Here is a 47,019-nt window from a genome sequence, read left to right as displayed (position 1 = left end):
CTGACCTCCTCACTGACCGGATGCTCCACCTGCAACCGGGTGTTGACCTCCAAAAACGAGATCGTCCCGTCCCGGCCGACCAGGAACTCACACGTGCCGGCCCCCACATACCCCGCCTCCCGCAAGATCGCCTTGGAGGAGGCGTACAGCGACTCCACCTGCCCGGCGGACAAAAACGGCGCCGGCGCCTCCTCCACCAGCTTCTGATGACGCCGCTGCAGCGAGCAGTCCCGGGTGGAGACCACCACCACCCCGCCGTGCGCGTCGGCCAGGCACTGGGTCTCCACATGCCGCGGCCGGTCCAGGTACCGCTCCACGAAACACTCGCCCCGCCCGAAGGCCGCCACCGCCTCACGCACCGCGCTGTCGAACAGCTCGGGGATCTCCTCCAGGGTGCGGGCCACCTTCAACCCCCGCCCGCCCCCGCCGTAGGCGGCCTTGATCGCGATCGGCAGGCCGTGCTCGGCGGCGAAGGCCACCACCTGCCCGGCCCCGGCCACCGGCTCGGCGGTCCCGGCCACCAGCGGCGCCCCCACCTTCTGCGCGATGTGACGGGCCCGCACTTTGTCACCCAGCGCCACGATCGCCGCCGGCGGCGGCCCGATCCAGGTCAGCCCCGCATCGATCACCGCCTGCGCGAAGCCGGCGTTCTCGGCCAGGAACCCGTACCCCGGATGCACCGCGTCCGCCCCGCTGGCCGCGGCCACCGCCAAAAGCCTGGCGATGTCGAGGTAGGTCTCGGCCGGGCTCCGCCCGCCAAGCGCATGGGCCTCATCGGCCATCTGCACGTGCAGGGCGTCCAGGTCCTGCTCGGCGTAGACCGCCACACTGGCCAGCCCGGCGTCCCTACAGGCACGAGCGATCCGCACGGCGATCTCACCACGATTGGCGATCAAGACCTTCTGCACCGGCGTTGTCCCTTCATCATGCGTGAAACGGGGGCTGGCGGGCCTTCAACGGAGTGTAAGCATCACCCGATCCCGCGAAAGTGCGGGGTCCTGCCTGCCAGGATCGTGATCCTGCGCGTCGGGTTCCCGCCCGCCGAAACGGGAATCCCGAGCCTCCGTTCCTACCTGCCGGGATCGGGACCTCGACCGCCGGGGCCCGCCGTGGGGAGGTATTCCCGCCCCCCCGGGACAGGCATCGCCGATGCCGGTTCCCTCACCCGTCACCACAATCTTCCGCGTCCTGCCCGCTTCCCGCATCTCCCTTCCTGCGTCGCGAGAAGTCACGACGAAAAAGGAACGGTGACCGGTCCACGCGTATGGAAAGATCCATAACCGCTCGGCATAATCCGGGTAGCGCTGTGATCCACTCGCCTATCGTGATTTCGTTTGGTGAGCCCCCTGACACCGATCCGTAAGGAGACTGGCATGAGCCAGAACTTGCTTGGCGGCAACCCCGCGGAAATGCAGCAGATGGCCACCCAGTTCACCCAGCAGGCCGACCAGGTGCGAGCCACCATGGCCGCTCTCGACCGGGAGGCCGCAAAGGTCGGTACGGCCTGGACCGGCCCCGGTGCCCAGCGTTTCACCGAGGCCTGGCAGAACTACCGGGCCGCGTTCCAGCGTATGTCCGAGGAGCTCGCCGAGGCGTCCCGCGTCATCAACACCTACCGCGGCAACATCGAGTCCGCCACGCGCTGACCCCGTCCGCCAAAGCGCCGTTTCGGTTCCTGGACGCCGAAGCGGCGTTTTGGCAATCGTTCAGGTCCCCTTTTCCCGTGGCGCGGGACCACCCGGAAAACCGCGGCGCCGCGGAGTGGCGCCCGGGAAAGGCGCCCGGGAGGCAACCCGGCAGTGACCAGAGCGGCTGAAGTGACCAAAGCGGCCAAAGCGGCTGAAGTGGTCAAAGCGGCTGAAGTGGTCAAAGCGGCCAAAGCGGCTGAAGTGGTCAAAGCGGCCGAAGTGGTCAAAAGGCATCCGGCGGTCTCCGGAGGAGATGGCCCGCCGGTGCCCGGAGGTCACCCCGGCAGTGCCGTCTGGACGGGGGTGACCGAGCCCAGGGTGACCAGCAGGCCCCGTCCCGGAGGGCCGCCCACCGCGCCCCGGGGCAGGCGGATCGTGAACAGGTCGCCGTCGGCGGGGCTCTGCACCGACAGCAGCAGGCCGGTGCGCGCCTTGCGGGCCTCGGCGGCGAAGCCCCGGTAGGCGGTGGTCAGGTCGCCGGTGGTGCCACCCGCGATGAGGCCGTGCTCGCTGTCGCGTCCCGTGCGCAGTACCTGCTCCAGGGCCATGCCGAGGGGCGAGTCGGCGGAGATCAGCTCGGCGTCGTCGACGATCACCACGTATCGTTCGTGTCCCGCGACCGCCTCATCCAGGTTGCCGTTGGCGTCGAGTACGGCAAGCACCCCCGTCGCGTCGACCAGGGTGCTGAGCGGGCTGCGGCGGGGGGTGACCAGGACGACCGGCGTGCCGCGGGCCAGCAGGGAGTGGGCGGCGGTCAGCAGCGCCGAGGAACGTCCCGACCGGGACGGGCCCGCGACGATCGCGCCGGGGCCGTGGGCGAGCAGGTCGACGCCGAGCGGGGTGAGCGAGTCGCCTCCGACGCCGAACAGCGCCCACAGGGGAGACGGGGCCTCGAAGGAGGGCGCCAGCTCCAGCGCCTGGGCCGCGGTGATCCGCATCGGCAGCGCGTCGACCCGCAGCGGCGGCTCGCCGCCCCAGATCCATCCGCCGGCCTCCGCCGCCGCACCGGAGCCCGATCCCACGCCGGACCCCGTCCCCCTGCCGTATCCCGCCGCCTGGCCGGCCGCGAAACGGGCGGGCATCTCGCGGGCGAGCGACTGGAGCGTGGCGACCTGGGCGGGTCCCGAGGGGTCCTCGCAGAGCAGCGCGATCTGGCTCTCGACGACGCCGTGCTCGCCGGTGGACAGCGCGCGGCCCGGGGCCATCGCGGTCGGCAGGTCCTTGACGGGCAGCCCGGCCAGGCCGTAGTCGGCAGGGTCGGCCAGGCGCAGGATCAGCCGGTCGTCGAAGACCGTGGAGATCTGCCCGATCAGCGCGGACCTGTCGCCGGTCACCACGGCGCGCAGCCCGACCGCGGGGCCCTCCCGGAGCAACTGCATGACCGCCTCGACCAGGCGCCCGTAGTCGTAGCCCTCGAAGGCGGCGACGAACCCCTCCCACCGGTCGAGCATCAGCACCAGCCACGGCAGCCGCTGCCCGGTGCCGGAAGCGCGCAGCTCGGCCAGCGACGCGTACCCGGCCTCGGCCAGCAGCTGCTGGCGCCGCCCGATCTCGGCGCGCAGCCGGGTCAGCAGCCGTTCGACCCGGTCGAGCTGGTCGCGGGTCACCACCGCGCCGCAGTGGGGCATGGCCATCAGCGGCAGCAGCGCCCCCGACCCGCAGTCGATCGCGTGCACGTGCACGTCCTCGGGGGAGGCTCCCGCCGCGATCGCCCCGGCCAGCGTGCGCAGCGCGGTCGACCGGCCGCTGCGGGGCGCGCCCGCCAGGAGCAGGTGCCCGCCGCGGGCCAGGTCCAGCGCCAGCGGCCTGCGGTCCTGCGCCCACGGCAGGTCGGTCGTCCCGAACGCCAGCGGCGGCACCTCCTGGATCCCCGGCCGGTACGGCGGCGCGTCCCCCACCCCGCCCGACAGTCCCGGGGCCACCAGGAGGTCGTCGAGCGGCGGCAGCCAGGGGCTGGGCTGACGTGGGATCCCGGTGACGCGGGCGGCCTCGACCAGGGCGTCGACGAGCACGGACATGTCGGTGACGGCGGAGTTCTCCGGGAGCGCCTCCGGCGGGGCCAGCGGCTGCCCGAGGGCGCGCCAGCCCACGTCCGTCACCCGCGTCCTGACGTCGCTCTGACCTCCCGGGGCCCGCCCGCCGATCCTGGCGGTCTGTACGGCCGCCGCCGCGCCCACACCCGACTTCACGTAACACCGGCCCGGGGTGGACTTGGAGATGTGCGAGGCGTCGGGCCTGCCGATGACGTCGGTGGACTCGGAGGCCTCGGTGACCCGCAGCGCGATGCGCAGTGAGGTGTTGGCCTGGATGTCGGCGGTCACCACGCCGCCGGGCCGCTGGGTGGCGAGGATCAGGTGGATGCCGAGCGAACGGCCCCGCCTGGCGATGTCCACCAGGCCGGTCATGAAGTCGGGCAGCTCGCTGACCATGGCCGCGAACTCGTCGATCACCAGCACCAGCCGGGGCAGCGCCTGCAGCGGCTCGGCCCGCCCGCGCAGCTGCCTGACCGAGGAGCCGCCCCCGGCCACGAGCAGGTCGCGTGAGGCACGGGCCCGTTGCGCGTCGCGGAAGTCGTGGTAGTCCTCGATGTCCTTGGCCCCGGCGGCCAGCAGCAGGCGTTCGCGGCGGCGGATCTCGGCGGCCAGGGAGGCCAGGGCCCGCTGGGTCAGGTGGCCGTCCAGGTCGCTGACCATGCCGACCGTGTGCGGGAGCCGTACGCACTCCTTGAAGGCGGCCCCGCCCTTGTAGTCGATCAGCACGAACGTCATCTCGTCGGGCCGGTTGACCGCGGCGAGCGAGCAGATCAGGGTCTGCAGCAGCTCGGACTTGCCCGCGCCGGTGGTGCCCGCGATGAGCGCGTGCGGCCCGTCGAGGCGCAGGTCGACGGAGAACGGCCCGTCGGGACCGGCTCCGATCAGCGCACCGGTCGCCCGGCCCCAGCGTTCGGCCAGGGCCGAGCCCGAGACCGAGGGCAGGTCGAGCAGGTCGAGCAGCCGCGCCGAGCCGGGCAGGGCGAGGGCGGCGTCGTCGCGGCTGACGTCGCGCACGGGGGCCAGGGAGCGGGCGAGCCGGTCGCACCACGAGGCCGAGACCTGGTCGGCCAGGATCTCGCCGAGTCCTTCGAGGCCGCCGCCGCGCAGCCGTACGGTGCCGTCCTCGGCGACGTCGGCGACGGTGGCGCACTCCTCGGGCAGCAGCCGCTGGTCGTCGTCGATGGCCAGGGTGTAGACGCCGGCCCTGGGGCCCTGGCGCAGGACCTGCGGCATGCCGGGCAGCGCGCGCAGGATCTGGGCGCCGTCCAGGACGACCAGCACGTCGTGGGGGCGTTCGTCGTAGACCGGGCTCTGGTCGCCCTGGCCGGAGCCGCCGCCCAGGTCGCCCCAGCCCGACGGGATGCGGGAGAGCTTGGCCGACGAGCCCTCCTCCTCGCCCTGGCGTCCGTCGATCAGCGCGGTCAGCTCGCTCACCCGGCGGGCCGCGGCCTCCGGGTCGGCGCCGACCAGCGCCACGCAGTCCTCGCCGCCGCGCGGGGCGCAGTGCGGCAGCCAGCGCACCCAGTTCCAGCGCTCGTCTCCGTCGCGGTGCGCCGACAGCACCACGATGGCCAGGTCGCGGGGGCTGTGCAGGGCGGCGGCCTGGCCGACCAGCCACCGGGCCAGTCCCGCGGTCATCGGCCTCGGCCCGGTCAGCCCGGCGACGCCCAGGCGGCGCATGGCGAAGGCGACCGGCACCGCGTGGCAGGTCGGCGGGTCGGGGAGCGGGGTGTCGGCCGGGGCGGAGCGTTCCGGGGCGAACTCCAGGGCGGCGGGCAGGTCGGCGAGGCCGACCCGCAGCCGGAGCGCGTCGGGGTCGTGGTCGCGGCGCTCCCACAGCCGCCGCCGGGGGCCGGTCGCGGTGAGCAGCACCTCGGCGGGGTCGGGCGCGGCGCCGCGGCGCTCGGCCTCGTCGTCGGCGCGGGCCTGCTCGACGTCGGCCTCGAAGACCTTCATCCGCTCCTTGTACTGCTTCATCTGCTGGCGGTACTTCTTGCGGCCGTGCCGCCGGTCGCTCCACCACTGGCCGATCATGATCAGCGGTGTCATCAGCGCCATCAGCAGGAAGTACCAGATGTGGAGCGTCCAGGCCATGACGATGCCGAGCGCGGCGGGCAGGAACGCGGTCAGCAGTTGCAGCCGCATGGTCTCGGCGCGTTTCGGCTCGGCCGGGACCTCGAACCGCCTGGGGTTCGCCGGCGGGCGGAGCCGGGGCGGCCGGTTGTAGGCGAGGCCGCCGTCGGGCTGGGCGTCGAGGTGGGCGTCGGGGGGCTCGACGGCCTTGAGGGTCAGCACGCTCGCACCGCAGGTCAGCACCGCGTGCTCGGGCCACGGCACCGCGCCGTCCAGTGGCTCGCGGTCCAGTCTCGGCGCGGTCCCGCTCCCGGCGCCGGTCCCCGCTCCCGCCTCCACGGTGATGGCCTCGGGGGTGAGCCGAACCACGGCCGCCTCGCCGGGCAGCGCGGGGTCGGCGACGGCGACCGCGCAGGCGGGGTCGGAGCCGACGGTGTGGACCCCGAGGCTGAGCCGGTGCACGGATCCTGCGGCGGGGCCGCCGACCACCCGGATCTCCACGATGCCGCCGGGTTCCTCGGAGACGGTGGCCGCGGCCAGGTCCCGGTCGAGGGTGATGAGGTCGCCGTCACGGAGCAGGCCGAGCGTGGTCGCGGCGGGGTCGAGGGGGCGGCCGTCCAGCCAGAGGGCCGGGGGTTCGGCGTCCGCGTCGCGGCCCAGCCCGTACGGTGCCTTGCTGCGCGTCAGCCGTACCACGTTGCTGGGCCGCTCACCGCCCTGCCCGGCGAGAGCCTCGGCGAGCCGCGCCACCGTGGTCGTCTCGTCGCCCTCGACCACCACGTCGCGGTCGGCGTGCTGGTTGAGCACGGTGAGCATGATGCGCATCGACGCTCTCCTCGGGTCGGAACCCCGGTCCACGGTACAGAGTGGCGCTCGCCTCGCAGGGGCGTTTTGCGGCAATGCCGTCGCTCGTGGATGGGTATGTGGAAAACGTGGCAGCCTGTGGAAAACTGTCGGAGATGCCGAGTGGTTATGCCGTTTTAAATGGGCATTCGCCGCTTCGAAGCTCCGGGGAATGCCGCGCGGGGCTGTGGAAAACTCAGGCGAACGCCGTGGCGGCGCGCTCGGCCCCGTATCCGACTTCGTGTCCGATTCTGCGTCCGGTTTCGTGCCCGGTTTCGCGGCCTGCCGTGCCGTGGCGCGGGCGGGCGATCCGCGGGTGTCCGGCCGCCGGGGTAAAGAAGACCTGAACGGATTCCGAACTCGGCGTGCCGCGTCTGAACCAGTTGACCATGGCGTAAGGATGGCACATTTTGAACGGGTTCAGGCGATGGAAGGCGCGCGGCCTTCGGGTCGCGGGCCGAAGGCCGCGGGACTTTCCCCCTGAATGACGACGGTAAACGTAGGGGGCGGATCATACACGAGCTAATAGGTGGCTTATCACCCAATAAGCTATCTGTCACCTCACCAAACCGCCAGGTTCCACCGGATCGGCGTTGACAGACCTGTTCCTATCAAACGAGCATGGGACCTGGATTTTGTCCACGAGTTCACCGGTGCGGTGCGCATAATGACGTAAATTCAAGCAGTAGTCCCATTTGTGATCGCTCTGGGAGTCCCCCTGCCCATGAGGACCAGTGAGAAGCCGGCCGGCCGCGGCCAGGTGAACGCCGAACGGCCAGGCCAGCAGGCAGGCCTTTCCGGCCCGGCGTCGCGCAAGCTCCCCGTGTCCCCGCGTGAGCGCAAACCCGCGCTCGCGGCCCTCGCCCTGCTGCTCATCCTGGGCGGCGCGCTCGCCACCACCCTCCTGGTCCTGCGCAGCGGCGACAGGGTCTCCGCGATCGTGATCACCAAGCAGATCGGCGCGGGCCAGCGGATGCTCACGACCTCCATGCGGGAGGTCCAGGTCGCCGGCACCGACCTCGGCTACGTGCCGTGGGCCCAGCGCGACCAGGTCGCGCAGAACTTCGCCCGCGTCACCCTCCTGCCGGGCACCCTGCTGACCCGCGACATGGTCGTCTCCACCAGCAGCGAGCTCGGCCCGGGCAAGGCCATCGTCGGCCTGGCGCTCAAGCCGGGCCAGATGCCCATCACCCTGGACGAGGGCGACCGGGTCCAGGTGATCTACGTGCCCGGCCGGGGCGACGGGGCGACCGCGCAGAGCCGGGTCCTGTCACAGAGCGCGCTCGTCCACCGGTTCGTCCCCAACAGCAGAGGCGGCCCGAGCGGCCAGGTGGCGATCATCGTGGACGTCAAGGACGCCCCCGCGATCAGCACCTACTCCTCCAGCGGCGAGGTCGCCGTGGTCGAGCTGCCCGGGGCGCGCTGACATGGCGCTCATCGTGCTGGCCGCCGACAAGGGCGCGCCCGGTGTCACCACGGCGGCCACCGCGCTGGGCGCGATCTGGCCGCGCGCGGTGCTGCTGGCCGAGTGCGACCCCGCGGGAGGGGACCTCGCCTACCGTCTCCCCGCCGCCGACGGGGGAGTGCTCAACCCCGCCCGGGGGCTGCTCACCCTGGGCGCGACCGCCCGCCGCGGCCTGCAGCCCGAGCAGATCTACGAACACACCCAGCGGATCGTCGGCGGCCTCGACGTGCTGGCCGGGCTGACCCACGGCGAGCAGGCCGCCGGGCTGACCTGGCTCTGGGGCCCGCTCGGCCGTACCCTGGCCGCGCTGCCCCACGCCGACGTGCTGGCCGACTGCGGCCGCCTGGGCGGCCACCCCGAGATGGCCGAGCTGGTGGCCGAGGCCGCGCTGGTCGTGCTGTTCACCAGGGCCAGCCTGGACCACGTCGCCCACCTGAGGGAACGCCTGCAGGTGCTGCCCCGCTCCTCGCAGGTCGCGGTGGTGGTGATCGCCGACCCCCGGCAGTACCGCACGACGATCGACGAGGTCCGCCGGATCGTCTTCGCGACCGGCAGGGAGGTCGCCTTCGTGACCGGGATCGCGCACGACCCCAAGGGCGCCGAACTGCTGCGCGGCCAGTGGGGCGGACGCCTCGACCGCTCCCTGCTGATCCGTACCGCCCGCGAGCTGGCGGGCCGCCTGGTCGCCCAGGTCCGCGCCCCGGAGCCGGCCCTATGAGCGTCGACCACACCCTGGTGAAGCGCTTCCGGCAGGAGGTCGGCGACCGGCTGGCCCACCAGCGGCGTCTCGACCAGGCCAGCGGCCTGGCCCCGATGAGCGGTGAGGACGAGCGCCAGTTCGCCCGCGCGCTGATCGCGCAGGTGCTGGAGGAGTTCGCGCGCGGCGAGATCGGCGTCGGCCGCACCCCGCCGAGCGCCGAGGAGGAGGAGGCGCTCGCCGCGGGCATCCACGCCGCGCTGTTCGGCGTCGGCCGCCTGCAGCCGCTGCTGGACGACCCCGACGTCGAGAACATCGACATCAACGGCTGCGACCGGGTCTTCGTCGGCTACGCCGACGGCCAGGAGCTCATGCGCGAGCCGGTCGCCGACTCCGACGAGGAGCTCGTCGAGCTGATCCAGATCCTCGCCGCCTACAGCGGCCTGTCCAGCAGGCCCTTCGACACCGCCAACCCCCAGCTCGACCTGCGCCTGCCGGACGGTTCCCGGCTCTCGGCGGTGATGGACGTGACGATCCGCCCCGCCGTCTCCATCCGCCGCTCCCGCCTCGGCAAGGTCTTCCTCAGCGACCTGGTGGGAAACGGCACCCTCACCTCCGAGCTGGGCCGTTTCCTGTCGGCCGCCGTCGCGGCCCGCAAGAACATCATGATCGCCGGCTCCACCAACGCCGGGAAGACGACCCTGCTGCGCGCGCTGGCCAACGAGATCCCGCCCTCCGAACGCCTGATCACCGTGGAACGCGCGCTGGAGCTCGGCCTCGACCAGTTCTCCGAGCTCCACCCCAACGTGGTCGCCTTCGAGCAGAGGCTGCCCAACTCCGAGGGCCAGGGCGAGATCTCCATGGCCGAGCTCGTCCGCCGCTCGCTGCGCATGAACCCGTCCCGGGTGATCGTCGGAGAGGTCCTCGGCGACGAGATCGTCACCATGCTCAACGCGATGACGCAGGGCAACGACGGCTCGCTGTCCACCATCCACGCCAACTCCTCGATGGAGGTCTTCAACCGTATCGCCACCTACGCCCTCCAGGCCGCCGAGCGCCTGCCGATCGAGGCGACCCACATGCTCATCGCGGGCGCGATCGACTTCGTGGTCTTCATCGAGAAGCGCAACGAGTACGCCAGGGGCGGCACGCTGCGCCGCTTCGTGTCGAGCGTGCGCGAGGTGGCCGGCGTCGACGGCAGGGTGCTCTCCTCGGAGGTGTTCGCCCTCGGGCCGGAGGGCAAGGTCCTGCCGAACGCCCCCCTGTCCTGCATGGAGGAGCTGGCCTACTACGGCTACGACCCCGGGGGGTGGGGATGATCGGCATTCCCCCCGGGCTGCTCGACCCCCTGGTCATGCTCGCGGGCGCGGCGATCGGCGCCGGGCTGTTCCTGCTCGGCGTCTCCCTCTACGGCGTGACCCCCAGGCCCGCCACCCCCGGCAAAAAGGCGGGACGGCGGGAGCTCGTCCGCGCCCTGTCGACCCGCTCGGCGGCAGGCGCCATCGCGGGGGTCCTCGTGCTCGTGGTGACCGGGTGGCCGGTGATGGCGGTGGGGGCCGTACTGCTCGCGCTGGGATGGCGGGGCCTGTCCGGCGGCGCGGCCGAGGAACGCACGGCGATGCGGCGCCTGGAGGGACTGGCCGCCTGGACCGAGTCGCTCCGCGACACCATCGCCGGAGCCGCGGGCCTGGAACAGGCGATCCCGTCCTCGGTCCGGGCCGCGGCGCCGATGCTCCGCCCGCACCTGCTCTCGCTGGTCGACCGCCTGCACACCCGGATGCCGCTGCCCGACGCGCTCAGGATCTTCGCCGACGAACTCGACGACCCCTCGGCCGACCTGGTCGTGGCCGCGCTCATCCTCAACTCCAAGCTGCGCGGCCCCGGCCTGCGCGACGTGCTCGGCGCGCTGGCCGTCTCGGCCCGTGAGGAGCTCGACATGCGCCGCCGCGTCGAGGCCGAGCGCCGCTCGACCCGGCGGAGCGTGCAGATCGTGGTCGGCACGGCCATCGCCTTCGCCGTCGCGCTGGTCGTGTTCAACCCCTCCTACGTCGCCGAGTACGACAACACCCTCGGCCAGGCCGTGCTCGTCGTGGTCGCCGGGTTCTTCGGCGCCGGTTTCGCCTGGATGCGCCGCCTGGCCCGCTTCGACAAGCCCGCCAGGCTGCTGGGCCTGCCGTCGGGAGGCGAGGTGCGCGATGCAGACTAACGCCCTGATCGCCGGAGGCGTGCTCGGGCTGGGCCTGTTCCTGCTGGTCAGAGCGCTCTTCCCGGCCCGCCCCGGGCTGGTGACCCGGCTTCTGGCGCTCGACGCGGCCAGGGAGGGCACCGAGGCCCCGCGCGCCCGGCTCCTGCTGCCCGACGAGGAGGTCAGCGCACTCCGGCGTGGTCTGGGCGTACGGCTGGCACGCCTGTACGCCGCCAGAGGCTGGGAGGCCCGCTCGGCCAAGGCCGACCTGGCCCTGCTCGGCAGGTCCTTCGAGGGCTTCCTGGCGACCAAGGCGCTGCTGGCCGTCTCCGGGCTGCTGGCCTTCCCGCTGCTGCTCGGCTGGCTGGTGCTGATGGAGTGGGGTGTCTCGCTCACGGTCCCGCTGTGGGCCGCCCTCGCCGTCTCCGGGGTCTTCTTCGTCCTGCCCGACCTGCAGGTCAAGCGGGACGCCGCGCGGATGCGCCGCGACTTCCGGCACGTCGTCGGCGCCTTCCTGGACCTGGTGGCGATGAACCTGGCGGGCGGGCGCGGCGTGCCCGAGGCGCTGATGATGGCGGTCTCCGTCGGCAGCCCCGGCGCCGACGACGAGGGCGTCAACTGGGCGATGACCCGCATCCGTGAGGCGCTGGGAAACGCCAGGATCGTCGGCATCACCCCCTGGCAGGCCCTCGGGCAGCTCGGCGACGAGATCAACGTCGACGAGCTGCGCGACCTGTCCGCGGCGCTCGGGCTGGTCGCCGACGACGGCGCCAAGGTGCGCTCGTCGCTGACCGCCCGTGCCGCGACCCTGCGGCGGCGCGAGCTCGCCGAGATCGAGGGACAGGCGGGCGAGCGTTCCCAGTCGATGCTCGTCGCCCAGCTCCTGCTCTGCGCCGGCTTCGTGATCTTCCTCAGTTTTCCGGCCGCTATGAAGATGTTGGGGTCCTGACCATGCTGAGCCATCCGTGGATCGTCTACGCGACGACCTTCCTGAGCGTACGGATCGACAGGGCGCGCAACGCTCCGAGCAGGGGCGCCTCCGCCGTCGAGTGGGTCATCATCACCGCCATCATCGCCGGGGTCGCCCTCGGTCTCGCCACCCTCATCAAGAGCCTGGTCGAGGGCAGACAGGCCGAGATCTCCGACCAGTTCGGCGGCGGGGGCGGCGGCACCGGCGGTGGTAACGGCGGAGGTGGCCCGGGTGGCGGCAACGGCTGAGGCGCGCGTGCGCGCCACCCGGCCTCGCGACCGTGAGCGGGGCGCGGCCGTCATCGAGCTGGCGATGATCATGCCGGTGGTGCTGGCCGTCGTCCTGCTCGTCGTGCAGTTCGCCCTGTGGTTCCACGGCCGCCAGGTGGCCGACGCCGCCGCGCGGGAGGGGTCACGGCTCGCCCGGATCGACAGCGACTCCTGGCAGCAGGACGCCACCTCCAAGGCCGAGGACGTGCTCAAGGCCATCGGCCCCAAGCTTCTCGACGGCGCGACGGTGAAGACCTGGGAGGAGGGCGGCCTGCGGGGCGTCGAGATCACCGCGACCGCGGTCCAGGTCGTCCCCCTGCTGCCGTCGACGACCTTCACCATCACCTCGCGTTTCGGCGGTCCCGTCGAGTGCTTCCGCCCCGACGACGGCAGTGAGGGATGCCAGTGACCCTCCGGTCTCCCCACCGGCGCGTACGGCGCGGCACGCGCCGGCGCGGCGGCGACCGCGGGTCGCTGTCGGCCGAGACGGTGCTGCTGGCGCCGGTCTTCCTGCTGTTCCTGCTGTTCCTGGTCGGCGCGGGACGGGTGGTCGAGGCCCAGGGCGAGGTCAACGGCGCCGCCAGGGACGCCGCCAGGGCCGCCTCCGTCGAGCGCACCCGCCCCGACGCCGAGAACGCCGCCCAGGAGGCCGCCAAGGCCGCGCTGTCGGGCGAGTGCGAGCCCGAGGTCAGCCTGGACGTCAACGACTGGGGGGCGGGCGGCCGGGTGAAGGCGACGGTGACCTGCTCACTCGACCTCGACTTCCTCGGGTTCGGCGCCGCCAAGGAGATGAAGGGCGACTCGGTGGCCCCCCTGGAACAGTTCCGGAGGGTGGAGGAATGACCCTTCCCCGCGAGGCCGGGACCTCCCGTGGTCCGGCCGGGCCGCCCGTGACGGACCCCGCCGCCGGAAGAGCGCCGAGGGGCAGACGGAGCCGGATGCCCGGGACCGGGCGGGACCGGGGGTCGATGTCGGTCTTCACCGTGATCTTCTCGGTGGTGGTCTTCATGCTGGCTGGGCTGCTCGTCGACGGCGGGGCCGCCATCAACGCCAGGCTGCGGGCCGCCGACATCGCCGAGCAGGCGGCCAGGGCCGCCGCCGACCAGATCGACGTCGAGCACCTGCGCGCCACCGGCCAGGCCCAGCTGCTGGACGACGGCACCGTGTGCGCCAAGGCCGAGGAGATGGTCTCGGCCTACTCCGGCGCGGAGGTCCGGCTCGGGGAGTGCACGGTCGGCGCGGGCCAGGCCGAGGTCACGGTACGGGTCTCCGTCGCGTGGAAGGCGTTCTTCCTCGCCGCGCTGGGCTTTCCCGGCTCCGAGATGGAGGCCGCGGCCACCGCGGGCCCGGACATGGGAGACGACGCCTGATGGCGGGTACGGCGGACGCGACAGGCGTAACGGGCACGACAGGTGCGGCGGATGAGACGGATGTGACGGATACGGCGGATCCCGTCGGACACGTCCCGGACCGGAGACCGTGAACCGCCGACCCGGACCACGCACGGACCAGGCTCGGACCGGCCCAGACCAATTGCCGTGAACCACTGGCCGAGCGGACCAAGGATGACGAACCTAGACGAGGAAGGAGACGCATGCCCACGCGACAGCCCATGCGCATAAAGCCGAAACGGACGGCGGGCGATCTGGTCGCCGGCCTCGGCGCGCTGGTCGTGCTCGTCGCGCTGATCGGCGGGGTCCCCTACGCGCTGCTCCGGCTGGCCGGGCCGCCGCTCTCTCCCGAGCTGCTCAACCTGAACCTGCTGACCAGCCAGGTCGGCACGAGCACCGTCATCGCGATCCTCGTGCTGCTGGTCTGGCTCGCCTGGCTGCAGCTGACCGTCTGCGTGATCGTCGAGATCTACGCGGGGCTGCGCAGGGTCGGCATGCCGGCCAGGGTCCCGCTGTCCGGCGGTACCCAGGCGCTGGCCAACCGGCTGGTCTCGGCCGTCCTGCTGCTGTTCACCGTCTCGGCGGTGGTCGTGCCGATCGCGAGGTCCTCCGCCCCGCCGGTCGCCCGCCCGGCCACCGCCGCGGCCGCGATGGCGACCCCGATCGTCGAGGAACGGGCCCCGCTGGTGCCGGTCGCGAAGGCCAAGAAGGTCTACGTGGTGCAGCCGCCGCACGGACGTCACCACGAGAGCCTGTGGGAGATCGCGGAGAAGTGTCTCGGCGACGGGCGGCGCTATCCGGAGATCTACCGCCTCAACCAGCACAAGGAACAGCCCGACGGCAGCCGCCTGCACATGGCCGACCTGATCAGGCCCGGCTGGGTGCTGGACATGCCGGACGACGCGAGGAACGTGCACATCGTCCCGGCCTCCGAGCCCCGCGACGAGATCCTGAAGGACCATCCGGGCAAGCCCTCCGATCTCGACGGCCACACCCAGACCTTCACCCCGGGCCGCGCGGACCTGCCCGACGAGTCGCGCCCCGACGTCGCCCTCCCCCCGGACACCTCGGTCCGGACCGACGACAGCTCGCGGCACAGGGCCGGAACCCGTGAGGAGTCCGGCCAGGTCTCCCGGAACCCGCGGGGCGAGGCGGCCGACGGCGCCAAGCGCGACCCGTACGGCACGGCCGGACGCGACACCGAGCAGCGCGGCACCGAGCGGAACGCCGGCCAGGAGCCGGGGCAGGAGTCGGGGCAGGAGTCGGGGCTCGTGCTGCTCGACTACCTGGCGGGCGCCTCGCTGGCGGCCGCGGGCCTGCTGGCGGCCCTCGGGCGCAGGCGCAGGCAGCAGCTGTGGCACCGGGCGTTCGGACGCAGGATCGCCCGGCCGCGGGACGACGCGGCCCAGGCGGAGGTCGCGCTCAGACTCGGCGCCGACGCCCCGGGCAGCCGGATGCTGGACATCGGGCTGCGCCTGCTCGGCAGGTCCCTGGCGGAGCGGAAGCGCGTGCCGCCCACGATCTACGCCGCGCACCTGTCCGCGCAGAGCCTCGACCTGTGGATCCATCCTCCGGACCCCGACGCCCCCGAGCCCTGGACGGCGCACGACGGCGGCCAGGTCTGGCGGCTGCCCGCGCACGAGGGCAGGATGCTCGACGAGCGGGCGCTGTCGGAGGCGCCCGCGCCGTACCCCGGCCTGGTCTCGGTGGGGTCCAACGGCGAGGGGCGCGTGCTCGTCGACCTGGAGGCGGCGCACGGGCTCATCAGCCTCAAGGGGCCCCAGACCACGGCGGCGCTCGCCGCGCTCGCCGTGGAACTGGCCACCAACCGCTGGTCGGACCGGATGACCCTGACGCTCGTCGGGTTCGGCGAGGAGCTGACCGTGATCGCCCCCGACCGGATCAGGCACGTGGGCGGCCTCGAGGAGATCCTGCCCGAGCTGGAGGCCAGGGCCGACGAGCGCGGTCACGGCGGCGAGGTGCTGACGGGACGGATCCACGGGCGTGCCGCCGACCCGATCTGGCCGCCGCACTACGTGCTGTCGGCGGTCACGCCGAGCGCCGAGGAGGGGCGCCGCCTGGCGGTGCTCGCCAGGAAGGGCACCCGGACCGCCGCCGGATACGTCGTGGCCGGTGACGTCCCGCACGCCACCTGGAACTGGGAGATCTCCGAGGACGGCAAGGCCACCCTCGACGCGCTCGGCTTCGAGGTGGACGCCCAGCTCCTGCCCCGCCGCCACTACCGGGCCCTGATCGACCTGTTCCACACGGCCGAGCGGCTCGACGGGGAGGCGGTGACCGACCGGCCCGAGCCGGTCCCGCAGACGCCCTCGATCGAGGTACGGATCCTCGGTCCCGCCGAGATCTCCGGGCCGGAGCCGATGGAGGAGGGGCGGGCCGCGCTGGCCGTCGAGCTCCTCGTCTACCTGGCCACCCACCCGGGCGGCGTCCACCCGGTCGTGCTCGGCGGCATCCTCTGGCCACGCGGTGTGCAGGCGGCGGTCAGGGACGCGACCATCGCCAGGGTCGTGGCGTGGCTGGGCACCGACAGCGCCGGACGCCCCAACCTCCACGCCGACGAGTCGGGCAGGTTCCGCCTCGGCCCCGAGGTGCGGACGGACTGGATGGTCTTCAGGGACCTGGTCCGCCGCTCCCACACGGACTCGGCCGTGCACGCCGTGCTTCTCGAGCGGGCCCTGAACCTGGTGCGAGGCCCGCTGCTGGCCGCCCGCCCGCGCGGCCGCTACGCCTGGCTGGCCGCCGACGACCTGGAGTACGACGTGGCCGCCGCCGTCGCGGACGCCGCCCACCGGCTCTGCGAGATACGGCTGGCGGAGGGGGACGCCGGGCAGGCCGTCGCCGCGGTCCGCTCCGGGCTGCTGCTGGCCGCCGACGACGAGGGACTCTGGCGCGACCTGCTGCGGGCCACGCACCTCACCGGTGATCCGGCCAGGCTGCGGACCGTGGTCGAGGCCCTGCACAGGCGGGCCGCCGCCCAGCCGGGCGGCGGCGGGATGGCCCCGGAGACCGAGGCCCTGATCGACGAGCTGCTGCCCTCGTGGCGGATGCGCTCGGCCCCGTCGGCATGAGCGGCACGCGCGCCGGGACGGCCCTGGCCCTGGCCCTCCTCACCGCCGGACTCACCGCCGGGCTCGCGGGCTGCTCCACGCCGCCCGAGCGCCCGTTCGTCCCCGGCGACCTGGCCGCGGACCCGTCGAACCGGGCGGCCCCACCGGACCGGACGGATCCGCCGGACCGGGAGGGCCGCGCGGACCCGTCGGCTCCCCCGGGGGACGCCGGCGCGTCCACGCCGAGGACGGAGACGGTCGAGGTCGCGCCCGGCGTGCGGCTGGAGGTCGAGTGGCCCGCGTCGCCCGCCCCGGACACCGCCGCGATGATCGGCGTCTTCCGCGACCACCTGGCCGGGACGTTCAGGGCCGTCGTCACCGGCGGCCGGGACGTCGGCTACCTCGACACCGTCGAGGGCGAGGCGGTCGGGGACGCGAACGCGTGGGTGCAGGAGTTCCTGGAGCAGCGGCGGTCGGTACGGGGCACCGCCCGGCTGTACGCGCTGAACGTCAGCTCGGCCGACGGCCCGGGAGCGCAGCTGGACGCGTGCCTCGACGAGTCCGGGATGCGCCTGCTCGACTCGGCGACGGGTGAGCCGGTCCCCAGACAGCCCGTGTGGACCCGTGAGCCCTTCCTGCAGGCCGCGGGGATGCGCCGGGGCGACAACGGGGTCTGGCGGGTCACGCTGCTCAGAAACGCCGAACTGCCCAGTGAACGTGCGAAGGGATGTCTTCGATGATCGGAAAAGTGATCGTTGCGGGACTGCTGACGCTCGCCTCCGTCGATCCGGGAGGGACGTCGGGCCAGGGTTTCCAGGAGGGAAGGACGGCCGGGGTGATCCTGAAGGACTCCCAGATCGTCATCACCGGGACCGGCCTCAGCGGCAGGAGCGACGGCTACCGTGTCAGGCGGCCGTGCTGGTACGAGCCCGGCAAGAACGCCGCCGACATGCTGAAGGAACAGCAGAACTCCAAGCCCACGTGGATCCCCGAGCTCGAATGGCGCAGGCACCTCGACTCCCTCAAGCAGTTCGAGGAGAAGGTCGGCCAGGAGGGGCGCTGGTGGACGCGGGGATACAACGCGGCCGACCCCAACGCGCTGTCCTGCCTGGCGGGGCTGCAGCCCTTCGTGTTCGTGCCGCCCAACACGACCCCGCCCTCCGGGATCACGACCCGTGAGCTCGCCGACATCGCCAGGGCCGCGCTGACCGTGCCCGAGCCGAAGATCAAGCTCAATCCGGACGTCAAGAGCTACGTCAACCTGCCGACCTGGGTCTGGCTGGACGACGTGGGGCAGACCACCAGGTCGGTGACCGCGACGCTCCCCGGGGTCATGAGCGCGACCGTGACGGCCACGCTCGGGGACCTGAAGATCAAGTCGGGCACCACCGCCGACCGGGCCGAGGTCAAGGAGAACTGCGGCCCGGGGGGCAAGCCGTACGCCAAGGGGGCCGGGTTCGTCTGCGGCGTGCGTTACCTGCGCGCCTCCGCCGACCAGACGCGCGACGTCTACACGATGACCGTCACCTCGGTCTGGACCGTGGCGGTGAACGTGGCGGACGTCGCCTACGACCCGATCCAGGCGAGCGCCACCCGCGACGTCCCGGTGGGGGAGGTACAGAGCACCGTCCGCGGAGACGACTAGTCCGGCGACCGCTCGCCTTCACCGTGTTCGTGACCGTCCGCTCGCCGTACCGGCGCCGGGGAGCTCTCCGGAGGTGCCGGGGAGCTCTCCGGAGGTGGACCGGAGGGGCCGGGGAGACGTTCGCTTCCCTCCGTGCTGTCAGAGCAGGGTGGTCTGGGGGATGGCCTTCTCGTGGACGAGCAGCCACCGTTTGACCGGGGTGCCGTAGTAGTAGCCGCCGAAGCCGCCGCCGGAGGGCAGGATGCGGTGGCACGGGACGAACGGCGCGATCAGGTTCTGCGCGCACGCGCCCCCGGCCGCCCTGGCCGCCGTCCTCGGCAGCCCCGCCCGCTCGGCCAGCTCGGCGTAGCTGATCGTGACGCCCGGTGGGACCTCGCGCAGCGCCTTGAGCAGCCGCTGCCGCTTCGGCGTGCCCGGCTGGGTCAGCTCGACCTCGTCGAGGGCCTTGAGGTCGCCGTCCAGATAGTCCCGTACGGCCCGCGCCGGGTGCCCCAGGTCGTCGACCGGGACCAGGCCGAGGGCCTGGAGGTGGGACGGCAGCCGGACGAACATCTCCCGGGGGTCGGCGGTGAAGCCGGCGGCGACGATGACCCCCTCGTGGGCGAGCAGCGCCAGCGGGCCGGTGGGTGTGGGCAGGACCTGCGCTTCCACGGGGGCGCCCCGGCCCTGCGCGGTGCGGGTCCCGGTGCGGGGCTCGGTGTGGGGTTCGGTGAGGGTCCCGGTGGGGGGTCCGGCGTGGGACTCCGTGAGGGGCCCGGTGCGGGTCCCGGTGTGGGACTCCGTGAGGGGCCCGGTGCGGGTCCCGGTGTGGATCTCGGATCTTGCGTCGGTCATTCGGAGCTCCAAAGGTGCAGCGCGGCGTAGGCCCGCCAGGGCCGCCACCGCTCGATGTGGTCGTCGGGAATGCCCAGGCACGCCATGACCCGCCGCAGTCCGAGGTCCCCCTCGGGCCAGGCGTCGGGGTCGCGCAGCGCCCTGAGCGCGATGTAGCTCGCCGTCCACGGGCCGATGCCCGGGACCTCCAGCAGCCGGGTCACGGTGTGCGACGGCTCCTGCGCGCCGTCCAGGTCGATGTCACCGTCGGCGACCCCGCGGGCGAGCGCCCGGAGCGTCGTGACCCGCCGTCCGGTCAGCCCCAGCCCGTCGAGGTCGGCCTCCAGCAGCTCCCCGGCGGTGGGGAACAGGTGGCTCAGCCCCTCGCCGCCGGTCGGGCGACCGGCCCTGGCGGTGATCCTGCCCAGGATCGTACGGGCGCCCGCGACGGAGATCTGCTGGCCGACCACGGCGCGGACGGCCACCTCGAACCCGTCCCAGGCACCGGGCACCCGCAGCCCGGGCCGGGCGGCGACGAGCGGCGCGAGGGAGGTCTCCCCGAACGCGACGGCGATGGAATCGGGGTCGGCGTCGAGATCGAGCAGGCGGCGGCAGCGGGCGACGACGCGGGCCAGGTGGCGGGTGTCGTCGAGGTTCACCTCCAGCCGGACGTGACCGGGCACGGGGGTGAGGGCGATCGTCCCGCCGGGGACGGCGCGGCGGTAGGTCGTCTCGCCGACCTCCTCCAGCCCGGGGATCGCCCGGGAGCGCAGGAAGCGCAGCAGCGTCACCGAGTCGTACGGCTCGCGCCGGTGCAGCCGCAGCGTCAGCGAGCCGTCGGCCACCGTCCCGCCCGCCCTGCCCGCCGTGGCCCGCAGCTCGCCCGGGGTGAAGCCGTACGTCTCCTTCATGGTCGCGTTGAACTGCCGCACGCTCCCGAACCCCGACGCGAACGCCACGTCGGTGATCGACAGCGCGGTCTCGGTCAGCAGCTGCTTGGCCAGCAGCAGCCGTTTGGTCCTGGCCACGGCCAGCGGCCCGACGCCGATCTCGGCGGTGAACAGCCGGTGCAGGTGCCGTTCGGTGATGTGCAGGCGCCCGGCCAGCCTCGGGATCCCGCCGTCGTCGGCGACGCCCTCGTCGATCAGCCGCAGGGCCCGGCCGATCAGGTCGCCGCGGTGGTTCCAGCCGGGGTCCCCGGGGCTGAGCTCGGGGCGGCACCGTTTGCACGGCCGGAATCCGGCCGCCTCGGCGGCGGCGGCGTGACGGTAGAAGCGCACGTTCCGTGAGGCGGGCGTGCGGGCCGGGCAGATGGGCCTGCAGTAGATGTGGGTCGAGGTGACCGCGGTGTAGAACCGCCCGTCGAACCGGGCGTCCCGGGCGGTCACCGCGCGATAACATGAGTCGAAGTCAAGTTCTACGGCGGACACGTGAACAACGATATTCGCAGCACAGACGGTACGACTGGCGGGAATCGGACCTGAACGTCATCCGGTCGCTCACCCTCGGGGGGCGTCCCTCACTTGGAGGAGACGCCGACCCCGATCTCGAACTCGCGGTAGACGCGGGCCCAGAAGCCGTCGCGCAGCCAGACCCTGGCCTCGGGGTAGGGGCGCAACGAGTGGCCCAGTTCCTTCTCGGCCTCGATCAGCAGCTCGGTGTCGATCACCGTGGGCAGGATCGGGCCGGGAAGCAGGTCGCGGATGTTGTCGCGGCCCCGGGTGAGGATCCACTTCTGGGCCACGTGCTCGCCGACCTCCTCGACCCGGGGGCGGCTCGGGCCGAGCTTGGTGACCTGGCCGACAGGGGCCTTCGGTTTGGCCACGGCGGGAGTACGGCCGGCGAAGACCTGCGCGGGAGAGGGCGTGGCCGGGGCGACCGGGACGGGGACGGGCGCGCGGCTGAAGTAGGACCGGAGGAAGTCGGCACTGATGATCTCGACGGTGTCGGACTCCCAGACGAGGCGCTCGGCCTGGTTGGTGCCGTACGGCGGTTCGACGCCCCACAGGTGGATGCGCACGCCGTAGGCCTGGGCGGCCTCGACGGCGGGGACCATGTCCTCGTCCCCGGCCAGCAGGATCGTGTCGCTGACCGCGTGGTGCCTGGCCAGCGCCTCCAGGTCGCTCCTGATCTGCGCGTCCACGCCCTTCTGCTGCCCTCGCGCGTTGAGGTTGCCCAGGCGGACCTTGACCCAGGGGAGCTGGGCGATGACGCGCTGGTCCACGGTCGGCACCCGGTCGCGGGCGGCGTCGTACCAGTAGATCCGCAGCAACTCGCCGTGGATGCGGGCCTCGGCGTGTTTCTGGAGTGCCTGGATGAGTTCGTCGGCCGCGACGCGGTACTCCTTGCGCTCCTTGGCGCCGAGAAGCACCTCTCCCGCCGCCGCGTAGAGGTAACCGACGTCCACCAGGACGGCGTACTTCGCGGCGACGGGATGGGATGTGAGGTCCAGGATGGTCATGTCGTCCTCCAGGCCTCGGAACTCACTGATCGGGCTGACTATATGCGCCCATTTCTTAGATAGTCCCAAGTCTCGTGCAACTTGACACCCTGTTCCGGGGATCTATCGAGGCAGGCCGCTCGATCTCCAGGCACCTTGTCCGACTGGCAGTGGCTTTCGCATGCGCTGTGCGGGATCACGCCAATTTTCATGCTTTGGTGGTGCTTTCGCCGTCGAAACCGGTCGGGTGGCGAGCGCGACCACCAGTGCGGCGATCTCCTCCTGGGTCGCGTCCCCATGAACGATCTTCAGGTGTGTCATAGCGGGATGTTCCCATGCTTCTTGGGGGGCAGGGTCATGCGCTTGTTGCGCAGGGTGCGAAGCGCCTTGACGATCTGGACCCGGGTGTCTGAGGGGCGGATCACGGCATCTACATACCCGCGTTCGGCGGCGAGATACGGGTTGGCGAGGGTGTCCTCGTACTCGCCGACGAACCGGGCCCGCTCGGCGTCCGAGTCGTCGGCCGCGGCCAGCTCACGCCGGTAGAGGATGTTGACCGCGCCCTGGGCGCCCATCACCGCGATCTGCGCGGTCGGCCAGGCCAGGTTGATGTCGGCGCCGAGGTGCTTGGAGCCCATGACGTCGTAGGCGCCGCCGTACGCCTTGCGGGTGATCACCGTGACCAGCGGCACGGTCGCCTCGGCGTAGGCGTACAGCAGCTTGGCGCCGCGGCGGATGATCCCGTTCCATTCCTGATCGGTTCCCGGCAGGAATCCCGGCACATCTACAAATGTCAGAACAGGAATGTTAAAGGCATCGCAAGTACGGACAAACCTTGCGGCTTTCTCCGAGGCCGCGATGTCCAGCGTGCCCGCGAAACTCATCGGCTGGTTGGCGACGATCCCCACGGAACGTCCCTCGACCCGGCCGAACCCCACGAGGATGTTCGGCGCGAACTTCGCGTGCACCTCCAGGAACTCGCCGTCGTCCAGCACGTGTTCGAGCACCGTGTGCATGTCGTACGGCTGGTTGGCCGAGTCGGGGATGAGGGTGTCCAGCTCCAGGTCCTCGGGCGTGGCCTCCAGCACCGTGTCGGTGTCGAGCACCGGGGCCTCGTCCAGGTTGTTGGAGGGCAGGTAGGACAGCAGCGCCCTGGCGAACTCCAGGCAGTCGGCCTCGTCGGCCGCCTCGTAGTGCGCGACGCCCGACCGGGAGTTGTGCGTGTGCGCGCCGCCGAGTTCCTCGAACGTCACCTCCTCGCCGGTGACGGTCTTGATGACGTCGGGCCCGGTGATGAACATGTGCGACTTCTCCGAGACCATCAGCACGAAGTCGGTCAGCGCGGGGGAGTAGACCGCGCCGCCCGCGCACGGGCCCATGATCAGGGAGATCTGCGGGATCACGCCGGAGGCGTGCACGTTCCGCTTGAAGATCTCGGCGTACAGGCCGAGGGAGACGACCCCCTCCTGGATGCGCGCGCCGCCGGAGTCGTTGATGCCGATCACCGGGCAGCCGGTCTTCAGCGCGTGGTCCATGACCTTGACGATCTTCTCGCCGAAGACCTCGCCCAGCGACCCGCCGAACACGGTGAAGTCCTGGGCGAACACCGCCACGGGGCGGTCGTCGACCGTGCCGTAACCGGTCACCACGCCGTCGCCGTACGGCCGCTCCCGCTCCAGGCCGAAACTCGTCGAGCGGTGCCTGGCCAGCTCGTCGAACTCCACGAAGCTGCCCTCGTCGAGAAACGCCAGGACCCGCTCCCTGGCCGTCATCTTGCCCTTGGCGTGCTGCTTCTCCACCGCGCGTGCCGAACCGGCGTGGGCCGCCTCGTGCAGGCGGCGTTCCAGGTCGGCGAGCTTGCCCGCGGTGGTGTGGATGTCAATCCCGGGGGCTGTCGGCTCGGCGCTCATCGGGTCCTTCACCACTCCTCGCTCGGTCTGCACTGGGGACGGGGCGGGCGAGCGGGGTGCGGCGGACGCCCTCGCGGCGCCCTCCGTCCCGGGCGCGGGCGTGTTCCCCGCTCGTTTTCAGCAGAGTAACCCTCTGCCCGGGGGAGAACCCCGCTGGGTCCCGTCTGGCAGGAACGCGGCTGGGAGACCTTTTCCGGGGTCCGTCCGGGACCTGTCCGGGGCCCGTCCGGGACCTGTCCGGCCCGGGCCGGACAGGCCTTCCAGGCCCGGTGAGCGGGGGCCCCGTACCGGGAGCAACACTCGTCAAGCGGGCACTTCTGGCAAAGTGGGAGTCATGACGGACATCGTCGAGGCGGTACGGACACAGCGGCTTTTCAAGAGGTTCGGTCAGCAGGTGGCCGTCGGAGGGGTCGACCTGGTCGTGCCCCGCGGCAGCTTCGCCGGGCTGGTCGGCCCGAACGGCGCGGGTAAGACGACCACCCTCAGCATGGTCACCGGCCTGCTCCGCCCGGACGGGGGCGCCATCCACATCGACGGCCTCGACGTCTGGCGCGACCCGGTCGCGGTCAAGGCCCGCATCGGCGTGCTCCCCGAGGGGCTGCGCCTGTTCGAGCGCCTGTCGGGGCGTGAGCTGCTGCTCTACAACGGCCAGCTCAGAGGCATCCCCAAGGCCGAGATCGAACAGCGGGCGGAAGGACTGCTGCGGGTCATGGACCTGACGGAGTCGGCCGACAAGCTCGTCGTCGACTACTCGACGGGCATGCGCAAGAAGATAGGCCTGGCCGCCGCGCTGCTGCACAACCCCCGGGTGCTCTTCCTGGACGAGCCGTTCGAGGGGGTGGACCCGGTCAGCGCCAACACGCTGACCGAGGTGCTGCGGCGCTACACCGCGTCGGGGGCGACCGTCGTCTTCTCCAGCCACGTCATGGACCTCGTCGAGCGCCTGTGCGACTGGGTCTCGGTGATGAGCCGGGGCCAGATCGTCGCGCAGGGCCCGCTGGACCAGGTCCGCGCCGGACAGAGCCTCAACGAGGCGTTCCTCGGCCTGGTCGGCGCCGCCGGACACGGCACCGGTGGAGAGGAGGGGCTGTCATGGCTGGGCGCGACCTCGGCCTGAACGGCCGGGACCCGGTCGTCGCCGACGGCCCCGCCCAGGAGGGCGCGGTCAGGGTCGGTCCCTGGATCTTCGTACGGCTCAAGCTCCGCCTCATCGCCGGCAACCTGCGCGGCAACGGCGTGCGCCTGGCCGGTTTCGTCTTCACCGTGATCGCCGCCCTCGCCGTGGCGGCCTTCGGCTTCCTCAGCCTGTCCTCGCTGCGGCTGGCGCCGGACGACATCGCGGCCGACATCGGAATCGTGCTGTTCACCGTCTTCCTGGTGAGCTGGGCCGTCGGACCGCTGCTGGCCTTCGGCCTGGACGACACGCTCGACCCGTCGCGCCTGGCGCTGTTCCCGCTGCGGACCGGCCAGCTCGCGGCCGGGATGTTCGCCACCTCCGTCACAGGAGTCTGGCCGATCGCCACGCTCCTCGTCATGTTCGGCGCGATCGTCGGCCTGGCGAGCGGGGTCGGCGGCGTGCTCCTGGGCGTCGTCGCGGTGCTCCTGCAGTTCGCGCTCTGCGTCGTCACCTCACGCCTGGTCACCACGTCCCTGTCCGGCGTCCTGCGCACCCGCAGGGGCCGCGACGTGCTCGCCATCTCGGTGATCTTCTTCATCGTGGCCGGACAGCTGCCCAACCTGCTGCTCAACGGCGGCGGCATCGGCGACCCGCTGGAGCTGCTGCACCGCATCGCCGCGGTGCTGCGCTGGACCCCGCCGGGCATGGCCGCGCACGCCATCGCGGACGGCGGCCCGGTCGCGGTCGCCGAACTGGCCTTCCTGGCCGTCCTGGTCGTCGTGGTCGGCCGTCTCTGGATCGCGGCGCTGCGCCGGGCGCTGGTCACCAGCGACGCCTCGACTGAGGGCGCCTCGGTCCGGAACTCCAGGGGCCTGCTGGCCCGGGTGCTGCCCGACGGCCCGCTCGCCGCCGTCGCGACCAAGGAGCTGAAGTACGCCCGCCGCGACCCCAGGGGCCGGGTCGGCTGGTTCGCCTCCGTCGCGGTCACCGGCGTCATGGCCTTCTCCCTGAGCCGCGGCGAGAGCCCCCCGGGCATCGCCCAGGCCGTCGGCCCCGCCTGCCTGGGCGCGGTGATGATCGGGCTGCAGTCGGCCAACTCCTTCGGCATCGACGGCCGCTCGCTGTGGATGAACTCCGTTATCTACGGCACGGCCCGCGACTGGCGGACCGACCTGGCCGGGCGGCACCTGGCCGTCGCGACGATCGCCACCCCGCTGCTGGGCCTGCTGGCCGTACTGGCGGCCGTGCTCGCGGGCGACCTCCTGTGGGCCGTCCCCGTCGCGCTCATCGCCTGGGGCGTCCTCGGCGTCGGCCTCGGGATAGGGGCCATGACGAGCGTGCTGGTGCCGTACACGGTGCCCGATCGGCTCAACGCCTTCACCGGGGCGGCGCCGGGACAGGGCGGCATCGCCTTCGTCGCCTCGTTCGGCGCGATGGTCGGCGGAGGCCTGCTGGCGCTGCCCATCGTGGTGCCGGTTCTGCTGGGCCTGACCTGGGTCTGCGTGCTGGCGGTGCCGTACGGCCTGCTGGTCTCGTGGGCGGGCCGCAGGATGGCCGGGAACATCGGTTTCCGCAGGTATCCCGAGCTCGTGGGGGCCGTCTCGCAGGGTGGCTGATTGGTCTAGTCCAATAGGTGAGACCGGTATCCGCTCGGAAAAACGGACTGACTACGCTGACAAATATGTCCGCTACCGCGAACACCCCAGCAGAACGTTCATCCGCTGTCACCGAGATGCCCGACGAGTTGCGCGCGGATGTGCGGCTGCTCGGTGGGCTCCTGGGGCAGGTGATCGCCGAGTACGGAGGCGATGACCTGCTCGCCGATGTCGAGCGCCTTCGCAAGGCCGTCATCGCGGCCCGCCGCGGGCAGGTCTCGGGCGACGAGATCACCGCGATGGTCGCCGAATGGCCCGTCGACCGGGCGGTGCAGATCGCCCGTGCCTTCACCTGCTACTTCCATCTGGCCAACCTCGCCGAGGAGCACTTCCGGATCCGCATCCTCCGGGTGCGCGACACCGGCGAGGAACCGCTGCCGGAGTCCATAGCGCAGGCCGTCCAGGAACTGGGCGGCGAACGCGTCACGGAACTGGTCGAGGGGCTGCGGCTGCACCCGGTGCTGACCGCGCACCCGACCGAGGCCCGCAGACGCGCGGTGGTCACCACGATCCAGCGGATCAGCGGCAGGCTCGCCGCCTACAACAGCCCGGAGCGGGGCGCGGCCGAACAGGCCGAGACCCGGCGGCGGCTGCTGGAGGAGATCGACCTGCTGTGGCGGACCGCCCATCTCAGGGCGACCAAGCTCGACCCGCTCGACGAGGTCCGCACCGCCATGGCGGCCTTCGACGAGACCCTGTTCCGGGTGATTCCGCTGGTCTACCGCTCGCTGGACGCCGCGCTCGGCGAGGGCGCCGGGATCCGCGAGCCGCTGGCCCGCCCCTTCATCCGCTACGGCAGCTGGATCGGCGGCGACCGCGACGGCAACCCCAACGTCACCGCCAAGGTGACCAGGGACGCCCTGCTCATCCAGTCCGAGCACGTGCTGATCGCGCTGGAGAACGCCACCCTCAGGATCGGCCGGGCCCTCACGCTGACCGACTCGTACGTTCCCGCCTCGCCGCAGCTCAGGGCGGCGCTCGCCACCGCCGAGACCGACCATCCCGACCTGGTCTCGGAGATGGCGACCCGCTCGCCGCAGGAGCCGCACCGGCAGTGGCTGCTGTTCGTCGCCGCCCGGATCGGGGCGACCCGGCAGCGCGGTCTCGACCTGGCCTACCGCTCGCCCGACGAGCTCCTGGCCGACCTGCGGCTCACCCAGGACTCGCTGGTCGCCGCCGGGGCGCCCCGGCAGGCGTACGGCGAGTTGCAGAACCTCATCTGGCAGGTGGAGACGTTCGGTTTCCACCTGGCCGAGCTGGAGGTGCGCCAGCACTCGCAGGTCCACGCCGAGGCGCTGGCCGAGCTGACCGCGGGACGGAGCTCGGAGCGCACCGACGAGGTCCTGGCGACCATCAGGACGATCAGCTGGATCCAGGAGCGGTTCGGCACCGCCGCCTGCTCCCGCTACGTCGTCTCCTTCACCCGGTCCGCCGACGACATCGCCGCGGTCTACGCCCTGGCCGAGCACGCGCTCGGCGCGCGGGCTCCCAAGCTCGACGTGGTCCCGCTGTTCGAGTCGGGCGCCGACCTGGCCAACGCCCCGGCGGTGCTGACGGGGATGCTCGCCATTCCCGGCATCCAGGAGAGGCTCGCCGCCAACGGCCGCCGTCTTGAGGTCATGCTCGGCTACTCCGACTCCGCCAAGGAGCTCGGCCCGGCCGCCGCGACCCTGAAGCTCTACGAGGCGCAGGAGGCGCTGACCGCCTGGGCCGCCGAGCACGACGTGCGGCTGACGCTGTTCCACGGCCGGGGCGGTGCCCTGGGCCGGGGCGGCGGCCCGGCGAACCGGGCCGTGCTCGCCCAGGCCCCCGGTTCGGTCGGCGGCAGGTTCAAGGTCACCGAGCAGGGCGAGGTCATCTTCGCCCGCTACGGCCACGGGGCCATCGCCCGCCGCCACATGGAGCAGGTCACCTCGGCGGTGCTGCTGGCCTCCACCCCGACCATCGAGGCCCGTACGGCCGAGGCCGCCGGACGCTTCCGCGCCGTGGCCCAGCAGGTGGCCTCCGCCTCGGAGAAGGCCTACCGGTCGCTGACCGAGGCGCCCGGCTTCCCCGAGTGGTTCTCGCTGGTCAGTCCGCTGGAGGAGATCGGCTCGCTGCGTCTGGGCTCCCGCCCGGCCAGGCGGGGCCTGGGCGCGCCCCGGTCCCTGGACGACCTGCGGGCCATCCCGTGGGTGTTCGCCTGGGCGCAGACCCGCGTCAACCTGCCCGGCTGGTACGGCCTGGGCAGCGGCCTGGAGGCGGTGATCTCCGAGACGGGCATCGACGAGCTGCGCGCCGCCTACCGCGAGTGGCCGCTGTTCGCCTCGCTGCTGGACAACGTGGAGATGTCGCTGGCCAAGACCGACCGGGACATCGCCGCCCGCTACCTCGCACTGGGCGGCAGGGACGACTTCGTCGACCAGGTGCTGCGGGAGTACGACCTCACGCGCCGCCTGGTGCTGGAGATCACCGGCCACAGCCGCCTGCTGGAGAACCGCAGGGTGCTCTCGCGCGCGGTCCAGCTCCGCGATCCGTACGTGGACGCGCTGTCGCACCTGCAACTGCGCGCCCTGTCCGCGCTGCGCTCCGACGACACCCTGTCGGAGGAGGAGCGCGAACGGCTGTCCACGCTGCTGCTGCTGTCGGTCAACGGCGTCGCCGCGGGCCTGCAGAACACCGGCTGACCGGTCAGCCGGTCACCCGTTCCGCGCCCGAGTAGAGGTTGAAGCGTTCCTCGCGCAGGAACCCGACCAGCGTCATCCCGAACTCCCTGGCCAGGTCGACGGCCAGGGAGGACGGGGCGGAGACCGCGCACACGACCGGGATCCCGGCGGTCAGCGCCTTCTGCAGGATCTCGTAGCTGCTGCGCCCGCTGACCAACAGGATGTGGCCGCCCAGCGGCGGCATCCCGTTCATCAGGGCCCAGCCGACCAGCTTGTCCAGCGCGTTGTGCCGTCCCACGTCCTCGCGGAGCGCCACCAGCTCGCCGTCCGGGGTGAACAGCCCGGCCGCGTGCAGTCCCCCGGTCTTGCCGAACACGCCCTGGGCCTTCCTGAGGCGGTGCGGCAGGCCGTACAGGGTCTCGGGGGAGACCCGGGGGCCGTCGCCGAAGGGCAGCGGGGCGCACCGGCCGCGCAGGGCGTCGAGGCTGGCGGTGCCGCAGACGCCGCAGGCGCTGGAGGTCACGAAGTGCCGCTCGAGGGAGGGCAGGTCGGGCAGGGGGCCGCGCAGCCGTACCGTCACCGTGTTGTAACGCGCCTCCGGCGGCACGTCGTCGTCGGTGCAGTAGGCGATGGACGCGATCTCCCCGGCGGAGGCCAGCCCCTCGCCGTGCAGGAACCCGGCGGCGAGCTCGAAGTCGGCGCCGGGCGTCCGCATGGTGATCGCGACCGTACGGCGCGCACCGCCCGCCTGGACCCGGATCTCCAGCGGCTCCTCGGTGGCCAGGTCGTCGCGGCGGTCCCGGACGACGCCGCCGGAGACCTCCGTGACCCGGGTCCTGGTGCTCGGCCCCGGGCGCCGCGCGGCCCGCCCACGTTCCCACACATGCACCGTCTCACCACCGCTGTCACCCACCTTCCCAGTATTCCCTGCTCATTGCCCTAATTCGGTAACAGGCGGTCGCCTGGGGCGGGAAGATGGATAAGTGCTCGACTCGCCCTTCACCGATCTCGACCGCCCGCCGCTGTCCCAGGCGGCGCTCACCCGTGCCCTGGTCCGCCCCGGCGGCCTGTGGTCGGACATCACCGTCGTCGGTAAGACAGGCTCGACCAACGCCGACCTGGCGCAGGCCGCGCGCGACGGTGCCAGGCAGGGAGCCGTGCTCATCGCCGAGGCGCAGTTCGCCGGCCGCGGCAGGCTCGGTCGCACCTGGAGCGCGCCGCCCCGCTCGGGGCTGACGTTCTCGGTGCTCCTGCGTCCAGAGCCGTCCCCCACCCTGCAGGGCTGGCTGCCGCTGCTCGTGGGCCTGGCCGCCGCGTCGGCCATACGCAAGATCGCCGAGGTCGACGCCCGGCTGAAATGGCCGAACGACCTGCTGGTCGGGGAGCGCAAGCTCGCCGGAGTGCTCGCCGAGCGGGTGGACAGCGCGGTCGTCGTGGGCGTCGGCCTCAACGTGAGCGTCCGCCCCGACGAGCTGCCCGTGGCGACCGCCACCTCGCTGGCCATCGAGGAGGCCGCCTGCGTCGACCGCGACCCGCTCATCAGGGCGATACTGCGGGAGATAGAGACCCACTACCGTGAGTGGTCCGAGGCGGACGGCGACGCCGACGCGTGCGGGCTGCGGGCCGCCTACCTGGGGGTCAGCGCGACCGTCGGCCGCGAGGTCCGGGTCGAGCTGCCGGGCGAGCGGGTGCTCACCGGCTCGGCGACCGGCATCGACGCCTCCGGCCACCTGCTCGTCGAGTCCAAGGGACGGCAGTACACCCTGAGTGCGGGCGATGTCGTGCACGTTCGTCCGCACGCCTCGTGACGCGAGGCGTGCGGGCATGCCACGATTTGCCCCATGGGTCTGCCTGATCACCACCTGGCGGAGGGGGAGCTGCGCATCCGCGCGTTCCACCCCCACTGGAAGCGCCTCGTCGTACCGTTCCTCGCGCTGCTCGTCATCATCGTCGCGTCGAGCGCCGCGATCTTCCTCATGCCAGCCTTCGAATACGACTCCTACGCGCGCATCGCGGTGGCGGTGATCGCCGTCGGCCTGCTGACCGTGTGGTCCTTCGTGCCGTACCTGCAGTGGAAGAACACCTCGTACGTGCTCACCTCGCACCGGCTCACGATCAGCCTGGGAGTGCTGAACAAGTCCAGCGAGGACATCCCGATGAGCAAGGTCAACACGGTCAGCGCCGACCAGACCCTGTTCGAGCGGATGCTGGGCAGCGGCACCCTCAACGTCGAGTCAGCGGGCGAGCAGGGCCACGTCACGCTGCGCGACATCCCGAACATCCAGGACGTCCGGGCCGAGCTGTTCCGCGCCGTCGACGAGGCCGACGACGAGGAACCCCGCACCCCCCGCCCCGCCGAACCCTGACCCACCCTGCGACCCCGGACCGTTCGTTTCCCTGTCCGGGGAACCGCCCGTTTCCCCGGACCATCGGCGACTTCCCCGGACCACCGGGGACGCCGTCATCGGACCACCGTTCGTCGACGCCGCCACCGGCACGGATCCACTCGTGATCTTAAAATGTCACCGAAGTGCGAGATCGTCGAAGCCGCCTTGCTTGATGTCGCTGACGAAGGCCGTCCAGGTGTCACGGTGGAACGTGAGGGTGCCGCCTTGGCGGTTCTTGGTGTCGCGGACGGCGACGGCGTCGTCGACGAAGGCCACTTCGACGCAGCTCGGGCCGTCGGCGCTGAGGCTGCTCTTGCGCCAGTGCCCATCGGAGGGGTTGGGCTGCTGCATTCTGTTCCTCCCGCTAGCGGTCTTCGCGCAGGGAGGCGATGAGTGCGGCCGAGTCGTTCGGGCTGAGCGCCACCGCGCGAAGATGCTCGCAAATGTGGTTGTATCGCTGGATATCCGCTTCTTTCTCAAGAAACAGACCGCCGGCCATGCTGTCAATGTGGATCACGTCGGGGTCGTCCGTGCCGAATTTCAGGACGATGAAGCTGCCGGGCATACCTGAGTGGGCTCCGGCGGAGAACGGGATGACCTGAAGGGTGATGTGCGGGCGCTTGGTCTGCTGGACGAGATGGGTGAGCTGGTCACGCATGATGGTGTCGCTGCCGACCGTTCGTGACAGGGCCGCCTGGTCCAGGATCGCCCACAGCCGGAGGGGTGTGTCGCCTTCCAGGAGGGCCTGCCGCTGTAGCCGGGCGGCGACGCGGGTCTCGACTTCGTCGTCAGTGGTGGTCGGCCGTACTCCCCGGATCACCGCCCGCGCGTAGTCCTCGGTCTGCAGCAGGCCGGGGATGAACAGCGACTCGTAGTTGATGGCCTGCTGTGCTTCGGCTTCCAGGCCGATGTAGGCGCTGTACTGCCCGGGAAGATCGGCTTCGAAGCCGTGGAGCCAGCCTCGCTGTTTGGCCTCCTTCTGGAGTTTCACCAGAGCGGTACGGCGGCTGCCGGTGGCGCTGTAAACGTCGAGCAGGGCATTGAGCGTCCGGAGTTGCGGTTTGGTCTTGGCCGTCTCTATTCGGTGAAGCGTGGCGAGGTTGATGTCGGTTTTCTCGCTCACCTCGGCCTGGGAGAGTCCGGCCTCCTCGCGAAGGCGGCGTAGTTCTGCCGCCAGACGACGCAGACGTACCGTGGGTGGTTGGCGCCTGGCCGGTGACAGGGATTCGATTTCGCCCATACCGCCTCTCTCCTGCATCTATAACGCCTTTCTGGATTATGCGGGCAGTGTAAAAGCCTGCATTGCATTTACTCAGTGTGATGATGCATGCTCTCAACGTAAAGCCTTCCAGGTCGGTTCTTCCCTGGAAGGCGGAACGTGTGATTTCCCCAGACGGCCGGGCGGACGACCTTCCCTCCCGACGCGGTCCACCCCCTGTCGGGTGTCCGTCCGGCGCAAGCGGCACGATCGGCGGCAGCCCCCTGCCGTTTCCCGGTCGTGCCCTCACAGGACCGGCGCCGCGCCCTCGCCACCCATGAGGGAGCGCTTCCCCGGCTGCGAGCGGTGCCGGTCCTGTGCCCGACATGCCGAGCAGGATCGAGGGAGAAATGACCGGTGTCAGCGTCAGAGAGCACTATCTGGAACTCTCCGTCTTCCCCACCTCGCCCTACTACGCCCGCGTACACGTCCAGCGCGTGCTGGAGGGCTGGCGGCGGGACGATCTGGTCGAGACGGCCCAGCTCGTCGTCTCCGAACTGGTCTCCAACGCCATCAAGGCGCACGCCGCATCCCTCGCCGCGCTGGAGACAACCGCCCTGGCGAGCCCGGATCGCATCTGGATGGACCTGTACCAGGCCGAGGAGGCGGTCGTACTGCGCGTCTGGGACGCCGCCCGGCAACGCCCGTACCGGAGGAGACCGGCAGGTCGGCGCAGGTCTTCATCCCCTCCGTGGCGAACATCCGCGATGGGATGGTGTGTCCCGGGTGAACATTCGGCTAGTGAAGCGGAACGCCGTGTAATTCCTGACCGGCCAGGAGAGATTTGCGATGATGGCTGGGCGCGAGGCCGAATGACGAGGTGCGAGAGGGGCGAGGCGATGACGTACGACCCGAAGCTGGCCGCGGCGCTGTCGGGTGCCACGCTTCGCCAGCTCGCACACTGGCGTAAGGCCGGCGCGAGTCGTGGCGCGGTGCTGATCCCGGAGATCTCCAGCACCCGGCCCGTCCTGTACTCCTTCCGTGATGTGGTGGCGCTGAGGACCTGCGTCAAGCTGCGCAAGGACGCCTCACTGCAGAAGATCAGGCGGGCGCTCGACACACTCCGTGAGGATCTGCGAGAACAGGACCACCTCTCGTCGTACACGCTGGTCGCCGACGGCAGCAGCATCTATCTGGCCGGGCCTGATCAGGCAGTCGATCTGGTGCGCAAGAGGGCCAACGTGGTCATCCACGAGATGCAGGACGTCCTGCAGCCGTTCTACCGCGACGGCAGGCACATCCCGCCGTTGCTGCAACCTCGCGCGCATGTGACGGTGGATCCGGCCGTTCGCGGCGGGGTTCCCGTCATCGAAGGCACTCGTGTCCCTTATGGCGAGGTCGCGGCCTTGCTCCGAGACGGGGTCCCCCCGGAGCGGATCTCCGACTTCTATCCGAGTGTCACCGCCACGGCGGCCCTGGACGCCGCCGATTTCGCCGATTACGTTGACAGTTACGATCCCCCCAGGGAGCCGCGTGAGGCTGCTGCTGGATGAGAACGTGTCCAGGCCGCTGCATCAGGCCATCGCCGCCTTTGTTCTGGGACACGAGATCGTCCATCTCCTCAATCTCGACCGCTGGTCTGGAACCCGGGACGAGAAGCTCTATCCGCAGGCTGCGGCCGAGGGGTTTCAGGCCATCCTGACCAACGACGCCCGGCAGATGCAGCGCCCCAGGGAAGTCGAGGCGATCGCCGCCTCCGGACTGCATCGGATCGAGTATCCGCACAAGCACCCCGGTCTGACGGGGATCGGTCTCGCGATCGCCACGGTCGCCGCCGGGCTGCCCGCCACTCTGGCTCTCCTGGCGGACGCGGATGGGCAACGCCTGGTGACCTTGCGTGGCATCGATCCGACCCCGGCCGGCCGCCTGCGTGTCGTGGACCCGGCCACGGCTCCGCCGAAATACTGGCCGGATCTGACATAGCGCTTTCGGGGGTGTTTTCCGGGGCGGGCCGGGGGCGGTGGGGCCCCCGGCCCTCCTCCTCAGGGAGAGCCCACTACCTGAGGAAGTTCGGGGAGAGAGGTGTCCGCGCCGGCTTCGCTACAGGCCGAAGGCCAGCAGGACCGAGCCGCGGTCGGGGTTGGGGTACGGGGTGAACGAGTAGCCGGACTGCACGTAGACCATGCCGTGCGAGACGACCGCGCCGCCCGCGCCGGACACGGCGCCGCCGCGTCCCGGCAGGCCGTTGACGCCGTCGACCGGGGTGATCGTGTCGTAGGTCCACAGGACCTCACCGGTGCGCGCGGAGTAGGCCCGCATCTTGCCGTCCATGCTGCCCAGCCACACGAGACCGGGCGTGGTGGTCACCGCGGGGCCGTGGCCGAGCTGGCAGACGTTGGGGTACTGCGCCGCGCCGCCGGTGGTGCAGCCGTCCTCCGGGTTGGGGGTCTTCCAGAGGATGTGGCCGTCCGCCGGGTTGATCGCGAACAGCGTGCCCGGCCTGCCCATGTAGGTCGAGACGTACAGGCGCTCACCGTCGAAGCTGGTGCCCCACTGGATGCCGGACAGGCCGCCGCTGGGCATCGGCGTGGACAGCTGGCGCTGCCAGACGATCTTTCCGGTCCTGGCGTCGAGCACGTGGTAGACGCCGGCCTTCTGGCCGATGCCGACGAGGTGCTTGCCGCCGGCGGTGAAGAGGTTGGGCGCCGCGCCCAGGTCGTAGTCCAGCGCGGTGCCGTCGGGCAGGTTCGGGCAGTACTGCTTGTCCTCGGGGGTGGGGAAGGAGCACTCGATGCGCCAGGTGTCGACGTCGGTCATCTTCCTGGTCCAGCGGGCCTTGCCGGTCGTGATGTCCAGCGCCAGCACCGAGTCGAAGTCGCCGCCGCTGCCGGTGTAGTTCTGCCCGGTCCCGACGTACAGGGTGCGGGTGACCGGGTCGATGGCCGGGGTGCTCCACACGCCCGCCCCGGACGGCTCGTACCGGGGCACCCCGTTGGGCCAGGTGCCGTTCTGCTTGGGCTCGGGCACGGTGTAGTAGCGCCAGACCTGCTCGCCGGTCTCGGCGTTCAGGGCGTCGATGTGACCGCGGAAGGTGCAGCAGGGGAAGGTCTTGCCGAGGATGTTCTGCCCGCTGGACACGCCGACGTAGACGCGGCCACCGTAGACGATCGGCGAGCTGGTGATGCCCGCGGCGATCTCGGTGTCGATCTGCCGGGCCCAGGCCAGCTTCCCGGTCTTCTGCTCCAGCGCGTAGAAGTAGCCCCGGCCGTCGCCGAAGTACACCTTGCCGCCGGAGACCGCGGCCCCGTCCTGCACCACGGCGCGTCCCCCGGGGCCCGGGGTGCCGACGGTGCTCAGGTCGAAGTCCCACTTCGCGGCGCCGGTCCGCGCGTCACGGGCGTAGAAGTGGCCATCCGTCGCGCCGAAGTAGATCGTGTCGCCCACGACGGCGGGCTGGCTGTGCGGCGTGCCAGTGTTCTTGGGGTAGGCGAAGGCCCACTTCAGCTTCAGCTTGCCGACGTTGCCGGGCGTGAGCCGGCGCTCGAAGGGGTTGGAACGCGAGCCGCTCAGGTCCTTCTGCCAGGACGGCCAGTCGCCGGGGATCGAGGGCGGGGTGTGGCCGCCGCCCTGGGCCCCCTGGGCCCCCTGGGCCCCCTGGGCCCCCTGGGCCGTGGTGTCGGTCACGGCCTGGTCGCCCCCGCCGGGGGACGCGGCACCGGCCGTGACGGGCGTGTTCAGCAGTACGGCCAGGCACGACACGGTCACCACCGCGGCGGACCTGAGGAATCTCTTCCTGCGGATCGGATGCATTTCCATCTCTTCTCTCATGTGTGGTCCCGGAGGGCGGTGTGGCGTGCCGTACCGGGGGAGGGGAAGCCGACCGCGGCGCGCGTCACCGCTCCGGAGGCCGTGAAGGCCCATGGAGGCCCACGGAGACCCATGGAGGTCCATAGAGGCCCACGGAGGCCCACGGAGGCCCACGGAGACCTGGGCGGCGTCCCGTGAACCGGTCCGGTGAACCGGTTAGGCGAGCGGGCATGACGAGTCGGCGTGGTGCGCCGGCGCGATCCGGCGCGGTGCGGAGCCGGTGCGGTGAACCGGTGCCGTGCACGGGTGGCGCGGACAGGCGCCGTGAACGGTCAACGGTTCATCGAGTCACCGGATGAAAGGCTGATATATGGCGCTTTTCCGGAGCGGGCGCGCTAGGGAACCGGCGCCGGGGTGAGCCGGGCACCGGGTGGGGGAGAGGCGCCCGTTCAGCGGGTGAACGCCGCGTACTTCTTCCAGAAGTCGCAGTTGTGCTGCTTGGAGATCTCCTCGGTCAGCTGGCTGTCGCCCGCGGGCACGAGAGACATGACGCCGGGGTGGGAGCGGGTGAACTTGGACCAGTAGGGCGTGCCGTCGACCGTCGGGTTGCCGGTCCTGGCGAAGCCGGTCCACTGGGCGGCCAGCTGGGTGGCGAAGGTCTGCTGGTTGGGGCTCAGGTCGGTCCTGGGGAAGGACAGCAGGAGCGCCTCGTTGATGTGGTACGAGCCGTTCGGCTTGGTCTTGTCCAGGAAGAAGATCGGCGGGGCGTCGGCGTTGTCGACCTGGAAGGCGTAGACCGGGATGTGGCGGGCCAGCCGCTCGTCGTTGAGCAGGGCGGGGCAGACGGAGTTGGAGTCGGCCACGATGGTGCGGTAGGCGATGAACGCCGAGGGGGCGGGGAAGCGGTTCAGCGGGTAGCGCTTGAACACCTCGGGGGCGAGGGAGTCGTACTGCTGCTTGACCAGCGCCTCGTACTCCTCGGGGGTGTTGGCCCCCAGGAGCTGGGTCTCGTCGCGGTCGACGCCGTGCATGAGGGAGACCTTGTTGACGCGGCCGGTCGCGAACGCCTCGGCGGGTGACAGGGGCAGGATCGTGCCGTCGACGATCGGGGCCAGCGTGCCCTTGTCGGGGCCGATCCCGTCGCCGGCCTTCTCCACCAGCGTCTTGGCGGGTACCGCGCGCAGACAGGCGGCCACGTCCGCCGCGTTCCCGCAGCCGACGGCGGCGGCGAAGCGGTCACCGGTCTGCTGCGCCTCGGCCTCGGTCGGCAGGTCGGACTTGCAGTCCTGGGTCTGCCACATGGTCTCGTGGCCGCGCAGCGAGTTGTACTCGCCGCTCTGCGAGATCCCCTTCTGGAACAGCCCCTTCGACACGGGCGAGGTGGTGTGGGCGCACACGCTGGACCCTCCGGCGGACGCGCCGTAGATGGTCACGTTGTTCGGGTCGCCGCCGAACCGGGAGATGTTGCGCTGGACCCAGCGCAGCGCCTCCTGCTGGTCGCGCAGCGCCCAGTTCCCCGAGCGGGCGCCCAGCGTCTTGTGCGCCAGGAAGCCGAGGATGCCGAGCCGGTAGTCGACGCTGACGTGGACGACGCGCCCGGCACCCGCCAGGTAGGTCCCGTCGGAGGAGGCGCCGAGCCGGAACCCGCCGCCGTGGAACTCGACCATCACGGCCAGCGGCTCGGTGCCCGCGTTCACGGGCACGGCGACGTTCAGCTTCAGGCAGTCCTCGTTGTACGACTCGGGGCCGAGGAAGGCGGGCTGCGGGCAGGCGGAGCCGCGCTCCGTCGCTTCGAGGGCCGTCGTCCAGGGGGCGTGCTGTTCGGGCGGAGCCCAGCGCAGCTTGTCGACGGGCGGCGCGGCGTAGGGGACACCGAGCCAGGACTTGACGTTGTTGACGACCAGGCCGCACACCGGACCCCGGTCGGTCTGAACGGTGGTGTCGGGTGCGCACGCGGGGGCCGCCGCCTGCCGGGACGCCGCGACCGGCACGATCGCGGCGGCCTGCCTCCCGGCCGCGGACGCGGCCACGGCCGCCGGTGCCGAGGAGGAGAGCGCCATCGCCGCCGCGACGAGTGACACGCCCATGGTGAGCGTGAAGTGCCGTTTCTTCGTCTTCATACTGGATTTCCTTTGGGGGGACCGACAACAGAACTGGGGGGATCGGCCGGTGGCGTGCCGCGCCGGTGGCCGACTTCGATCTGCCGGGCAATGAACACGAAAGGGCGACTTGACCATAGGGCGGGTTGATGGTGCGGAATAGGCGTCTCGTGCCGGGATGGACGAGCGGCGTCCACCGAGCGCTCACCGGTCCCGCCGTGTCGGTGAGCGGTCGAATCACCTCGCTCAGCGGTCAGCCGGTTCCTGACCATATTCTGACACGGTGAGTAATCACCGGTGCGGCGACCGGCCACGCCGAGCGACGACGCACGCGGTCCGATCTTCTCAGCCAACGGGGACGCCGAGGGGTGAACGGTGGCGTAACCTCCTGGGCGGGAAGTGGAGAGAAGGCGGAGGAAAAGTGGCGAGACGTCCGACGGCCGAGCAGATCGAACGCCTTTTCGTCGGCACGTCACCCTGCTACACCCGGATCGAGGTGGCCGAGCTCGCGGGGGTGCCGCAGGAGTTCACCGAGCGGATCTGGCGGGCGCTCGGCTTCGCCACGCTGCCCGACGACGCGGTGGCCTTCACCGACGCCGACGTGGCCGCGCTCGGGCGGGTCAAGACGATGCTGGCGGACGGGCCGCTGGACGAGCGGGCGGTCATCCGGATGACCAGGGCGATCGGCCAGACGACCGCCAGGCTCGCGCAGTGGCAGGCCGAGATCATGATCGGTGCCGTGCTCGACAGGGAGCGGGAGCCGACGGACGCCGACCTCGCGGCGGTGCTGGAGGCCTCCCGCAGGCTGCTGCCCGACTTCGAGCAGGTGCTGGTCCACGTCTGGCGGGCACAGCTCGCGGCCGCCGGGACCCGCCTGCTGGCCGTCACCGACCTCACCGAGGAGACCGGGCCGAACCGCCTGACCCTCGCGGTCGGCTTCGCCGACCTGGTCTCCTTCACCCAGCTCTCCCGCGAGCTGGACGAGCACGGCCTGGCCGAGCTGGTCGAGGGGTTCGAGTCGCGGGCCTCGGACGTGGTCGCCGCGCACGGCGGACGGCTGGTCAAGACGCTCGGCGACGAGGTGCTGTTCACCGCCGCCGAGCCGCGCACGGCCGCGGCGATCGCGCTGGCCCTCGTCGACGCGATCCGCGGCTACGGCCCCGAGGTGCGGATCGGCCTCGCCTACGGCCCCGTCGTGCCGATGATGGGCGACGTCTTCGGGACCACCGTCAACCTGGCCGCCCGGTTGACCGCCATCGCCCGCCCCGGCACGATCATCGCCGACGGCGAGCTGGCCGAGGCCGTCGCGGGATCGCCCGGCGTCGAGGTGCACCGCATGCGCCGCCGACCGGCCCGGGGGCTCGGAATGGTCCAGCCGTACGTGCTCCGCCGGCCCGGAGGCGTCACCGGGTCCGACGGGCGGCGCCGGGCCTGATAAGCATTGTCCTGGGACGTCTCAGCAGAAAAGCCGTCCAACCCCGGTAACCGACTCGAAGACGAGGTGCAGGATATGCCGTACACCGTGCAAGGCGTGGTGGCACGAGGCAAGGGTGAGCCCGTTTCCCTGGAGACCATTCACGTGCCGGACCCCGGTCCGGGCGAGGCGGTGGTGAACATCCAGGCCTGCGGCGTCTGCCACACCGACCTGCACTACCGCGAGGGCGGGATCAACGACGAGTTCCCGTTCCTGCTCGGCCACGAGGCCGCCGGGGTGGTCGAGGCCGTCGGCGAGGGCGTCACCGAGGTGGCCCCCGGCGACTACGTGATCCTGAACTGGCGGGCCGTCTGCGGTGACTGCCGGGCCTGCAGGCGCGGCCGCCCGTGGTACTGCTTCAACACCCACAACGCGACCCAGCGGATGACGCTGGAGGACGGCACGCCGCTCAGCCCCGCCCTGGGGATCGGCGCCTTCATCGAGAAGACCCTGGTCGCGGCCGGGCAGTGCACCAAGGTCGACCCGGCCGCGCCGGCGACGGTCGCGGGCCTGCTCGGCTGCGGCGTGATGGCGGGCATCGGCGCCGCCATCAACACCGGCGGCGTGACCCGCGGCGACAGCGTGGCCGTCATCGGCTGCGGCGGCGTCGGCGGCGCGGCCGTCCACGGCGCCTGGCTGGCGGGCGCGACGAAGGTCATCGCGGTGGACGTCGACGACCGCAAGCTCGCCTGGGCCAAGGAGTTCGGCGCGACCCACACGATCAACTCCCGCGAGACCGACGCGGTCGAGGCGATCCGGGAGATCACCGGAGGCAACGGCGCGGACGTGGTGGTCGAGGCCGTCGGCCGCCCGGAGACCTACAAGCAGGCCTTCTACGCCCGTGACCTGGCCGGGACCGTGGTCCTGGTGGGCGTGCCGACCCCGGAGATGACGGTCGAGCTGCCGCTGCTGGACGTCTTCGGCCGCGGCGGGGCGCTGAAGTCCTCCTGGTACGGCGACTGCCTGCCCAGCCGTGACTTCCCCATGCTCATCGACCTCTACCTCCAGGGGCGGCTGAACCTGGACGCCTTCGTCTCCGAGACGATCGGGCTCGGCGACGTCGAGGAGGCCTTCGCCAAGATGCACCGCGGCGAGGTGCTCCGCTCGGTGGTGGTCCTGTGATCGACAGGGTCGTCACCTCTGGAACGTTCTCACTGGACGGCGGCACCTGGGAGGTCGACAACAACGTCTGGCTGGTCGGCTCGGGCAGCGAGGTCGTCGTGGTCGACGCGGCGCACGACGCGGCCGTCATCGCCGGGCGGGTGGGCGACCGGGAGGTCAAGGCGATCGTCTGCACCCACGCGCACAACGACCACATCGACGCGGCGGCCGAGCTCGCCGCCCGGGTGGGCGCGCCGATCCTGCTCCACCCCGCCGACCAGGCCCTGTGGGAGATGGTCTACCCCGACCTGCCGTACACGCCGCTGCGGGACGGCGAGGTGATCTCGGCGGGCGGAGTCGACCTGACGGTGCTGCACACGCCGGGCCACGCGCCGGGCGCGGTCTGCCTGCACGCGCCCGCACTCGGCGTGGTCTTCACCGGTGACACGCTGTTCAACGGCGGTCCCGGCGCGACGGGCAGGTCGTTCTCCTCCTTCGACACGATCGTCGAGTCGATCAGGACGCGGTTGCTGCCCCTGCCGGAGGAGACGGTCGTGTACACCGGGCACGGTGACTCGACCACGATCGGAGCGGAGGCCCCGCACCTTCAGGAATGGCTGGACAGGGGTCACTGACCGTAATCGATGCTCTTCAGATATGGTGGGGGAGAAAGCCTGTGTGTTCCACATCACATAGGCAAGCCTTACTCAATGAGTTATGTTAGGTACGCCTTACCTATGCACAACCGGTTGAGAGAGGTTTCTCCCCCGCCATGTATGTCTGTGTATGCCGTGCCGTCACCGAGAACGAGGTGCACGACTGCATCGCGGCCGGGGCGAAGAGCGCACGTCAGGTCCGTGACGCGACCGGTGCCGGTGGTGACTGTGCGTCTTGTGTGAGGAAGATCTGTGCGATCCTGAAGCGGTCTGAAGATTTGATGCCGACCGCTTAGCACAAGGAGCCCGTCATGCAGGGCGACAAGCAGATCATCGAATTGCTGAACGAGCAGCTCACCGCGGAGCTGACCGCGATCAACCAGTACTTCCTGCACGCGAAGATGCAGGAGAACTGGGGATACACCAGGCTTGCGAAATACACCCGCGAAGAGTCCATCGACGAGATGCGCCACGCGGAGAAGCTGACCGACCGCATTCTCTTCCTTGAGGGCCTGCCCAACTACCAGCGGCTGGGCACACTGCACATCGGCCAGACCGTCGAGGAGCAGCTGCGCGCCGACCTGAACATCGAGCTGGAGGTCGTCGGCCGCCTGAAGCCCGCGATCATCTTGATGCGTGAGAAGGGCGACGCCACCTCGGCCCGCATCTTCGAGGAGATCCTCGAAGACGAGGAGCGCCACATCGACTATCTGGAGACGGAGCTCGGGCTCATCGAAAGCCTCGGCATCCAGCTCTACCTGGCTCGCTACGCCGAGCCGCCGTCGGCCTCCTGAGACCCTCTTGAGATCCTCCTGAGATCGACTGCCCGAACACGCCCACCGAGTCCCATACGGCGGGCGTGTTCTGTTTTGTCATGAACGGGCGAGAGAGCCCTTGGCGGGCCTGTCGTTTCCAGGGAGTTCCGAGGCGGGAGCGCTACCGCGCGCGCCCCGGCCGTTGCGGGACGACTATCCGGGATTTATCAGTGTTTGCCCAGGTCAATGGATAGGTCAATGACGAGTCAAACCGCGCGCTGTACCCGGGAAACGATCCCTTAAGGTCCTACGATCGCAACATGACCTGTGTACTTCTCGCCGAGGACGATACCTCGATCTCCGAGCCGCTGGCGCGGGCGCTACGTCGCGAGGGCTATCAAGTCGAGGTGAGCCCCGACGGCCCGCAGGCCCTGGAACGGGCACTGTCGGGTGGCATCGACTTGATTGTTCTTGACCTGGGCCTGCCAGAGATGGACGGCCTGGAAGTCGCCAGGCGCATTCGCGCCGAAGGGCACGGCACGCCCGTGCTCATCCTCACCGCTCGTGTCGACGAAGTCGACACCGTCGTGGGCCTCGACGCCGGGGCCGACGACTACGTCACCAAGCCGTTCAGGCTGGCCGAGCTCCTGGCCAGGGTCCGCGCGCTGCTCCGGCGCGGCACCTCCGAGACGCCCGTGGTGCAGGGGGTGCGCATCGACGCCGACTCCCGTCGCGCCTGGATGGGCGACAAGGAACTGCACCTGACCACCAAGGAGTTCGACCTGCTGCGGGTCCTGGTCCGCGACGCGGGCAAGGTGGTGACCCGGGAGCAGATCATGCGTGAGGTGTGGGACACCAACTGGTGGGGTTCCACCAAGACCCTGGACATGCACATCTCGTGGCTGCGCCGCAAGCTGGGCGACGACGCCGCCAAGCCGCGATACATCACGACCGTGCGAGGGGTTGGCTTCCGCTTCGAACGCGAGTAGGGGATGCGCCGCCGCCTGCTCTCGTCGACCCTGCTCGTCGCTGTCATCGGAGTGCTGCTGCTGGGCATCCCTCTGGGGGTGGCGGTCAACCGGCTGATCGAGGAAGAGGCGACTCAGGAGCTTTCCTCCCAGGCCAAAAGCCTGCTGGGGGAAGTGGAGTATGCCCGGATTCAGGATCAACCGGTCGACCCCGAGCAACTCAAGCGTAAGTATCCCGACCGATACATCCAGGTCTATGCGAAGGGGACCCCACCCCAGGTGACGATGGTGGGGACCGAGCCTCCGGACAACCGCAAGATGACCCAGGACGCTCAGTCGGAGAACGGCGTGTACGTCGCGGTCAGCCGGGACAGGACGCAGGTGGAGCGGGAGGTCAAGGCGTGGCTCCTGCTCATCATCGCGCTCGCCTCCGCGGCTCTCGCGGTGGCGGTCGGGCTCGCCATCGTGCAGTCGCGCCGCCTGACGCTCCCGCTCAGCGATCTGGCGATGATCGCTGAGCGGCTCGGCTCCGGCGACGCCAGGCCGAGCAAGCACCGCTACGGCATCCAGGAGCTCGACCGGGTCGCCGAGGTGCTGGACCGCAGCGCGACCCGCATCTCCGACCTGCTGGCCCGGGAGCGGGAGTTCGCGACCGACGCCTCGCACCAGCTCCGCACCCCCCTCACGGGACTGACCATGCGCCTTGAGGAGATCGTGGCCGCCGCGCACGAGCCCGGGATCGTCAAGGAGGAGGGGGAGGCCGCGATCGTGCAGGCGGAGCGGCTCACCGCGGTGATCGACGAGCTGCTGGCCGCCGCCAGGCGGCAGCGGCAGGCCCAGGCCGACGCGGTCATGCTGGACGAACTGCTGGACCAGCAGTTCATCGAGTGGGGGCCGGCCTTCCGCAGGGTGGGGCGGAAGCTGAAGCTGTCCGGCACGCGAGGACTGCAGGCCCTGGGCACCAGCGGCGGCGTCAGCCAGGTGATCTCCACCCTGCTGGAGAACTCACTGGAACACGGCGGTGGCACGGTGACGGTGACCACCAACTACAAGGACAGGTCGATCGTGATCGAGGTCGCGGACGAGGGGAACGGCGTCTCCGACGAGCTGGCGGGCCGGATCTTCGAGCGGAACGTCAGCGGGGCCGGGGGCACGGGTCTGGGGCTGACCCTGGCCCGGGCACTGGCCGCCGCCGACGGCGGCCGCCTGGAGCTCGTCCGGCCGCGCCCGGCGGTGTTCGCGCTCTTCCTGCGCCAGGTCGACGACACCACCAGGAACCGGGTGGTCAGAGGTCCGGCGTGACCGGCGGCCACCCCGAACGAACCGGCGGGTCCGCGTGGCTCGGGGACCCGCGTGGTTCAGGGGATCCGCCCGGTTCGGAGGGCCGTGTGGCTCAGAGGACCCGCGTGGTCTCGCCGGGGAGCTCCTTCGGCACCTCTGCGGTGACCTCCGCGACGGCCAGGAAGACCCACTTCTTGTAGGACCAGAAGCGGAACAGCGTCCCCAGGCCGATTCCGAACAGGTTGGCGATGTTGAGGCTCAGCGGGTCGGTCAGCTTCAGGGTGTACTGCACGAAACCGATGCAGAGCAGTCCGATCAGCAGTCCGACCGCGTTGAGCAGGAAGAACAGGAAGTACTCCCGGGCGAGGCCGCTCTGCTCCCGGTGCCGGAAGGTCCAGTAGCGGTTGCCGAGGTAGGAGAGGGTGGCCGCGATCGATGTGGCGGCGACCTTGGAGGTCAGAGTTCCCTGGTGCAGGCCGTACATGATCAGGTTGAAGCCGCCGGTGTCGACGACGAAGGCGATCGCCCCGATGATCCCGAACTTCGCCAGCTCCTGGACCAGGTCGGCGAGCCGCGCGTAGGCACGTCGCAGAAACTCCATGTCTCCCGCACGGTCCTTTCCGGGTTGGCTGAGGGCCGCCACTCGGGGGGACCTCGGACACTGTTCTGTCAGGCTACCGGTGCATCCTCTCGTTCCGCTTCCCGGTTGACCAGATGTTGTGCATAGCAGTCAGCCAAGGATATTTGCGGAAATATCGGATGTCAGGAGATAAGCCAGTATCTGACGTTACTCCGGTTCGGTTGGTCGCACGAAGCACACGGGTGACTTTCATTGCCATGACGCGACTCCCGTCTCCCGCGTCCGGCCCGGAGGGGCTCAACCCCGGCCCCCGCCTGTTCCCGTACGGCAGGCCGGTAAACTCGACCGTCGTGAGCAGCCCTTCTTCGGCCGGTCCCATCGGTCCCATCGGTCCTGTCGTCGGCGTCATCGGAGCGGGCCAGCTGGCCCGGATGACCCAGCAGGCGGCCATCGCCCTCGGAATGGAACTTCGGGTGCTGGCCAACTCGCCCGACGAGAGCGCGGCCCGGGTGATCGCAGACGTGCGCCTGGGCGACTACCGCGACCTGGCGGACCTGCGCGACTTCGCCAAGGGATGCGACGCGATCACCTTCGACCACGAGCACGTGCCGACCGAGCACATCCGCGCCCTGGCCGAGGACGGCTTCGCCGTGCACCCCGGGGCCGACGCGCTCGTGCACGCCCAGGACAAGGCCGTGATGCGCGAGCGGCTGACCGCGATCGGCGCCCCGTGCCCGCCGTGGCGGCGGATCGCCGAGGTCGCCGACGTGGAGGAATTCGCCGGGGAGAACGGCTGGCCGGTCGTGCTCAAGGCCGTGCGCGGCGGCTACGACGGCCGCGGCGTCTGGGTGTGCCGCTCGGCAGAGGAGGCCGCCGAGGTGCTGGCCACCGGGGTGCCGCTGATGGCCGAGGCCTTCGTGCCGTTCGAGCGCGAGCTGGCCGTCCTGGTCGCAAGGTCGCCGCACGGGCAGGGCGTCAGTTACCCCGTCGTCGAGACCGTCCAGCGTGACGGGATCTGCGTCGAGGTGCTCGCTCCCGCCCCCGGCCTCGACGCCGAGCAGGCCGCCGAGGCGCAGCGGATCGCCCTGCGGATCGCCCACGAGCTCGGCGTGACCGGGCTGCTCGCCGTCGAGATGTTCGCCACCGCCTCCGGGCTGGTGGTCAACGAGCTGGCCATGCGCCCGCACAACAGCGGCCACTGGACCATCGACGGCGCCCGCACCTCCCAGTTCGAGCAGCACCTGCGCGCCGTGCTGGACCTCCCGCTCGGCTCGCCCTCCATGTCGGCCCCCGTCGTGGTGATGGCCAACCTCCTGGGCGGCGACGACCCCGACCTTTTCTCCCGCTACGAGCACGTGATGGCCCACGACCCGGGAGTGAAGATCCACTTCTACGGCAAGGAGGTACGGCCCGGCCGCAAGATCGGTCACGTCACCGCCTTCGGCACCGACCTCGACGAGGTCAGGGCCCGTGCCCGGCACGCCGCCGTCTACCTCAGCGAGGGCGTCTACACCTGATCATCCGGAGGTGCCCGCCCACGGGCGCCCCGGACCCGTCACCCGCCCGGCGCCCGGCCGGGCACGGCACCACCACATGTCACAACGGCACCGTCCACCACCGGCACCACCGGCACCACCGGCATCACCGGCACCACTGCGAACGCGGCCCCCGGCCGCGAGGCGAGGAGAACGCATGACCACCGTCGGCATCGTCATGGGCAGCGACTCCGACTGGCCGGTGATGCGGCTGGCGGCCGAGGCGCTGGCCGAGTTCGGGGTGCCGTTCGAGGCCGACGTGGTCTCCGCG

The 47,019-nt window shown here is 71.2% G+C and carries 43 protein-coding genes (1 of these 43 only partly in view); 29 read left to right on the top strand and 14 right to left on the bottom strand.

The features are described from left to right. Positions 1-908 (bottom strand): biotin carboxylase N-terminal domain-containing protein (locus AB0N02_RS38485; RefSeq protein ID WP_363957385.1); only part of this gene is annotated, 908 nt, incomplete at its 3' end. A 465-nt stretch (positions 909-1,373) separates the two neighbouring features. On the opposite strand from AB0N02_RS38485, the gene AB0N02_RS38480 reads away from it, so the two are divergent. After that, complete coding sequence (locus AB0N02_RS38480; protein WP_184755698.1) at positions 1,374-1,646, top strand: WXG100 family type VII secretion target; 273 nt, start codon at positions 1,374-1,376, stop codon at positions 1,644-1,646. Positions 1,647-1,963: 317 nt separating this feature from the next. Here the strand turns inward: AB0N02_RS38480 and AB0N02_RS38475 are convergent, their stop codons facing one another. Together AB0N02_RS38475 and AB0N02_RS38470 are read right to left on the bottom strand one after the other, a co-directional pair. Next, a complete protein-coding gene (locus tag AB0N02_RS38475) occupies positions 1,964-6,619 on the bottom strand; it encodes an FtsK/SpoIIIE domain-containing protein (protein WP_363957382.1) in 4,656 nt (1,551 codons plus the stop codon). Positions 6,620-6,833: 214 nt separating this feature from the next. Continuing rightward, complete coding sequence (locus AB0N02_RS38470) at positions 6,834-7,028, bottom strand: hypothetical protein (RefSeq protein WP_363957379.1); 195 nt, start codon at positions 7,026-7,028, stop codon at positions 6,834-6,836. A 333-nt stretch (positions 7,029-7,361) separates the two neighbouring features. Between AB0N02_RS38470 and AB0N02_RS38465 the strand changes: the two genes are divergently transcribed. The 12 genes from AB0N02_RS38465 (at position 7,362) to AB0N02_RS38410 (ending at position 18,327) form a co-directional block, all read left to right on the top strand. Further along, positions 7,362-8,063, top strand: coding sequence for a hypothetical protein (locus AB0N02_RS38465; RefSeq protein WP_363957376.1), 702 nt, complete (start codon positions 7,362-7,364; stop codon positions 8,061-8,063). 1 nt (position 8,064) lies between these two features. Next, positions 8,065-8,820: a hypothetical protein gene (locus AB0N02_RS38460; RefSeq protein WP_363957373.1), complete on the top strand. Its 756-nt coding sequence runs from the start codon at positions 8,065-8,067 to the stop codon at positions 8,818-8,820. After that, positions 8,817-10,118 carry an ATPase, T2SS/T4P/T4SS family gene (locus AB0N02_RS38455; protein WP_363957370.1) on the top strand — a complete coding sequence of 434 codons (1,302 nt, stop codon included), beginning with the start codon at positions 8,817-8,819 and terminating at the stop codon, positions 10,116-10,118. Before AB0N02_RS38460 ends, AB0N02_RS38455 begins: the two co-directional genes overlap by 4 nt. Next, positions 10,115-11,005 carry a type II secretion system F family protein gene (locus AB0N02_RS38450; RefSeq protein ID WP_363957367.1) on the top strand — a complete coding sequence of 297 codons (891 nt, stop codon included), beginning with the start codon at positions 10,115-10,117 and terminating at the stop codon, positions 11,003-11,005. The genes AB0N02_RS38455 and AB0N02_RS38450 overlap by 4 nt, the downstream gene beginning before the upstream one ends. Continuing rightward, positions 10,995-11,933: a type II secretion system protein gene (locus AB0N02_RS38445; protein ID WP_363957365.1), complete on the top strand. Its 939-nt coding sequence runs from the start codon at positions 10,995-10,997 to the stop codon at positions 11,931-11,933. Before AB0N02_RS38450 ends, AB0N02_RS38445 begins: the two co-directional genes overlap by 11 nt. A 2-nt stretch (positions 11,934-11,935) precedes the next feature. Then, the gene (locus tag AB0N02_RS38440; RefSeq protein ID WP_363957362.1) at positions 11,936-12,202 is read left to right on the top strand and encodes a hypothetical protein; all 267 of its coding nucleotides are present in this window, start codon (positions 11,936-11,938) and stop codon (positions 12,200-12,202) included. Further along, positions 12,186-12,632 carry a TadE family protein gene (locus AB0N02_RS38435; protein WP_363957359.1) on the top strand — a complete coding sequence of 149 codons (447 nt, stop codon included), beginning with the start codon at positions 12,186-12,188 and terminating at the stop codon, positions 12,630-12,632. The genes AB0N02_RS38440 and AB0N02_RS38435 overlap by 17 nt, the downstream gene beginning before the upstream one ends. Next, entirely contained in the window at positions 12,629-13,066 is a 438-nt protein-coding gene (locus AB0N02_RS38430; protein ID WP_363957356.1) for a TadE/TadG family type IV pilus assembly protein, read from the top strand. Before AB0N02_RS38435 ends, AB0N02_RS38430 begins: the two co-directional genes overlap by 4 nt. Positions 13,067-13,161: 95 nt before the next feature. After that, complete coding sequence (locus AB0N02_RS38425; protein WP_363957353.1) at positions 13,162-13,593, top strand: pilus assembly protein TadG-related protein; 432 nt, start codon at positions 13,162-13,164, stop codon at positions 13,591-13,593. Between the two features lie 224 nt (positions 13,594-13,817). Continuing rightward, positions 13,818-16,703: a hypothetical protein gene (locus tag AB0N02_RS38420; protein WP_363957350.1), complete on the top strand. Its 2,886-nt coding sequence runs from the start codon at positions 13,818-13,820 to the stop codon at positions 16,701-16,703. After that, positions 16,700-17,422, top strand: a complete 723-nt coding sequence (locus tag AB0N02_RS38415) for a hypothetical protein (RefSeq protein ID WP_363957347.1) — start codon at positions 16,700-16,702, stop codon at positions 17,420-17,422. The genes AB0N02_RS38420 and AB0N02_RS38415 overlap by 4 nt, the downstream gene beginning before the upstream one ends. Continuing rightward, positions 17,419-18,327: a hypothetical protein gene (locus AB0N02_RS38410; protein WP_363957344.1), complete on the top strand. Its 909-nt coding sequence runs from the start codon at positions 17,419-17,421 to the stop codon at positions 18,325-18,327. The genes AB0N02_RS38415 and AB0N02_RS38410 overlap by 4 nt, the downstream gene beginning before the upstream one ends. Positions 18,328-18,465: 138 nt before the next feature. Here the strand turns inward: AB0N02_RS38410 and AB0N02_RS38405 are convergent, their stop codons facing one another. From AB0N02_RS38405 to AB0N02_RS38385, 5 genes are all read right to left on the bottom strand, one after another. Beyond that, positions 18,466-19,161, bottom strand: a complete 696-nt coding sequence (locus AB0N02_RS38405) for a methylated-DNA--[protein]-cysteine S-methyltransferase (RefSeq protein WP_363957341.1) — start codon at positions 19,159-19,161, stop codon at positions 18,466-18,468. Then, positions 19,158-20,570: an AlkA N-terminal domain-containing protein gene (locus tag AB0N02_RS38400; protein ID WP_363957338.1), complete on the bottom strand. Its 1,413-nt coding sequence runs from the start codon at positions 20,568-20,570 to the stop codon at positions 19,158-19,160. Before AB0N02_RS38400 ends, AB0N02_RS38405 begins: the two co-directional genes overlap by 4 nt. A gap of 89 nt (positions 20,571-20,659) precedes the next feature. Next, positions 20,660-21,601, bottom strand: a complete 942-nt coding sequence (locus AB0N02_RS38395; RefSeq protein ID WP_363957335.1) for an NYN domain-containing protein — start codon at positions 21,599-21,601, stop codon at positions 20,660-20,662. A 102-nt stretch (positions 21,602-21,703) separates the two neighbouring features. Further along, a complete protein-coding gene (locus AB0N02_RS38390; RefSeq protein WP_363957332.1) occupies positions 21,704-21,901 on the bottom strand; it encodes an acyl-CoA carboxylase subunit epsilon in 198 nt (65 codons plus the stop codon). Then, positions 21,898-23,490 (bottom strand): acyl-CoA carboxylase subunit beta, encoded by a 1,593-nt coding sequence (locus tag AB0N02_RS38385; protein WP_363957400.1) that lies wholly within the window; start codon positions 23,488-23,490, stop codon positions 21,898-21,900. Before AB0N02_RS38385 ends, AB0N02_RS38390 begins: the two co-directional genes overlap by 4 nt. A 334-nt stretch (positions 23,491-23,824) precedes the next feature. Here AB0N02_RS38385 and AB0N02_RS38380 point away from each other — a divergent pair, with 334 nt between their 5' ends. The 3 genes from AB0N02_RS38380 to AB0N02_RS38370 all read left to right on the top strand — a co-directional run bounded on the left by AB0N02_RS38380 (position 23,825) and on the right by AB0N02_RS38370 (position 28,928). After that, positions 23,825-24,607, top strand: coding sequence for an ABC transporter ATP-binding protein (locus tag AB0N02_RS38380; protein ID WP_363957329.1), 783 nt, complete (start codon positions 23,825-23,827; stop codon positions 24,605-24,607). Then, a complete protein-coding gene (locus AB0N02_RS38375; RefSeq protein ID WP_363957326.1) occupies positions 24,583-26,223 on the top strand; it encodes a hypothetical protein in 1,641 nt (546 codons plus the stop codon). The genes AB0N02_RS38380 and AB0N02_RS38375 overlap by 25 nt, the downstream gene beginning before the upstream one ends. A gap of 65 nt (positions 26,224-26,288) precedes the next feature. Continuing rightward, positions 26,289-28,928 carry a phosphoenolpyruvate carboxylase gene (locus AB0N02_RS38370; protein ID WP_363957323.1) on the top strand — a complete coding sequence of 880 codons (2,640 nt, stop codon included), beginning with the start codon at positions 26,289-26,291 and terminating at the stop codon, positions 28,926-28,928. Between the two features lie 4 nt (positions 28,929-28,932). Here AB0N02_RS38370 and fdhD read toward each other — a convergent pair whose 3' ends face one another. Beyond that, positions 28,933-29,820, bottom strand: a complete 888-nt coding sequence (fdhD, locus tag AB0N02_RS38365; protein ID WP_363957320.1) for a formate dehydrogenase accessory sulfurtransferase FdhD — start codon at positions 29,818-29,820, stop codon at positions 28,933-28,935. A gap of 70 nt (positions 29,821-29,890) precedes the next feature. Between fdhD and AB0N02_RS38360 the strand changes: the two genes are divergently transcribed. Then, entirely contained in the window at positions 29,891-30,715 is an 825-nt protein-coding gene (locus AB0N02_RS38360; protein ID WP_363957316.1) for a biotin--[acetyl-CoA-carboxylase] ligase, read from the top strand. Between the two features lie 33 nt (positions 30,716-30,748). Next, positions 30,749-31,273, top strand: a complete 525-nt coding sequence (locus tag AB0N02_RS38355; RefSeq protein ID WP_363957313.1) for a PH domain-containing protein — start codon at positions 30,749-30,751, stop codon at positions 31,271-31,273. Between the two features lie 156 nt (positions 31,274-31,429). On the opposite strand, the gene AB0N02_RS38350 is transcribed toward AB0N02_RS38355, so the two are convergent. Beyond that, positions 31,430-31,645: a DUF397 domain-containing protein gene (locus AB0N02_RS38350; protein WP_363957310.1), complete on the bottom strand. Its 216-nt coding sequence runs from the start codon at positions 31,643-31,645 to the stop codon at positions 31,430-31,432. A 13-nt stretch (positions 31,646-31,658) separates the two neighbouring features. Further along, positions 31,659-32,534, bottom strand: coding sequence for a helix-turn-helix transcriptional regulator (locus AB0N02_RS38345; protein WP_363957307.1), 876 nt, complete (start codon positions 32,532-32,534; stop codon positions 31,659-31,661). Between the two features lie 368 nt (positions 32,535-32,902). Here AB0N02_RS38345 and AB0N02_RS38340 point away from each other — a divergent pair, with 368 nt between their 5' ends. Then, entirely contained in the window at positions 32,903-34,045 is a 1,143-nt protein-coding gene (locus AB0N02_RS38340; RefSeq protein ID WP_363957304.1) for a DUF433 domain-containing protein, read from the top strand. Beyond that, positions 34,026-34,475 (top strand): hypothetical protein, encoded by a 450-nt coding sequence (locus tag AB0N02_RS38335; protein ID WP_363957301.1) that lies wholly within the window; start codon positions 34,026-34,028, stop codon positions 34,473-34,475. The genes AB0N02_RS38340 and AB0N02_RS38335 overlap by 20 nt, the downstream gene beginning before the upstream one ends. Positions 34,476-34,592: 117 nt before the next feature. Here the strand turns inward: AB0N02_RS38335 and AB0N02_RS38330 are convergent, their stop codons facing one another. Both AB0N02_RS38330 and AB0N02_RS38325 read right to left on the bottom strand, forming a co-directional pair. Then, positions 34,593-36,308: a PQQ-binding-like beta-propeller repeat protein gene (locus AB0N02_RS38330; RefSeq protein ID WP_363957298.1), complete on the bottom strand. Its 1,716-nt coding sequence runs from the start codon at positions 36,306-36,308 to the stop codon at positions 34,593-34,595. 440 nt (positions 36,309-36,748) lie between these two features. Continuing rightward, positions 36,749-38,419, bottom strand: a complete 1,671-nt coding sequence (locus AB0N02_RS38325; protein WP_363957295.1) for a carboxylesterase family protein — start codon at positions 38,417-38,419, stop codon at positions 36,749-36,751. 400 nt (positions 38,420-38,819) lie between these two features. On the opposite strand from AB0N02_RS38325, the gene AB0N02_RS38320 reads away from it, so the two are divergent. The 7 genes from AB0N02_RS38320 to AB0N02_RS38290 all read left to right on the top strand — a co-directional run bounded on the left by AB0N02_RS38320 (position 38,820) and on the right by AB0N02_RS38290 (position 44,654). Continuing rightward, the gene (locus tag AB0N02_RS38320) at positions 38,820-39,833 is read left to right on the top strand and encodes an adenylate/guanylate cyclase domain-containing protein (RefSeq protein WP_363957292.1); all 1,014 of its coding nucleotides are present in this window, start codon (positions 38,820-38,822) and stop codon (positions 39,831-39,833) included. Positions 39,834-39,908: 75 nt separating this feature from the next. Beyond that, positions 39,909-40,994, top strand: a complete 1,086-nt coding sequence (locus tag AB0N02_RS38315) for an S-(hydroxymethyl)mycothiol dehydrogenase (protein WP_363957289.1) — start codon at positions 39,909-39,911, stop codon at positions 40,992-40,994. Continuing rightward, the gene (locus tag AB0N02_RS38310) at positions 40,991-41,608 is read left to right on the top strand and encodes an MBL fold metallo-hydrolase (protein ID WP_363957287.1); all 618 of its coding nucleotides are present in this window, start codon (positions 40,991-40,993) and stop codon (positions 41,606-41,608) included. Before AB0N02_RS38315 ends, AB0N02_RS38310 begins: the two co-directional genes overlap by 4 nt. Before the next feature lie 137 nt (positions 41,609-41,745). Continuing rightward, a complete protein-coding gene (locus AB0N02_RS38305) occupies positions 41,746-41,925 on the top strand; it encodes a (2Fe-2S)-binding protein (RefSeq protein ID WP_363957285.1) in 180 nt (59 codons plus the stop codon). A 15-nt stretch (positions 41,926-41,940) separates the two neighbouring features. Next, complete coding sequence (bfr, locus tag AB0N02_RS38300; protein WP_363957282.1) at positions 41,941-42,423, top strand: bacterioferritin; 483 nt, start codon at positions 41,941-41,943, stop codon at positions 42,421-42,423. A 281-nt stretch (positions 42,424-42,704) separates the two neighbouring features. Continuing rightward, the gene (locus AB0N02_RS38295) at positions 42,705-43,373 is read left to right on the top strand and encodes a response regulator transcription factor (protein ID WP_012888073.1); all 669 of its coding nucleotides are present in this window, start codon (positions 42,705-42,707) and stop codon (positions 43,371-43,373) included. 3 nt (positions 43,374-43,376) lie between these two features. Beyond that, on the top strand, positions 43,377-44,654 hold the full coding sequence (locus AB0N02_RS38290) for an ATP-binding protein (protein WP_363957279.1): 1,278 nt from the start codon (positions 43,377-43,379) through the stop codon (positions 44,652-44,654). A gap of 91 nt (positions 44,655-44,745) precedes the next feature. Here AB0N02_RS38290 and AB0N02_RS38285 read toward each other — a convergent pair whose 3' ends face one another. Next, complete coding sequence (locus tag AB0N02_RS38285) at positions 44,746-45,234, bottom strand: GtrA family protein (protein WP_363957276.1); 489 nt, start codon at positions 45,232-45,234, stop codon at positions 44,746-44,748. Positions 45,235-45,563: 329 nt separating this feature from the next. On the opposite strand from AB0N02_RS38285, the gene AB0N02_RS38280 reads away from it, so the two are divergent. Continuing rightward, a complete protein-coding gene (locus AB0N02_RS38280) occupies positions 45,564-46,730 on the top strand; it encodes a 5-(carboxyamino)imidazole ribonucleotide synthase (protein WP_363957273.1) in 1,167 nt (388 codons plus the stop codon). A 175-nt stretch (positions 46,731-46,905) separates the two neighbouring features. Beyond that, positions 46,906-47,019: the 5' end (the start) of a 5-(carboxyamino)imidazole ribonucleotide mutase gene (purE, locus tag AB0N02_RS38275; protein ID WP_363957270.1), read on the top strand. The gene runs 390 nt beyond the window's last position; 114 of the gene's 504 nt are visible here — the first part of the coding sequence; it begins with the start codon at positions 46,906-46,908; the stop codon falls past the right edge of the window.

It is taken from the genome of Streptosporangium sp. NPDC051022 (assembly GCF_040683035.1).
Classification (GTDB): domain Bacteria; phylum Actinomycetota; class Actinomycetes; order Streptosporangiales; family Streptosporangiaceae; genus Streptosporangium.
This window is presented reverse-complemented; position numbering and strand designations above follow the sequence as displayed.

Excerpts from the sequence above, each read along its gene's own strand:
- AB0N02_RS38480 (WP_184755698.1), top strand. The coding sequence starts at position 1,374 with ATGAGCCAGAACTTGCTTGGCGGCAACCCCGCGGAAATGCAGCAGATG.
- AB0N02_RS38475 (WP_363957382.1), bottom strand. The coding sequence starts at position 6,619 with ATGCGCATCATGCTCACCGTGCTCAACCAGCACGCCGACCGCGACGTG.
- AB0N02_RS38470 (WP_363957379.1), bottom strand. The coding sequence starts at position 7,028 with ATGGTCAACTGGTTCAGACGCGGCACGCCGAGTTCGGAATCCGTTCAG.
- AB0N02_RS38465 (WP_363957376.1), top strand. The coding sequence starts at position 7,362 with ATGAGGACCAGTGAGAAGCCGGCCGGCCGCGGCCAGGTGAACGCCGAA.
- AB0N02_RS38460 (WP_363957373.1), top strand. The coding sequence starts at position 8,065 with ATGGCGCTCATCGTGCTGGCCGCCGACAAGGGCGCGCCCGGTGTCACC.
- AB0N02_RS38455 (WP_363957370.1), top strand. The coding sequence starts at position 8,817 with ATGAGCGTCGACCACACCCTGGTGAAGCGCTTCCGGCAGGAGGTCGGC.
- AB0N02_RS38450 (WP_363957367.1), top strand. The coding sequence starts at position 10,115 with ATGATCGGCATTCCCCCCGGGCTGCTCGACCCCCTGGTCATGCTCGCG.
- AB0N02_RS38445 (WP_363957365.1), top strand. The coding sequence starts at position 10,995 with ATGCAGACTAACGCCCTGATCGCCGGAGGCGTGCTCGGGCTGGGCCTG.
- AB0N02_RS38440 (WP_363957362.1), top strand. The coding sequence starts at position 11,936 with ATGCTGAGCCATCCGTGGATCGTCTACGCGACGACCTTCCTGAGCGTA.
- AB0N02_RS38425 (WP_363957353.1), top strand. The coding sequence starts at position 13,162 with ATGCCCGGGACCGGGCGGGACCGGGGGTCGATGTCGGTCTTCACCGTG.
- AB0N02_RS38420 (WP_363957350.1), top strand. The coding sequence starts at position 13,818 with ATGCCCACGCGACAGCCCATGCGCATAAAGCCGAAACGGACGGCGGGC.
- AB0N02_RS38415 (WP_363957347.1), top strand. The coding sequence starts at position 16,700 with ATGAGCGGCACGCGCGCCGGGACGGCCCTGGCCCTGGCCCTCCTCACC.
- AB0N02_RS38410 (WP_363957344.1), top strand. The coding sequence starts at position 17,419 with ATGATCGGAAAAGTGATCGTTGCGGGACTGCTGACGCTCGCCTCCGTC.
- AB0N02_RS38405 (WP_363957341.1), bottom strand. The coding sequence starts at position 19,161 with ATGACCGACGCAAGATCCGAGATCCACACCGGGACCCGCACCGGGCCC.
- AB0N02_RS38395 (WP_363957335.1), bottom strand. The coding sequence starts at position 21,601 with ATGACCATCCTGGACCTCACATCCCATCCCGTCGCCGCGAAGTACGCC.
- AB0N02_RS38390 (WP_363957332.1), bottom strand. The coding sequence starts at position 21,901 with ATGACACACCTGAAGATCGTTCATGGGGACGCGACCCAGGAGGAGATC.
- AB0N02_RS38385 (WP_363957400.1), bottom strand. The coding sequence starts at position 23,490 with ATGAGCGCCGAGCCGACAGCCCCCGGGATTGACATCCACACCACCGCG.
- AB0N02_RS38380 (WP_363957329.1), top strand. The coding sequence starts at position 23,825 with ATGACGGACATCGTCGAGGCGGTACGGACACAGCGGCTTTTCAAGAGG.
- AB0N02_RS38375 (WP_363957326.1), top strand. The coding sequence starts at position 24,583 with ATGGCTGGGCGCGACCTCGGCCTGAACGGCCGGGACCCGGTCGTCGCC.
- AB0N02_RS38370 (WP_363957323.1), top strand. The coding sequence starts at position 26,289 with ATGTCCGCTACCGCGAACACCCCAGCAGAACGTTCATCCGCTGTCACC.
- AB0N02_RS38355 (WP_363957313.1), top strand. The coding sequence starts at position 30,749 with ATGGGTCTGCCTGATCACCACCTGGCGGAGGGGGAGCTGCGCATCCGC.
- AB0N02_RS38350 (WP_363957310.1), bottom strand. The coding sequence starts at position 31,645 with ATGCAGCAGCCCAACCCCTCCGATGGGCACTGGCGCAAGAGCAGCCTC.
- AB0N02_RS38345 (WP_363957307.1), bottom strand. The coding sequence starts at position 32,534 with ATGGGCGAAATCGAATCCCTGTCACCGGCCAGGCGCCAACCACCCACG.
- AB0N02_RS38340 (WP_363957304.1), top strand. The coding sequence starts at position 32,903 with ATGACCGGTGTCAGCGTCAGAGAGCACTATCTGGAACTCTCCGTCTTC.
- AB0N02_RS38330 (WP_363957298.1), bottom strand. The coding sequence starts at position 36,308 with ATGGAAATGCATCCGATCCGCAGGAAGAGATTCCTCAGGTCCGCCGCG.
- AB0N02_RS38325 (WP_363957295.1), bottom strand. The coding sequence starts at position 38,419 with ATGAAGACGAAGAAACGGCACTTCACGCTCACCATGGGCGTGTCACTC.
- AB0N02_RS38315 (WP_363957289.1), top strand. The coding sequence starts at position 39,909 with ATGCCGTACACCGTGCAAGGCGTGGTGGCACGAGGCAAGGGTGAGCCC.
- AB0N02_RS38305 (WP_363957285.1), top strand. The coding sequence starts at position 41,746 with ATGTATGTCTGTGTATGCCGTGCCGTCACCGAGAACGAGGTGCACGAC.
- bfr (WP_363957282.1), top strand. The coding sequence starts at position 41,941 with ATGCAGGGCGACAAGCAGATCATCGAATTGCTGAACGAGCAGCTCACC.
- AB0N02_RS38295 (WP_012888073.1), top strand. The coding sequence starts at position 42,705 with ATGACCTGTGTACTTCTCGCCGAGGACGATACCTCGATCTCCGAGCCG.
- AB0N02_RS38290 (WP_363957279.1), top strand. The coding sequence starts at position 43,377 with ATGCGCCGCCGCCTGCTCTCGTCGACCCTGCTCGTCGCTGTCATCGGA.
- AB0N02_RS38285 (WP_363957276.1), bottom strand. The coding sequence starts at position 45,234 with ATGGAGTTTCTGCGACGTGCCTACGCGCGGCTCGCCGACCTGGTCCAG.